This window comes from Acinetobacter sp. RIT698 (assembly GCF_009668065.1).
GTDB lineage: Bacteria > Pseudomonadota > Gammaproteobacteria > Pseudomonadales > Moraxellaceae > Acinetobacter > Acinetobacter guillouiae.
Map to the genome: position 1 here is coordinate 1 of NZ_WJYH01000019.1, position 57,671 is coordinate 57,671.

General features: G+C 39.5%; 57 protein-coding genes and 1 riboswitch. Of the genes, 21 read left to right on the forward strand and 36 right to left on the reverse strand.

The features are described 5' to 3' along the window. The coding region (locus GJV03_RS21480; protein ID WP_171501850.1) for a hypothetical protein at window positions 1-778 on the forward strand (778 nt) is incomplete at its 5' end. Between the two features lie 163 nt (window positions 779-941). Here the strand turns inward: GJV03_RS21480 and gspE are convergent. After that, window positions 942-2,429: a type II secretion system ATPase GspE gene (gspE, locus tag GJV03_RS10180; RefSeq protein WP_004725986.1), complete on the reverse strand. Its 1,488-nt coding sequence runs from the start codon at window positions 2,427-2,429 to the stop codon at window positions 942-944. A 111-nt stretch (window positions 2,430-2,540) separates the two neighbouring features. Between gspE and GJV03_RS10185 the strand changes: the two genes are divergently transcribed. The 4 genes from GJV03_RS10185 (at window position 2,541) to GJV03_RS10200 (ending at window position 5,600) form a co-directional block, all read left to right on the forward strand. After that, window positions 2,541-3,362 carry a hypothetical protein gene (locus GJV03_RS10185; RefSeq protein ID WP_004725984.1) on the forward strand — a complete coding sequence of 274 codons (822 nt, stop codon included), beginning with the start codon at window positions 2,541-2,543 and terminating at the stop codon, window positions 3,360-3,362. Window positions 3,363-3,376: 14 nt separating this feature from the next. Next, complete coding sequence (locus GJV03_RS10190) at window positions 3,377-4,312, forward strand: mechanosensitive ion channel family protein (protein WP_004725982.1); 936 nt, start codon at window positions 3,377-3,379, stop codon at window positions 4,310-4,312. A gap of 143 nt (window positions 4,313-4,455) precedes the next feature. Continuing rightward, a complete protein-coding gene (locus GJV03_RS10195) occupies window positions 4,456-4,896 on the forward strand; it encodes a VOC family protein (protein WP_056512360.1) in 441 nt (146 codons plus the stop codon). Between the two features lie 83 nt (window positions 4,897-4,979). Further along, complete coding sequence (locus tag GJV03_RS10200) at window positions 4,980-5,600, forward strand: rhomboid family intramembrane serine protease (RefSeq protein ID WP_004725978.1); 621 nt, start codon at window positions 4,980-4,982, stop codon at window positions 5,598-5,600. Between the two features lie 183 nt (window positions 5,601-5,783). Here GJV03_RS10200 and ygiD read toward each other — a convergent pair whose 3' ends face one another. The 8 genes from ygiD to GJV03_RS10240 all read right to left on the reverse strand — a co-directional run bounded on the left by ygiD (window position 5,784) and on the right by GJV03_RS10240 (window position 13,106). Further along, window positions 5,784-6,638 (reverse strand): 4,5-DOPA dioxygenase extradiol, encoded by an 855-nt coding sequence (gene ygiD / locus GJV03_RS10205; protein WP_004725976.1) that lies wholly within the window; start codon window positions 6,636-6,638, stop codon window positions 5,784-5,786. Between the two features lie 315 nt (window positions 6,639-6,953). Then, entirely contained in the window at window positions 6,954-7,439 is a 486-nt protein-coding gene (locus GJV03_RS10210; protein ID WP_154130027.1) for a DUF934 domain-containing protein, read from the reverse strand. Further along, window positions 7,432-9,075, reverse strand: a complete 1,644-nt coding sequence (locus GJV03_RS10215) for a nitrite/sulfite reductase (RefSeq protein ID WP_004725972.1) — start codon at window positions 9,073-9,075, stop codon at window positions 7,432-7,434. Before GJV03_RS10215 ends, GJV03_RS10210 begins: the two co-directional genes overlap by 8 nt. A 342-nt stretch (window positions 9,076-9,417) precedes the next feature. Further along, window positions 9,418-9,606 (reverse strand): hypothetical protein, encoded by a 189-nt coding sequence (locus tag GJV03_RS10220; RefSeq protein ID WP_004725970.1) that lies wholly within the window; start codon window positions 9,604-9,606, stop codon window positions 9,418-9,420. Window positions 9,607-9,806: 200 nt separating this feature from the next. Beyond that, window positions 9,807-10,340, reverse strand: a complete 534-nt coding sequence (locus GJV03_RS10225) for a DUF1543 domain-containing protein (RefSeq protein WP_154130028.1) — start codon at window positions 10,338-10,340, stop codon at window positions 9,807-9,809. An 18-nt stretch (window positions 10,341-10,358) separates the two neighbouring features. Beyond that, window positions 10,359-11,078 carry a type II CAAX endopeptidase family protein gene (locus tag GJV03_RS10230; RefSeq protein WP_154130029.1) on the reverse strand — a complete coding sequence of 240 codons (720 nt, stop codon included), beginning with the start codon at window positions 11,076-11,078 and terminating at the stop codon, window positions 10,359-10,361. A gap of 152 nt (window positions 11,079-11,230) precedes the next feature. Next, on the reverse strand, window positions 11,231-12,472 hold the full coding sequence (trpB, locus tag GJV03_RS10235) for a tryptophan synthase subunit beta (RefSeq protein WP_004725964.1): 1,242 nt from the start codon (window positions 12,470-12,472) through the stop codon (window positions 11,231-11,233). Next, window positions 12,456-13,106 carry a phosphoribosylanthranilate isomerase gene (locus GJV03_RS10240; RefSeq protein WP_154130030.1) on the reverse strand — a complete coding sequence of 217 codons (651 nt, stop codon included), beginning with the start codon at window positions 13,104-13,106 and terminating at the stop codon, window positions 12,456-12,458. Before GJV03_RS10240 ends, trpB begins: the two co-directional genes overlap by 17 nt. 142 nt (window positions 13,107-13,248) lie before the next feature. Next, window positions 13,249-13,457: riboswitch (cobalamin riboswitch) on the forward strand. Between the two features lie 35 nt (window positions 13,458-13,492). Here GJV03_RS10240 and GJV03_RS10245 point away from each other — a divergent pair. The 8 genes from GJV03_RS10245 to GJV03_RS10280 all read left to right on the forward strand — a co-directional run bounded on the left by GJV03_RS10245 (window position 13,493) and on the right by GJV03_RS10280 (window position 21,555). Continuing rightward, entirely contained in the window at window positions 13,493-15,373 is a 1,881-nt protein-coding gene (locus tag GJV03_RS10245; protein ID WP_154130031.1) for a TonB-dependent receptor, read from the forward strand. 108 nt (window positions 15,374-15,481) lie between these two features. Next, window positions 15,482-16,060, forward strand: coding sequence for a cob(I)yrinic acid a,c-diamide adenosyltransferase (locus GJV03_RS10250; protein ID WP_056512348.1), 579 nt, complete (start codon window positions 15,482-15,484; stop codon window positions 16,058-16,060). A 113-nt stretch (window positions 16,061-16,173) separates the two neighbouring features. After that, the gene (locus GJV03_RS10255) at window positions 16,174-16,896 is read left to right on the forward strand and encodes a glycerophosphodiester phosphodiesterase (protein ID WP_056512347.1); all 723 of its coding nucleotides are present in this window, start codon (window positions 16,174-16,176) and stop codon (window positions 16,894-16,896) included. Between the two features lie 359 nt (window positions 16,897-17,255). Further along, on the forward strand, window positions 17,256-18,419 hold the full coding sequence (locus GJV03_RS10260; protein WP_004725954.1) for an acyl-CoA desaturase: 1,164 nt from the start codon (window positions 17,256-17,258) through the stop codon (window positions 18,417-18,419). Between the two features lie 96 nt (window positions 18,420-18,515). Further along, window positions 18,516-18,845: a DHCW motif cupin fold protein gene (locus tag GJV03_RS10265; protein ID WP_004725953.1), complete on the forward strand. Its 330-nt coding sequence runs from the start codon at window positions 18,516-18,518 to the stop codon at window positions 18,843-18,845. A 77-nt stretch (window positions 18,846-18,922) separates the two neighbouring features. Next, window positions 18,923-20,371, forward strand: a complete 1,449-nt coding sequence (locus GJV03_RS10270; protein ID WP_154130032.1) for a protein adenylyltransferase SelO family protein — start codon at window positions 18,923-18,925, stop codon at window positions 20,369-20,371. A gap of 179 nt (window positions 20,372-20,550) precedes the next feature. Further along, entirely contained in the window at window positions 20,551-21,150 is a 600-nt protein-coding gene (locus GJV03_RS10275) for a L,D-transpeptidase family protein (RefSeq protein ID WP_004817028.1), read from the forward strand. 24 nt (window positions 21,151-21,174) lie between these two features. Continuing rightward, the gene (locus tag GJV03_RS10280) at window positions 21,175-21,555 is read left to right on the forward strand and encodes an MmcQ/YjbR family DNA-binding protein (RefSeq protein ID WP_004725945.1); all 381 of its coding nucleotides are present in this window, start codon (window positions 21,175-21,177) and stop codon (window positions 21,553-21,555) included. Between the two features lie 197 nt (window positions 21,556-21,752). Here GJV03_RS10280 and GJV03_RS10285 read toward each other — a convergent pair whose 3' ends face one another. Continuing rightward, on the reverse strand, window positions 21,753-22,439 hold the full coding sequence (locus GJV03_RS10285; RefSeq protein ID WP_004725942.1) for a response regulator: 687 nt from the start codon (window positions 22,437-22,439) through the stop codon (window positions 21,753-21,755). Between the two features lie 15 nt (window positions 22,440-22,454). Next, window positions 22,455-24,197, reverse strand: coding sequence for a sensor histidine kinase efflux regulator BaeS (baeS, locus tag GJV03_RS10290; RefSeq protein WP_096735565.1), 1,743 nt, complete (start codon window positions 24,195-24,197; stop codon window positions 22,455-22,457). Window positions 24,198-24,335: 138 nt separating this feature from the next. Between baeS and GJV03_RS10295 the strand changes: the two genes are divergently transcribed. Further along, window positions 24,336-24,956, forward strand: a complete 621-nt coding sequence (locus tag GJV03_RS10295) for a hypothetical protein (protein ID WP_004725937.1) — start codon at window positions 24,336-24,338, stop codon at window positions 24,954-24,956. 61 nt (window positions 24,957-25,017) lie between these two features. On the opposite strand, the gene yjgA is transcribed toward GJV03_RS10295, so the two are convergent. The 9 genes from yjgA to mazG form a co-directional block, all read right to left on the reverse strand. Beyond that, window positions 25,018-25,557, reverse strand: coding sequence for a ribosome biogenesis factor YjgA (gene yjgA, locus GJV03_RS10300; protein ID WP_004725935.1), 540 nt, complete (start codon window positions 25,555-25,557; stop codon window positions 25,018-25,020). Between the two features lie 2 nt (window positions 25,558-25,559). Then, on the reverse strand, window positions 25,560-25,829 hold the full coding sequence (locus GJV03_RS10305) for an HPr family phosphocarrier protein (RefSeq protein ID WP_004725933.1): 270 nt from the start codon (window positions 25,827-25,829) through the stop codon (window positions 25,560-25,562). Then, complete coding sequence (gene rapZ, locus GJV03_RS10310; protein ID WP_004725931.1) at window positions 25,826-26,677, reverse strand: RNase adapter RapZ; 852 nt, start codon at window positions 26,675-26,677, stop codon at window positions 25,826-25,828. Before rapZ ends, GJV03_RS10305 begins: the two co-directional genes overlap by 4 nt. Window positions 26,678-26,702: 25 nt before the next feature. Then, a complete protein-coding gene (gene panC / locus GJV03_RS10315) occupies window positions 26,703-27,548 on the reverse strand; it encodes a pantoate--beta-alanine ligase (RefSeq protein WP_004725929.1) in 846 nt (281 codons plus the stop codon). Between the two features lie 2 nt (window positions 27,549-27,550). Then, complete coding sequence (gene panB / locus GJV03_RS10320; protein ID WP_004725927.1) at window positions 27,551-28,360, reverse strand: 3-methyl-2-oxobutanoate hydroxymethyltransferase; 810 nt, start codon at window positions 28,358-28,360, stop codon at window positions 27,551-27,553. A 46-nt stretch (window positions 28,361-28,406) separates the two neighbouring features. Continuing rightward, window positions 28,407-28,892, reverse strand: a complete 486-nt coding sequence (gene folK / locus GJV03_RS10325) for a 2-amino-4-hydroxy-6-hydroxymethyldihydropteridine diphosphokinase (RefSeq protein ID WP_354666849.1) — start codon at window positions 28,890-28,892, stop codon at window positions 28,407-28,409. After that, window positions 28,886-30,367 (reverse strand): polynucleotide adenylyltransferase PcnB, encoded by a 1,482-nt coding sequence (gene pcnB, locus GJV03_RS10330; RefSeq protein ID WP_056512336.1) that lies wholly within the window; start codon window positions 30,365-30,367, stop codon window positions 28,886-28,888. Before pcnB ends, folK begins: the two co-directional genes overlap by 7 nt. A gap of 147 nt (window positions 30,368-30,514) precedes the next feature. After that, window positions 30,515-30,976 (reverse strand): ComEA family DNA-binding protein, encoded by a 462-nt coding sequence (locus tag GJV03_RS10335; protein ID WP_154130034.1) that lies wholly within the window; start codon window positions 30,974-30,976, stop codon window positions 30,515-30,517. Then, window positions 30,969-31,748 carry a nucleoside triphosphate pyrophosphohydrolase gene (gene mazG, locus GJV03_RS10340; RefSeq protein WP_004725919.1) on the reverse strand — a complete coding sequence of 260 codons (780 nt, stop codon included), beginning with the start codon at window positions 31,746-31,748 and terminating at the stop codon, window positions 30,969-30,971. The genes GJV03_RS10335 and mazG overlap by 8 nt, the downstream gene beginning before the upstream one ends. Before the next feature lie 105 nt (window positions 31,749-31,853). Between mazG and GJV03_RS10345 the strand changes: the two genes are divergently transcribed. After that, on the forward strand, window positions 31,854-32,627 hold the full coding sequence (locus GJV03_RS10345) for an SDR family oxidoreductase (protein WP_105714385.1): 774 nt from the start codon (window positions 31,854-31,856) through the stop codon (window positions 32,625-32,627). A 197-nt stretch (window positions 32,628-32,824) separates the two neighbouring features. Then, on the forward strand, window positions 32,825-33,199 hold the full coding sequence (locus tag GJV03_RS10350; protein WP_096735165.1) for a hypothetical protein: 375 nt from the start codon (window positions 32,825-32,827) through the stop codon (window positions 33,197-33,199). 78 nt (window positions 33,200-33,277) lie between these two features. Here GJV03_RS10350 and GJV03_RS10355 read toward each other — a convergent pair whose 3' ends face one another. Genes GJV03_RS10355 through cysM form a run of 4 tightly spaced genes read right to left on the reverse strand, consistent with a single transcriptional unit; the run spans window position 33,278 to window position 38,816 of the window. Beyond that, window positions 33,278-35,584: a bifunctional (p)ppGpp synthetase/guanosine-3',5'-bis(diphosphate) 3'-pyrophosphohydrolase gene (locus GJV03_RS10355; RefSeq protein WP_004725915.1), complete on the reverse strand. Its 2,307-nt coding sequence runs from the start codon at window positions 35,582-35,584 to the stop codon at window positions 33,278-33,280. Between the two features lie 27 nt (window positions 35,585-35,611). Beyond that, window positions 35,612-37,006, reverse strand: a complete 1,395-nt coding sequence (gene rlmD, locus GJV03_RS10360; RefSeq protein ID WP_004725913.1) for a 23S rRNA (uracil(1939)-C(5))-methyltransferase RlmD — start codon at window positions 37,004-37,006, stop codon at window positions 35,612-35,614. 8 nt (window positions 37,007-37,014) lie between these two features. After that, window positions 37,015-37,836, reverse strand: a complete 822-nt coding sequence (locus tag GJV03_RS10365; RefSeq protein WP_004725911.1) for a 3'-5' exonuclease — start codon at window positions 37,834-37,836, stop codon at window positions 37,015-37,017. Between the two features lie 59 nt (window positions 37,837-37,895). After that, complete coding sequence (cysM, locus tag GJV03_RS10370) at window positions 37,896-38,816, reverse strand: cysteine synthase CysM (RefSeq protein WP_004725909.1); 921 nt, start codon at window positions 38,814-38,816, stop codon at window positions 37,896-37,898. 314 nt (window positions 38,817-39,130) lie between these two features. On the opposite strand from cysM, the gene GJV03_RS10375 reads away from it, so the two are divergent. The 5 genes from GJV03_RS10375 to rsfS all read left to right on the forward strand — a co-directional run bounded on the left by GJV03_RS10375 (window position 39,131) and on the right by rsfS (window position 45,362). Next, entirely contained in the window at window positions 39,131-41,938 is a 2,808-nt protein-coding gene (locus GJV03_RS10375) for an ATP-binding protein (RefSeq protein ID WP_105714387.1), read from the forward strand. Between the two features lie 333 nt (window positions 41,939-42,271). Then, entirely contained in the window at window positions 42,272-43,060 is a 789-nt protein-coding gene (locus GJV03_RS10380; protein ID WP_004725906.1) for a crotonase/enoyl-CoA hydratase family protein, read from the forward strand. A 36-nt stretch (window positions 43,061-43,096) separates the two neighbouring features. Beyond that, on the forward strand, window positions 43,097-43,972 hold the full coding sequence (locus tag GJV03_RS10385) for an NAD(P)-dependent oxidoreductase (RefSeq protein ID WP_151802136.1): 876 nt from the start codon (window positions 43,097-43,099) through the stop codon (window positions 43,970-43,972). Window positions 43,973-44,063: 91 nt separating this feature from the next. Beyond that, window positions 44,064-44,858, forward strand: a complete 795-nt coding sequence (locus GJV03_RS10390; RefSeq protein ID WP_154130035.1) for a TIM barrel protein — start codon at window positions 44,064-44,066, stop codon at window positions 44,856-44,858. 102 nt (window positions 44,859-44,960) lie between these two features. Further along, a complete protein-coding gene (gene rsfS, locus GJV03_RS10395) occupies window positions 44,961-45,362 on the forward strand; it encodes a ribosome silencing factor (RefSeq protein WP_016539395.1) in 402 nt (133 codons plus the stop codon). A gap of 84 nt (window positions 45,363-45,446) precedes the next feature. Here rsfS and GJV03_RS10400 read toward each other — a convergent pair whose 3' ends face one another. The 12 genes from GJV03_RS10400 to iscX all read right to left on the reverse strand — a co-directional run bounded on the left by GJV03_RS10400 (window position 45,447) and on the right by iscX (window position 57,556). After that, window positions 45,447-46,679, reverse strand: a complete 1,233-nt coding sequence (locus GJV03_RS10400) for an ammonium transporter (RefSeq protein ID WP_353163199.1) — start codon at window positions 46,677-46,679, stop codon at window positions 45,447-45,449. A gap of 380 nt (window positions 46,680-47,059) precedes the next feature. Next, window positions 47,060-47,731: a 4'-phosphopantetheinyl transferase superfamily protein gene (locus GJV03_RS10405; protein WP_154130036.1), complete on the reverse strand. Its 672-nt coding sequence runs from the start codon at window positions 47,729-47,731 to the stop codon at window positions 47,060-47,062. 59 nt (window positions 47,732-47,790) lie between these two features. After that, window positions 47,791-49,200, reverse strand: a complete 1,410-nt coding sequence (gene der, locus GJV03_RS10410; protein WP_004725892.1) for a ribosome biogenesis GTPase Der — start codon at window positions 49,198-49,200, stop codon at window positions 47,791-47,793. 200 nt (window positions 49,201-49,400) lie between these two features. Next, window positions 49,401-50,549 (reverse strand): outer membrane protein assembly factor BamB, encoded by a 1,149-nt coding sequence (gene bamB / locus GJV03_RS10415; protein ID WP_004725891.1) that lies wholly within the window; start codon window positions 50,547-50,549, stop codon window positions 49,401-49,403. Continuing rightward, a complete protein-coding gene (locus tag GJV03_RS10420) occupies window positions 50,549-51,250 on the reverse strand; it encodes a tetratricopeptide repeat protein (protein ID WP_004816992.1) in 702 nt (233 codons plus the stop codon). Before GJV03_RS10420 ends, bamB begins: the two co-directional genes overlap by 1 nt. Window positions 51,251-51,280: 30 nt before the next feature. Further along, entirely contained in the window at window positions 51,281-52,576 is a 1,296-nt protein-coding gene (gene hisS / locus GJV03_RS10425) for a histidine--tRNA ligase (RefSeq protein ID WP_034612341.1), read from the reverse strand. Continuing rightward, on the reverse strand, window positions 52,573-53,688 hold the full coding sequence (gene ispG, locus GJV03_RS10430) for a flavodoxin-dependent (E)-4-hydroxy-3-methylbut-2-enyl-diphosphate synthase (RefSeq protein WP_004725885.1): 1,116 nt from the start codon (window positions 53,686-53,688) through the stop codon (window positions 52,573-52,575). The genes hisS and ispG overlap by 4 nt, the downstream gene beginning before the upstream one ends. 21 nt (window positions 53,689-53,709) lie before the next feature. Then, complete coding sequence (locus GJV03_RS10435; protein WP_004725882.1) at window positions 53,710-54,498, reverse strand: helix-turn-helix domain-containing protein; 789 nt, start codon at window positions 54,496-54,498, stop codon at window positions 53,710-53,712. Next, window positions 54,489-55,292, reverse strand: a complete 804-nt coding sequence (gene pilW, locus GJV03_RS10440; protein ID WP_004725881.1) for a type IV pilus biogenesis/stability protein PilW — start codon at window positions 55,290-55,292, stop codon at window positions 54,489-54,491. The genes GJV03_RS10435 and pilW overlap by 10 nt, the downstream gene beginning before the upstream one ends. Before the next feature lie 65 nt (window positions 55,293-55,357). Then, a complete protein-coding gene (gene rlmN / locus GJV03_RS10445; RefSeq protein ID WP_004725880.1) occupies window positions 55,358-56,602 on the reverse strand; it encodes a 23S rRNA (adenine(2503)-C(2))-methyltransferase RlmN in 1,245 nt (414 codons plus the stop codon). Window positions 56,603-56,780: 178 nt separating this feature from the next. Further along, window positions 56,781-57,212, reverse strand: a complete 432-nt coding sequence (ndk, locus tag GJV03_RS10450) for a nucleoside-diphosphate kinase (RefSeq protein ID WP_004725878.1) — start codon at window positions 57,210-57,212, stop codon at window positions 56,781-56,783. Window positions 57,213-57,355: 143 nt separating this feature from the next. After that, window positions 57,356-57,556: a Fe-S cluster assembly protein IscX gene (gene iscX / locus GJV03_RS10455; protein ID WP_004725877.1), complete on the reverse strand. Its 201-nt coding sequence runs from the start codon at window positions 57,554-57,556 to the stop codon at window positions 57,356-57,358. Window positions 57,557-57,671: the final 115 nt, after the last annotated feature.

Consider the following 57,671-nt stretch of genomic DNA (forward strand, 5'->3'; position numbering starts at 1 on the left):
ATTAGACTTTAAAGCTGAAGATTTTTTTGAATCTGTAATTAAAAAATGGATTGTTGAAAATGACTATAAGAATTATATTTCGAATATATCCAACAAAATAAGTGGTAGAAAAAATGAATTATTGCAAGAAGATATTTGGGAGCTTTATGCATTATCTCGTGTATTAGACCTACTGACACTTCCTTTTCAAACTGACAATGATGCTGATGATTCTGATTGGAAAGGACCAAGAATTACAGTAGCAGAATACATTGAATTTAATAACCTTCTTGGTCTTGAAATAACTACACCCTTTTCATTCAAACCTTTTAATTGTGAAATAATAGAAGCACAAATAGGAATGAATGATTTCGAAATTATTGAGTGTAACTTTCCTGCTGTAAAACTAAATAATTTAATGATAAAAAAAGCTGGTGTGAAAATTTTACTCAATCCAGATAAATTCAATTTAAACTTAATAAACAAGGCTTCAATTTATTGGGCATTCAGACGTAAAAATAGAAAATACTTTGACTTATCTCAAGGATGGGGAAGTAATTCACAATGGAGAACCGATTTAAGATTAGATATTGAAACAGAAAACTCTTACATCTATAACGTAACAGGGAAATTTAACCTAAACTCTCCAACAATAGAACTCATGGAAGAGTTAAATCAACAGGACTTAGAACTAAATGAGGCAGTGGAATTAACTGTTTTTAGGCATTTTATGAAATGTACAAAAGATGATTCTGATCTATTTCCATATTATTTTAGATTTGAAGAACAAAAAAGTTAACATAACAAGGATGATTTTCATTTAGAGATGACGAAAATCCAAACATAAATTTCCATACCCTAAATAAATACTTATCAAAAAAAGCTGCTTTAGCTAAATATCTATTTTGATAAACGATTATTAAGGGCTAGGAAATAACATATAAACTATTAAAGAATCAGGCTTACTCAGCCGCTTCATTGGTTACCCGTAAAACCTCTTCCATTGTGGTTTTACCCGCCAATACTTTACGTAAACCATCATCTCGAATTGAGCCTGCATCTTTACGTGCATATTCTTCAAGCTCATATTCTGCTGCATTACCATGAATCAAACGGCGCATCTGCTCATCAATCGGTACAATTTCATAAATCGCAGTACGTCCTGTAAAGCCCGTATGGGAACAAAAATCACAACCATTCGGCACAGGCAGTTTTAAATTCGATTCTAAACTCACAGGTTTAAACACATCTTTTTCAAAGTCATCTGCTTCACGCCATGTATGACAATGAGAACACAATGTCCGAACTAAACGCTGGGCAATCACCCCAATCAATGAACTGGATAATAAGAAGGGTTCAATCCCCATATCTTTTAAACGGGTCACAGCACCAATTGCAGTATTGGTATGTAGTGTAGACAAAACCAAGTGACCTGTTAAAGACGCTTGAACTGCGATTTCAGCCGTTTCCAAATCACGGATCTCACCCACCATCACCACATCTGGATCTTGACGCAGCATGGCTTTTAACGCACGGGCAAAGGTCATATCCACTTTGGTATTCACTTGAGTCTGCCCAATCCCTTCAAGTTGATACTCAATCGGATCTTCAGCAGTGAGGATATTTTTAGAACCATCATTCAAATCAGAAAGCGCGGCATACAAAGTCGTCGTTTTACCCGAACCTGTAGGGCCAGTGACTAGAATAATGCCATGTGGACGATGAACCAATTGCGTTAAACGCTCATAGTCAGGCTTCATTAAACCCAAATGGGTCATGTTGAGTCGACCCGCTTGTTTATCCAACAAACGCATAACGACACGTTCACCATGCGACGATGGCAAGGTCGAAACACGGACATCCACCTCACGTCCTGCAAGACGTAAAGAAATACGACCATCTTGTGGAATACGTTTTTCTGCAATATCGAGTTTTGCCATGACTTTAATACGCGATACCAACAATGGCGCAAGTTCACGACGAGGCTGTACGATTTCACGCAATTGCCCATCTACCCGTAAGCGAACAGATAATTTCTTTTCAAAAGCTTCAATATGAATATCAGAAGCCCCGACTCGAATCGCTTCAGACAATAAAGCATTGATGAGTCGCACGATTGGAGCATCATCTTCCTGATCCATCAAATCTTCAGTTTCAGGAATCTGATCGGCCAGACTCAATAGATCAGGGTGATCTTCAAGACCAGCTGCAACCTGTTGCGATTCGCCCGTTTCACCAGCATAGCTTGAACTGAGCATGTGATTAAACTCAGTTTCATTACATAATTGATGTTGTGCTGTACGACCGAGATAGCGGCGGGCTTCCTGAATCGCAATTTGTGCGGTATCCTGACGGCGAACAATAAAAACTTGATCACCTTCATAACGCAACAGCACTCCATGCCGTTTTGCAAAACTATATGGTATTTGTAATTGTTTGAGAACTTGCATTACAACTTATATTAATGATTTAAATTGCTTTGAGTGTACTCTATGCTCATGACAGCGTGAAGTCTGTTTGTTAAAGATTTGATGATGATTTTATGAATGGGATAAACACATTTGTCTAAGAAGAAAGAACATCTGGAACCAGAACTCCCTGATTTAAAGTGGTGGGGAGAACAACTGTTTGAATTGAACCAATCCAAAGCATGGCAATTTGGTTCTATGATGATGCGCATTACTCGTGGTTTACAAGAATGGCGCTTGGAATATTATCGTCCAAAATTCCAATATGACTATGAGCAGCAATGGCATAAAATCCATGATGTAAACTTTGGTTTTCCTGAACCTGTACATGTTGAACGCTATATGTTTCGCGAGACCCATAAAGCATTTCAACTTATGCCCCGTTTAGCCGATCGCTCTGTGGTGATTCGTCCTGTCGATCCAATTTATATTCCGGCAGGCCAACGCGGCACACTCTATATCAGTACACCACTGTGGATTTCAGGTTTTGTGCAAGCCCAAAAAGAACCCTTATTTGATATTCCTGTAATTTTACCTAAGGATACATGGTTTGGCCCTGATCACCGCACAGGCGAAATGTGTTATGCCACCTCAGTCGATGGTCGTACCGAATTAAATTTATTACGTCCACGTGCCTTTCGTGCAGTAACACCGATTGATTTCCACAATGTCAGTAGTCATCAGCTTCGATTTGACCGTATGAATGTGCCTGTTCCTGCGCTACCTTTATTTTATAGTGAAAGTACAGGACGTTTATGGACATCACAAATCAAGGTCGTGTATGAAGGCAATGACCGCCCTGCCCGTGTAAGAATTGAAAATCGTACACCACCTTTGGCCGGCGAAGTGATTTATGTACATCCGCCACGCTCACCAGGTGGCGCTTTGTTCAATATGTTTGATTCATTTTTCTAAGGGATGAGGTAAAAATGGCTGAATCCAATATTCCCAAAGACATTGCCAATAGCCTAAAAGGCATCTTTACCAATGTAAATGTCGACCGCTTAAGTGAAATTGCTGTTGCTCTGATCCTCTGCTTTGTGGGTTTTGTACTGGCACGTGTCATTTCCAATACCTTTATCCGTACCATAGGCGCGCGCTTTAATGCGCATCAACGTTTGGTTTGGCGTAGAGGTATTTTTTATTTTATTTTCTTACTGTTTGTGATTGCCAGCTTAAAAGAAGCAGGCTTTAAACTCAGCGTATTTTTAGGCGCAGCAGGGATTTTAACTGTTGCATTGGGTTTTGCCTCACAAACTTCTGCATCAAATTTAATCAGTGGCTTATTTTTAATTGGCGAAGGTTCATTTGAAGTTGGCGATACGATTCAAATCACCCTGATTCGTGGACATACTATTGAAGGTGAGGTGATTTCGATTGACTTACTTTCAGTGAAACTTTTGACTATGGACAATGTCTATGTGCGCCTCCCCAATGAGCAATTGATTCGCGCCCCCGTACATAACCTATCAAAATTCCCGATACGGCGATTGTCGATTACGGTTGCAATTAACTTTAATGAGAACATCAATAAAGTTCGTGAAGTTTTAATTGATGTTGCCAACGATTACCCGTTGGTATTAGCAGATCCTAAACCGCGTGTAACTGTTTCTGCCTTTGGAGAATCCTCCATTGAAATTTTATTTGCGCTGTGGTGTATGCAAGCAAACTATCTACAAGTCAAAGATGAAATTCATGAGTTAATCCGCAATCGTTTTGTGGAAAATCAGATTGAAATCCCTGTACCTAAAATTGGCTTTGTAGATCGTCCAAATCCAAATGAAGTTCTTCAAAATGAAGATATTGATGGTTATGCCAATAAACAGGATTTAAAATTAGAGCAACAACAAGATAAACAGCTTTAAGCAGACCAAAGCGATAACCTAGAAAACAAAAGTCCCTCATTTATGATTGAGGGATTTTTGTTTTCAATTACAAAATATTCATCAAGTTTTAAACCATCAGCTGATAAATTAATCACTTCAAAACAACAAAATGGACAATCACAATGCAACTTAATCACTATTTAAACTTTGAAGGTCAGACCGAAGCTGCTTTTAATTTTTATAAATCTGTTTTTGGCGGTGAATTTTCATTTTTAAAACGTTATTCCGAACTGCCCGATGTCCAAGTGCCAGACCAAGAGAAAAACTATATTTTACATGTTTCTTTACCGATTAATGAGTTTACCGTATTGATGGGTTCAGACACCAGCGAGCAGTTCTGTGCACCTAATAGTGCACCATTCAGCAAAGGCACCAACCATTATATTTCGATCAACTTAGAAGCTCACGAAGCGGATGAAGCTCAGCGATTATTTACAGCACTCTCTACCAATGGTCATATTGAAATGGCACTAGAACCTACATTTTGGGGTGCTTTATATGGTGCTTTCACCGATCAGTTTGGTATTCGCTGGATGGTGAACTGTCAACTGAGTGAAGGATAATGAACAGAATATTGCGATAGCCTATTGATTGACAATGATATAGGTTATATTGCTATTACGATAACAACGTCATTTATAACAATATGATCACTGGTCTTACCCATACCCTTCTGATTATTTTAATCACACTTGCGATTTCTTTTATTGCTTGGCAGCAACGCAATGTAATGAATCGTTTGATTTTCAATGTTTCAGCGATTAAGCATGGTCAATATGATCGCTTTTTAACCCATGGTTTTATCCATAAAGATGGTATGCATCTATTTTTCAATATGTTTACCTTGTACTTCTTTGGACGAAATGTTGAATGGTTTTTCCGTGATTACTTAAGTGGTATGGGCTTTGTCTTATTTTATTGTAGTGCTATCATCATTGCTGCGATTCCCAGCTATTTGCATAATCGAACCCTAAATTCCTATCGAAGTTTAGGGGCTTCGGGTGCCGTTAATGCAGTATTATTTAGTGCGATTCTATTTAACCCTTGGGGCATGATTTATATCTATATTTTACCTGTGCCCGCGATTATTTTTGGCACGATTTATTTATGCTATAGCCTGTATGCAATCCGTTCAGGACATTCGCCATTAATCGACCACCGCGCGCATATTGCTGGTGCAATCTATGGTTTCTTATTTCCTTTACTGTTAGAGCCATCATTAGCTACAGCATTTTTCTATAAATTTATTAATTCGCCATTATTCTAAATTTCATATGGATTCAGTGATATCTAAACTGCTCTGTAAGGAAGTAAGACCTCAATATTTGAAAATTGCGCAATGATCTTAAAAGCGTTCTATCTTGAGAGAATAAATACGACTAACTCAATCTCATCAATAATATAAAAGTTGAATCCTTAGACCCAACTTTTATATTCTTAACATTTGAAATTAATGTTGATCAAGTCGAAATGAGGTCATGGTTAATGAACCAGCAACGGCTTGATCATTAAAAATATGTAACTCATCTTTCTCTTCCTGTAAGCCTAAGGCATATAACATCGGATAATAGTGATCAGGTGTGGGAATCGACAATAAAAACTCAGCACCTTGCTTTTGCCAGTCAATCAAAGCTTGATGGTTATGCGTGGCTAAGAAATTTTTCATCTTTGCATCAGCTTCTAAAGCCCAATCATAACCATAATGATCATCAAATTTATCAAAGGCAATTTTGCTTAGGTTATGTACGAGATTACCACTGGCAACAATCAATACCCCTTTACGACGTAACTGCGCTAATTGTTTAGCCAAGTCATAATGATATTGGGCACCTTGACTATAGTCGACACTCAATTGAACAACAGGAATATTGGCTTGTGGGAATACATGACATAACACGCCCCATGTTCCGTGATCTAATCCCCAACTATGATCATGATGAATTTCTATACTGTGAATTGCTTCAGTTGTTGCCTCAACCAAAGCTTTATTTCCAGTAGCAGGATATTGCACATCAAACAAAGCTTGAGGAAAACGACCAAAATCATGAATGGTTTTCGGTTGTTGCATTGCAGTGACGGCAGTACCACCTTGGGTAAGCCAATGTGCGGAAATACATAAAATTGCTGTGGGCTGTACGTCCATTTCTGCACCAATGCTGTTCCAAGTACGGGTAAAATCATTGGTTTGAATCGCATTCATGGGTGAACCATGTCCCAAAAATAGTACAGGCATGACTTCAGTATTGGGTAAAGTTGCGTTCCAGCCTTTGAGTAGCGATAAGTCACCCATTGTTTGATTTAACATTTCATCCACCATGAATCATCTTTGTTTAATTATCTGCTGTTCATTGTTGTAGATATATAGACTTTTCCAGCCTACAACATTGCAAAAATGCAACGATGATTTTTTATAGATGCTTTTAAGTAGAGAAGGTTTACTACCTAATGATGTTATGTTGAATCAATATTGATTTGGGCACGATACAAATAAAGCCGAATACCAATTTATATCGTTCATATCATATTCATAATAAGCAATGGCTACACCAGCTTTAACTTGAGAACAATAAAAAGCCGAACTTAAGTTCGGCTTTCATTTCAAAATCAGTACTTAGAGCAATCAAGCACCTGTTTGATAATGTGCTTTTGGTACAGCTGTAGATGCTTGGTAAGGGTGAGTAAAATCACCTAAACCTGCTGCTGCCTCATGGATATCTTTACCTTCTTTTACAACAAAAGTATCGAAACCAGAACGCTTCATATAGTTCAAGACATCTTTAAACACATCGCCTGTTGCACGAAGATCGCCTGTATAGCCTTGGCGACGTAACAACGCAGCAAATGAATAACCACGACCATCATTAAAACCTGCGAAATCAATAAAGATCGCATCTAACTGATCTAATGGAAACGCATTGGTTTCAGGTGAAGCATCTACGGTAAGAAATAGTGCTTTTTTTCCCGTCACATTCGCAAGCTGATCCAACTGGTCAACGGTCAACAACACATCACCTTGTGGCAATACTCCATCTTCAGCAATGATTTGATAGGTATTGTCTGCAACAGTGCCATCTTTAGAGAGGACTTGAAGTGCGGTATTAAGCATATGCGCGCTCCTTAAAAGGTTGGATACCCACTCGGCGATAAGTTTCAATAAATTCTTCACCTTCGTTACGAAGATCAAGATAAGTATTTAAAATTTCATCAATAATGTCAGGTACAGATTCTGCTGCAAATGATGGTCCTAAAATATCACCAATTGAAGCGTCATGGTCTGCATTTCCACCCAAGGTAATTTGATAGAATTCAGCGCCTTTTTTGTCCACACCCAAAATACCGATGTTGCCGACATGGTGATGACCACAAGCATTCATACAACCTGAAATATTCAAGTCGATATGGCCTAAGTTATAGACCGTATCTAAATCATCAAAACGGCGTGTAATGGCTTCAGAAATCGGAATAGATTTCGCATTTGCCAATGAACAGAAGTCACCACCTGGGCAGCAAATGATATCGGTAATAAAACCAATATGTGCCCGAGCAAGATTATTCTTTTCAAGCGTTTGCCATAATTCAAATAAATCTTTCTGTGGTACATCAACCAATGAAATATTTTGTTCGTGTGTGGTCCGTAATTCACCAAATGTATATTTGTCTGCAAGATCTGCAATCAAATTCATTTCTTCAACAGTCATATCACCTGGTGCAATACCCGCACGTTTTAGTGAAATAGTGACAATACGATAGCCTGCAACTTTATGTGCATTGGTATTGATATTGAACCACTGTTTAAACTTTGGATATTCAGCAAATAAGCCACTGAAATCTTCATCTGCATAATTTTGATAATCAAACGGCATAAACTCTTCGTCTAATTTTTGCAAAATTTCAGGTTGAACTTTCAAGGTTTTAATTGTTTCAGCAAATTCAGCTTCAACTTTTTCAGCAAAAACTTGTGGTGTTAATGCTTTAACCAAAATTTTAATACGAGCTTTATATTTATTGTCACGGCGACCGTGCAAGTTATAAACACGCAGAACCGCTTCTAAATAAGCAATTAAATCTTCACGTGGCAACCACTCACGAATCATAGAACCAATGATAGGTGTACGACCTAGGCCACCACCCACTTTGATTTTATAACCCAACTCACCTGCTTCATTACGAGTTAAATACACCCCAATGTCATGGAATGAAGTTGCTGCACGATCAATTTCTTCAAGTGCGGAAACTGCAATTTTGAACTTACGCGGTAAAAATGCAAACTCAGGATGGAATGTAGACCACTGACGAATCAATTCACACGTCGGGCGTGGATCTGCAATTTCCCCAGCAACAACACCAGCGTATTGGTCTGTTGTGGTATTACGGATACAGTTTCCTGAAGTTTGGATCGCATGCATCTGAACAGAAGCTAAACCTTCAAGCATATCAGGCACATTTTCTAGCGCAGGCCAGTTAAACTGAATGTTCTGACGTGTCGAAACGTGTGCATAACCACGGTCATATTCTTTGGCAAGCTCTGAAACTTTACGTAATTGTTTAGAGTTCATTAAACCGTAAGGTACAGCAATACGTAGCATTGGCGCATAACGCTGTACGTATAAACCATTTTGTAATCGTAATGGACGATACTCATCTTCAGTGAGTTTTCCAGCTAAATAACGTTCCGTTTGATCACGGAATTGTGCAACACGTTCATTGATCAGTTGCTGATCGAAATCAGTATATAAATACATGGCGTACAGCTAGTAGTTTCATTATAACGATGCACAATATAACGAGTATTGATCTATCAAAGAAATGCTTTTTTTCCATATTTTATAGCGGTTTTATTGATAAGCATTGTGCAAAGATCGAATTGGCAATGCTTTACGGGCAAAGCATGCTTTTATTACGTTATGGATGATTTTCTTCATTGCTTATCTTTATTTTAGATAATAAAAAGAGCATATCGAATATGCCCTCTCTTTGATCACAGCTGTCATCCCGATACTGAACTTATTCATCCCTGTAGCTTATTGATATGTACACAGGATTGATTAAGATCAATGCCCAAAGCTGAGTTTAGCGATCTTGAGTTAATCCTCTGCTTTCTGCTGCTCATCACTATTTTCTAGTTTGTCTTCGGCAATTTTTGCGGCTTCATAACCTGCAAATGCGCCAGCTGCTTTTTCTAGAAAGCCAGCATCAGGATCTAACGTATCGACACTTTGCTCAGCAATCACTGCACCTGCAATTTTACCTAACTCGTCTAATAAACCGCTCATTGATCACACTCCGCAGTGTTTTGTTTGAGTTTTTAGTCTACGTAAACTTGTTGAAAACATTGCGAAGTTTCTGTTGTTACACTAACTAGATTATGAGAGAGCAATGCAATGATTGATGTCAATTTTTTAAAATTAAGATACGCTTAATCTTTTAAGGCTGCAATACAGCGCCCTTTTTAAGCAGATCAAGCGATGACAACTCAGATGGCCAAATAGGTATTCTCCCAAACACTTTGGTCAAGCTCTACATGAGAATCAGCATTCAAATCTACTTCAATCAATTGCACATAACGGCCATATACCTGATCTATCGCCAGACAATCATCTACCTCTAAAACTCGATCGGTATGTGGTTTTTGCCAATGCCCTGCAAAATGCTGTTTACCCTTGGCTTTCGCTTCAATCGCATCTTGAGCAACAATCAAGATATAGCGGTGTAACTCACCAAACTCATTTGCATCATAGCCGCCTAAATTAATTAGCCAAAGCTTCTGATCTGATGCATTCGGTTGCGCATCAGTAAAATGTATTTGATATTTCTTATTTTCAAACACTAAAGCCTGTAATTTTTGCCATGCGTCGATGTGTAAACCCTGTTGCTCACCAAACCACGCATTTTTTAATTGAGGATAAACCTCTTCAAGCGAATCTCCTACGGCAAGAACCACATCATGAACTTCAACATTGGCACGTGCATGACGGCCACCCAGCATAACGATAAATAAACTAGACATATTCAGTCACTAAAGTCACTAAGTTAATGTTTGAAAAAGTTTTAATAATAAAATCCCACCCACAGATAATACGGCATTGTTCAAAAAATGAATGAGTAATACATGCCAAATATTGCGTGTCCACAAATAGATCAGATTTAAAAATAAACCTGCACTCATAAAGCTGATTGTCGCGATTAAATTTCCGTCAAAATTATGATAATGGATCAGACCAAATAATATAGAGTTCAATATAATCAGTACAATGCGCCATAACCACGGTTGGATAAATAACTTTTGCAATAAAGTATAGCGAAACACAATATCTTCTAAAAGCGCAGTAAATAGTGGACCCAAGCTAATCACCAACAGACTGAGAAAAGGAATATGTTCAGGATCAATCAGGCTTTTTTCTTGTGTACTCGGCCCGAGGGGTAAAAACTGACGTGTCAGTGAGATCACCACTTGTAACACGATTGCACCGACCACCACCAAGACACTTGAGCGCCAAAAGGCTTGTTTATACTTTTGCCAATGCGTAAGCAACATATCCTTATATAAGTAGCACACTAAAATAAACAGCACGCCTCTTAAAATGGTATCGCCCAGACTAGCAGCTATCGAGATTCCAAATATTTTTTCTAAAATAAAACCATTTAAAATAATTAAAGGGATGATACAAATCGCAAATGTGTCTTTCCATCCCCAGACAATTTTTTCAGGAAAAGGTTCAGCTCGAACCCGTTGTAAAAAAGGCATATTAAAAATTAACCGATTATTTTCAGTAAATTTTGGGTAATTTAGCTCATGATTTCCATGTGCTTTTTGTAGAGTTTCCCCATGATCCTGTCTAGTCCAGAAATAAAAAAGCCTCTATAAAAGAGGCTTTTAAATTGATCGAGTAAGATGAATTACATCTCGACCATTTCAACACCATCAATACGTGCAACAGTCATTAAGTCTTTGTCACCACGACCCGATACCGTCGCAATAATAATTTGATCCTTCGACATTGTTGGCGCGAGTTTAGTCACATAAGCCATTGCATGTGAACTTTCCAATGCAGGAATAATCCCTTCAATATGAGTCAAATCACGGAAGCCTTGAAGTGCTTCTGTATCATTAATTGGCACATAATTCACACGATGCATGTCTTTTAAGAAACTATGTTCAGGACCCACACCAGGATAATCCAAACCTGCAGAGATTGAATGTGTTTCAATAATCTGACCTTGCTCATCTGACATTAAATAAGTACGGTTACCATGTAAAACGCCAACATGGCCTGCATTTAATGGCGCAGAATGTTTCCCTGTTTCAATGCCTAAACCTGCGGCTTCAACACCGTACATTTTAACATCTTGATCATTTAAGAATGGATAGAACAAGCCCATTGCATTTGAACCACCGCCGACACATGCAACCAAAGCATCTGGTAAACGACCTGCTTGCTCTTGAATTTGTTTACGTGCTTCACGTCCAATAATCGACTGGAAATCACGTACCAATTGCGGATATGGATGTGGACCTGCAACCGTACCAATCACGTAGTAAGTCGAATCTACATTGGTTACCCAGTCACGCATCGCTTCGTTCATGGCATCTTTTAATGTTTTAGAACCACTTTCTACAGGCACAACTGTTGCGCCAAGCAAGCGCATACGGTAGACATTCATGGCCTGACGTTTTACGTCTTCAGCACCCATGAATACCACACACTCAAGACCTAAACGCGCGGCAATTGTTGCTGTCGCCACACCATGTTGACCTGCACCCGTTTCCGCAATAATACGTTTTTTGCCAGAAAGCTTCGCAAGTAGCGCCTGACCAATGGTGTTATTGACCTTATGTGAGCCTGTATGATTTAAGTCTTCACGTTTAAGATAAATTTGCGCACCACCCAACTCTTTCGACCATCGCTCAGCATAGTAAAGCGGACTAGGACGTCCGACATAATAAGCGAGATCACGGTCGAATTCTGCCAGAAACTGCGCATCATCTTTCATACGGAAATAGAGTTTCTCTAAATCCTCTAAAGCTGCCATTAAAGTTTCTGACACAAAACGTCCGCCATGGATACCGAAATGCCCGTTTTGATCTGGGAATTGGGTATAGTCAATCACACTATTTTGTTGATTACTTTGCTGATCCACGTTGGACTCCTTGCATAAATCGTTCTACGAGTTGTTGGTCTTTGATACCTTTTGCGGATTCTACGCCTCCGCTGACATCGACTGCATACGCTTGAGTCGTTTGTATAGCGTCTTCAATATTTTCAGGGTTTAAACCACCTGCCAAAATTAAAGCAATATCGAGTTTAGGGAATTGAGACCAGTCAAAACTGTGTCCAGTCCCTCCTTTCAGTTCAGGATGCCATGCGTCTAAAAGCATAGCACTCGCACCAGCCTGTTGGTATTGCTGAATTGTCGTAATAATATCTGAATTTTTTGCATCAGGTTTAATCTGAATCGCTTTGTACCAACGGCGCTTATTATACTGTGCGATCTGCTGACATTGTTGTGCAGTTTCATCACCATGAAACTGAATAATATCCAAAGGCACTTGTTCTAATACTTGTGCAATGTCTTGTGCGCTGGCATTGACAAATAATCCAACAATGTTGATATACGGTGGAATAAGTTGTGCCAATTGCTGAGCCAATTCAATCGTGACATAACGTGGACTAGGTTCATAAAACACAAAACCAATCGCATCCACACCTGCTTGTACAGCAGCTTGAATATCCTGTGGTCGTGTAATCCCACAAATTTTGGCACGGGTACGCATAGCTTTGAACTCGAATTTGTTCAGACCAAACTGATTTTTTCAGTATTTTAAGCAAATCATTGTAAAGCAAATTTATTCACTTGCGTTAAAGTTCTATAGGATTATCTGTTTTACATTGTTTATACACTAAACAAACTTTATACTGCACACAAATGCAACAAGTCTAGCTTAAGGCTTTGGGAAGTTGGTGGAAATCCAACACTGCCCCCGCAACGGTAAAATGAAAATATTATTCTTTAATAAGTCAAAAGACTTACACCACTGCAATGTTTTGTGGGAAGGTGGAATAATCTGAATCGCTTTAGGTTCTATATTTAAGTCCGGATACCAGCTTGTTGTGCCCTTAAACTCAATCATTCACGGGGAGTGAATGTATGGAGCATATCATGTCTGTTATTTTTAAACCTACTGCACTTGTAGGTGCTGTCGCTATTGCGATGGGGTTATCTTCTCCTGCTTTTGCAGATACTTCTTCAAATTCAGAAGCAAATTCGAAACTTGATACAATTGTAATCACTGCTACTCGCTCTGAAGAAAAAATTGAAAATGTGCCAGCACGGATTTCAATTATTGAACCACACATATTAGAACAATCACCAATTGCTGAACTACCGCATTTGCTTATGAGTGATGCCTCTATTGATATGATGCAATATGGTGGTTATGGTCAAGCAGCCTCTATCTTTACACGTGGAACTAATTCAACTCACACTTTGGTACTCCGTGATGGTGTTCGTTTAAATACAGGTTCTGCTGGTTCTGCATCATTAGCTTTTATTGATACTACTGATATCAAACAGATTGAAGTACTAAAAGGCCCTGCATCAGTCTTATATGGAACAGATGCAATTGGAGGCGTTGTACAACTCATTTCAAAAACTCCTGAAAAAACGGGTGCTTTCATCACAGGTGAAATTGGTGAACACAATACCTATAAATCTGTTGTAGGTGCTGATCTCGCAGAAAATGGTTTTTATGCACAAATCCGAGGACAACGTTTAGAATCCGATGGTACTCAAGTTACAGATTTTAAAGATGCTCATGTCAAAGCGGGCTCATATGATCAAAAAGGCTTAAGTGCAAAAGTAGGTATCGAAAAAGAACATTATGCTGCTTCTATAGATTATTCACAAAATCAAGGGACTGCGACTTATATTGATGGTATAAATGACACCAATTGGAATCTAATTGGATTAAAAAATATATCGCAAGATTTTAAAAATGAAGTGATCAATATTAAAGGTCGTGTCAACATTAATGATAATCTGTCAGTTAATACACGTTTGTCACAATTTAAAGATGACTTAGAACAAAATGATTCACATGATGCTATTTATAACACGACAAAAGAAGCTGAACTGTATAGTAAATGGCAATTTACCCCAACTCAGAATATTTTAGCTGGTGTAGCCACTAAAAATATAAAATCTGATGTGCTTTCAGGTAGTGGTGCCTATGGTGTGGATTACAACAAAGATGTAGATAGCACAGGTTATTTTGTACAACATCAATACCAATCAAATAAACTACATACTCAATTGGGTTTACGTGTAGAAGATCACGAAACCTTTGGCACGCATACAGTAGGCCAAGCAGCTGCACGCTATCAAATTTCACCTGCAACAAGTATTTATACCAATATTGGTACAGCATTTCGAGCTCCAACCAACAATGACCTTTATGCGCTAAATTGGGGTGGAAATCCAAATTTGAAGCCTGAAGAAAGTATTTCTTATGAAATTGGTTTAGATCAAAAAATTACTGATCAGTTAAGCCTAGGATTATCTGCATATCGTAATGAGGTTGATGATTTGATCACGTATGTGACAGATCCAATCACATATGAAAGCAGATTATACAATGTCAAAAAAGCAACCTTTACAGGTGGTGAGTTTAATTTAGATTGGGCAAATGATGAATTATTTACTAATCTTTCTTATGCATATGTACAACCTAAAGACAAAGAGACAGATCAAGACTTGAATCGTCGTTCGCGTCAAAGTCTAACATTGACAGCAGGTATACAGAACGAAGTTTATGGCATTAGTACATCACTTTCTGCAAAATCTAGACCTAAAAATAGTACAGTTTCTGGTTATGCTACTGTCGATGTTAATGCTTTTTGGAATGTAAATCCAAATGTAAAACTATTTACAAACATCCAAAACATTGGTGATGTTGAATACAAAACAACTTCATACAGTAATGGTTACTACTACATCAACGGTGGTCGACTTGCATCTGCAGGGGTAACTTTCCGCTACTAAAAGCGACACCCAAAAAAATATCTAAAACAGCGCAGTTTATGGATAATGTTTTGACCGACATTATCCTTTTTTATTCTTTATCTTTTCATTTTTCTCTAGGACAAAATTATGGGACATCGTTTAAGTAAAATTTATACCCGTACAGGTGATTCAGGTACCACTGGATTAGGAGATGGTTCTCGCGTAGCGAAAGATGACTTACGTATTACCGCTCTCGGTGATGTAGATGAACTAAATTCTATTGTTGGTGTATTACGTTCACAAATTTCAATGAGTAACATCGTCGATAAAGCCGATTGGGATAAATCACTGAGTTTAATTCAACACTGGCTATTTGATTTAGGTGGTGAAGTCTGTATTCCTAACTACAACTTGCTTCAACCTGTTTGTGTTGAATTTCTTGAAAAGGAAATCGACAAAATGAATGAAGACTTACCAATGCTTAAGGACTTTATTCTACCTTCAGGAACATTAGCATGTAGCTATGCGCATCAAGCACGTGCTGTATGTCGTCGTGCAGAACGCAGCTTAATGACCGTACACAGTCGTGATCAAAATATTCAAGCAACTGCTCTACAATTAATTAACAGATTATCCGACTGGTTTTTTGTTGCTTCACGCACCTTACAACGTGCAGAAGGTGGTAGTGAAGTGCTTTGGCAAAAGAACATCAATGATACGATTTAACGATAAATCACTGTCTAGAAGTAAATTTTTAACAGTATGATAAAGTCAAGTTATTGCTAAAAGTAAGACTTAAACGATTACTAGACAGATGAAAATGAGAATGTGAGTTCATTATGAGAATTATCGGACATCGTGGCGCGCGTGGTGAAGCACCTGAAAATACCTTAGCGGGATTTCAATATATTCACGATTTAGGTATCCGTGCAGTTGAATTCGATGTTCGACAATTAAAAGATGATGAACTCATTATCATGCATGATGATAATTTTTTAAGAACGACCGGAATAGATCAAGCACTGTATGATTTAAACAGCACTGAATTAGCGGCCTATAACCAAGCCAATATCTGGATGGATTGGGAAAAACAAATTACCCCTACCTTAAGCCAAAGCCTAAAGATTATGCAGGACTTTGAGCATATTGAAGTTGAAGTGAAAGCTGTAGAAACATTGCAACACGCTGAACAACTCATCATCGAATTACAAAAACAACTGCGAGGTTTTGAAAATGTCGCAGTGATTACCAGTTTTGATTTAAAAATACATCAAGCCTTACAACAGCAAAACTCAAGTTTTAAACGTGGTCTACTGATTGAAGATGACATCCAACAACGTGCGATCGAACAAGCATTACAACTGGGATGCTGCCAGATTGGATGGATGAATCAATTGGCAACAGATGAGCTCATTCAAGCAACTCAGCGTGCAGGTTTGGGCATCAGTGTTTGGACCGTCAATGATATTGAGCGCGCTAAGCATTTAAGAGATTTGGGGATCAATGGATTAATTACTGATTTCCCAAAAATGATGCAGCTTGCCTTAGCGCAAATTCAATAACTCAAATCCATTTAATAACACAATAAAGTAGAATTTTATTTTGAACTTTTGAGGGTTCCAAAATTAAAATTTAACTTGAGAATCAATTATCTAACCCCCTAAAAATCAAATTGGATAAGACAGAAAAATTCTTACACTATTGTGACATTTAAATACGACGTTTTAACCATTCATTTTTTTCGATCAAACCGCTAGAATTCATGTTTTATTCTGTTACTGTTTTATACAATACAGATGTACACTAATACTAGTGAACACATGTTCGCCCATGATAATATCTGTGAAAGTATAGCCTAGAAAAATGCTGAAGCTATGCGTTTAACTTTACCTGATTAAGGTTCTTAGGAGTGCTGTTGGAGATGAATGCTCCCCTACCCAAAGCCCCAATAAATTGGATCGGTGTTTTTGCCTTGGTTTTTTTACCTCTTGTGGCAGTAATTGCGATCCCTTTATATGCCTACCACCATGATTTTAGTGCGGCAGCTTGGATTAGTTTATTCGTTTTACTCGGTCTCAGTAGTTTAGGTATTACTGCAGGTTATCATCGCTTGTGGGCACATCGTGCATACGAAGCGACTTTACCACTTAAAATCATTTTGATGATCATGGGAACTTTTGCTGTTCAAAACAGTATTTTGTTCTGGGCATCTGGTCACCGTACACATCACCGCCATGTGGATGATGTGGATCAAGATCCGTATTCGATTAACAATGGTTTTTGGTACGCTCATATTGGCTGGATGTTACGTAATTATCCTGCTGCTGAATCAAATTATAAAAATGCACCTGATTTGTTGAATGACAAAGTGGTTATGTTCCAAGACAAGTATTATGTTCCACTTGTGATTGCTGTACATGCTGCGATTTTAGTTCCACTGGGTTGGGCTGTAGGTGACATGTGGGGCGTATTACTCTTGGGTGGTTTACTCCGCTTAATCATTAGCCACCATGTAACATTCTTTATCAACTCACTCTGCCATATGTGGGGCAAACGTCCTTATACTGACGAAAATACTGCACGTGATAACTTTGTTCTTGCCATTGCAACATGGGGCGAGGGTTATCATAACTATCACCATATTTTCCAATACGATTATCGTAATGGTGTGAAATGGTGGCAATATGATCCAACAAAATGGTTGATTTGGTCGTGCTCTAAAATCGGTTTAGCCAAGAATCTACGTCGTATCCCAAGCTTTAATATCAAAAAAGCGGAATTGGCGATGAGATTTAAATATGCTGAACAGGATTTAGCGATTTATGGTCATAACGTCAATGCAGACATCATCGCGATGAAACAAAAAGTATCGCAAGAATATGAAGCATTCACCAATACGTTAAATGATTGGGCTGCGTTAAAAGAACAAGAGCTACAAGCGAAAAAAGCATCTGTTGCTGAAAAAATCCACCAAATGGATGTCAAACTCAAAGTTGATTTCCAATTGGTCGAACAGAAACTTGCTTTCCATCGTGAACGTTTAGAAACATTGATGCGTGGAATCAAAAAGAACGTTGTTTCTTAAATTCTCAATACACATCAAAAGCAAAGCTCCGAAAGGGGCTTTTCTTTTATCCATTTTTTACAGAAACTCATACTGAGAATATTGAGAGAAAATAATATGCAAATTAATAACATCCCCTTTGGCATTACCAACTGGGCAGAAGTTCCAACAACGCGCCATGAGGGTGAGCAAGGCTTTGCACTTTGGCGCACACAACAATTTGATAATATTCGAGTGCGAATGGTCGAATATTCTGTCGATTATTTGGCTGATCACTGGTGTCTTAAAGGTCATATCCTGTTTTGCTTAGAAGGTGAATTGCACACTGAACTTGATGATGGACGTACCTTTACCTTAAAAGCAGGGATGAGTTATCAAGTTGCAGACCAAGCTGAAGCGCATCGTTCTTCTACCGCATTTGGTGCAAAACTATTTATTGTTGACTAAAACAGTCGACATTATCTCAACAGCTTAAAACTTTGCTATATTGAGAGGGACAAGTAAAACCATTGTGACCGATCGCTATGCAATTTGCCCCACGTTATCCATCTCTTGATTCAAAGCTCTACCATGAGCAAATGCCTAGTCCACTGAAAGGTGCAAAGGCTGGGCATTTTAATGCTGCGCTTGCGGATGAATTACAATGGTCTGAAGATGAAAAAGCCCAATGGGTCGAGATTTGTAGCGGACAAAAAACCTTTGCTGAATTTCATCCCCTTGCCATGGTTTATGCAGGGCATCAATTTGGACAATGGGCAGGTCAATTGGGGGATGGACGTGGCCTATTGATAGCGCAAATTTTAAATCGACAAGGTCAAACCATTGACCTACATTTAAAAGGTGCAGGCTCAACCCCCTACTCTCGTATGGGAGACGGACGTGCTGTATTACGTTCTGTGATTCGTGAATATCTAGCGGGTCATGCACTCAATGCACTGGGGGTTCCTTCAAGCAATTCTGTAGGCTTTACTTCTTCAACCCAAGGCGTACAACGAGAAAAACTTGAACTTGGTGCAATGATGTTACGCACTTCGGATTGCCACATCCGTTTAGGGCATTTTGAATGGATTAATCAATATCAGCCTGAATTACTCACTGAATTTACCCAAAAATGTATTGAATGGCACTATCCACAATGTTTGAGTACTGAACAGCAAAAGTTTGAAGACACTGTTCTAGCATTTGCAACGCAAGTGATTCAAAACACCGCTGTCATGATCGCAAAATGGCAATTGGTTGGTTTTGCACATGGGGTTATGAATACAGATAATCTCAATATTACAGGTTCTACCCTCGATTTTGGCCCTTATGGTTTTATGGAGCGTTTCCGTCCCAATTGGATCAACAATCATAGTGATTACAATGGTCGTTATACCTACCAAAACCAACCGAGTATTGCACATTGGAACTTATGGAATTGGTTAAACAATTTAATTCCACTGGCACAAGCAGAAAATAAAGAACAATTTAAGCAAGACCTCGTCGAATGTTTAGAGCATTTTGAACCGACCTTTCTAGAACATTATACCCATGGGCTATGCCAAAAACTTGGACTACCCAGCTTCCACAAAGATAGTTTTGATTGTGGTATGGCATTTTTAAGAATTCTACAAAGTGAGCAACTCGACTATACCGACAGTTTTCTTCGCTTACAGAATAAAGAATATGAAGCTATTAAAGATGATTGCCTAGATCGCTTTCAATTTGAAAACTTCTTGACGCAATATCACAATATTCGTGAGCAGCAAGATGTTGATGTACTTGATGCGGAAATGAAAAAGGCCAATCCAGTCTATATTTTAAGAAATCATATGCTACAAACAGCCATTGAACGTGATGATTTTTCTGAGGTTGATCGCCTATTTAAATTGCTTGGTCAGCCCTTTACCAAACAAACGGATTTAGAAACAGCCAAAGATTTAGCGCCTTTACCGAGCGACGTTCCTGAAGTGATGGTGAGTTGTTCTTCTTGATCAAATAAATTGCCGAATCACTTTCTTTGATCTGCCCCATCATAGTTACCCACAATTTCTGTGGATAAACTTGTGTTTATCCACAGGATAAATCCACAATCACAAATTAACTACAGCTTTTGTCTTTAGAATGAATAAAATTTAGGCAATACAGGGTTTTACAACATTAGTATTCTAAAATGAATAAAAAATACCTCATTCCATGCTTGATTCTTTTGGCTATAGCTATAGCAAGTGTCTGGACTTATCAAAAATATAATCAATTTATTCCAACCGCAAATGCTGCCATACATGTGCAGAATTTATCTGAGCAAGAGATTCAACGTCTTCGTCAAAACACGCCAATCACCGAAGTTAAAGTTTATAAATCGGATCGTATTGTTAAACTCATGCATCATGATCAAGACATACGAACATATCCAATGCGCTTAGGCTTTGATCCTATTGGACATAAAGTTAAAGAAGGTGATGGAAAAACCCCTGAAGGTCGTTATATTCTAGATTGGCGTAATCCCAATAGTGCATTTTATAAATCGCTGCATGTGTCCTATCCAAACCAACAGGATAAATCTAAAGCCAACCAACTTGGCGTTTCTCCTGGTGGCGACATTATGATTCATGGTTCAGCAACACGCTCACAAGTGGAAAAACTCCCGAGTTTAATGACCTACTTACCTAGAAATGACTGGACATGGGGGTGTATTGCCGTTAGAAATATAGATATGGATGAAATTTGGAAACTGGTCGATGATGGAACAGTGATTAGCATTTATTCATAAAAAATATTTTAAAAAGAGACAATGATGACTGGTGAAGAAATCCGAACTTTAGCATTTAAGATTGCATCACATTTGCCTAAATCCGAACTTGACTATCCTTTTGGTGAGGATGTTCCTGTTTTTAAAGTGATGGGAAAAATGTTTATGTTAGGCTCTGAACTGCATGGCAAAAAACTGATTAATTTAAAAGTTGAACCTGATCATGGAGAAATGTTGAGAGATCTCTACCCCTCGATTCAGGTGGGCTACCATATGAATAAACGTCATTGGATTTCAGTCTATGAAGGCGAACAGATCAGTGCTGATCTGATTCAAGACTTGGTTGAAGGCTCTTATGAGCTTGTGAGCAAGAGCCTGACCAAAGCCCAAAAGCAGGTATTGGCGGTTTATCAACACATTAAATAATTAGCGGGCTTTGGATCGCACATTAGATCAACAGACCTAACCTCTATCTATACCCGATTCAGTCAAAATCAGAATATATCAATAAAGTTATATGTTTATTTTTCAAACATAACTTTTTACATTTATAAACATTTACCCACAATATCTGTGGATAAACCTGTGTTTATCCACAACGATGAACTTAAAATGTAGAAAACTTAATCTTCTGGATATTCAAAACGGTAGCCTACGCCATAAACAGCTTGTACCCATTCATGACGATTTCCGGTTTCCGCTGCTTCAGATATTTTACGGCGTAAGTTCTTGATATGACTATCAATAACACGGTCAGCAACATCAAAACTATCTGGGTTAATATGGTCTAAAAGTTGCGCTCTAGAATAGACTTGTCCCAAATGTTCGAGGAAAAGCTCTAAAAGGCGGAATTCAGTTGGCGTTAAATTCAACGATTTTTGTTGATACCAGATACGTTGTTGTGCTTTATCAATACGAAATAAGTCATTGGCTTCAGGTTCAGCTTTACGTTCTAAACGGCGTAATACCGCTTGTACACGTGCCACCAACTCTTTCGGGCTAAAAGGTTTACAGACATAGTCATCTGCTCCCATATTTAAACCCAAGACACGATCGATTTCTTCCGTTCGTGCAGTCACCATGATAATCGGTAAGTCGGTTTGCTCACGCACTTTACGGCAAATGGTCAAACCATCCATACGCGGGACCATCAAATCCAACACCATTAAACTTGGCTTGCGTTGTAGAAAGCTGTCATAAGCTTCTTGACCATCATGAAACATACTGACTTCAAAGCCCGCTGCTTCTAGATAATCCCGCACCAATTGCGCAAGTTCAACTTCATCCTCTACCAGCATGATATGCTTCATGTTGTACTATTCCTTTTAAACTTTAGTATGTTTTGAAAATGTCAGTTTGCAACGCAAACCGCCTAATGGCGAATGATCAAAAGTAAGCTGACCACCGAGTGTTTGTGCAATTTTACCTGATAAAGCCAAGCCCAATCCTGTACCGCCCGTACTACGTGTACGTGAATTATCCACACGATAGAAACGTTCGCCCAAGTGTGCAATCTGTTCATCACTCAGACCCAATGGGCTATCATCGACGATCACACTCCAAGAATCTGCATCTTGCTCTGTATGCACTTGGACTTCACCACCTGCCTCAGTATAGCGAATACTATTTCCAAGTAAGTTGACCATAATTTGCTTAAAGCGATCTATATCTAATTGTAATTTCGCTCCCTCACCTGTGGCAGAAATTGTTAAATCAGCCTGTTCAAATTTAGGTTTAAAATTCTCTATTTCTTGTAAAACCACCGACCAAGGATCAATTTCTGCAAAGTAGCATTTTAATTGTTGTGCTTCAGCTTGCGCCAAATCGGCTAAATCCTGTGTCAGCTTTTTCAAGCTCGTGACCTGACGTAACATCGCTTCAAAATGTTCTGGTGTCGGCTTGCGAATTCCATCCTGCATGGCTTCAATCTGTGCTTGCAATACTGCCAATGGCGTTTTTAACTCATGTGAAGTATCTGCAACCCACTGACGGCGTGATGTTTCATGCTGGTCGAGAATGACAGCCAGTTGATTTAACTCTGTTGACAAGTCTCCTAATTCATCATTGCGGTTAATCACCACTTGATGCTGGTAGTTACCTTTGGTTAATTCGCGAGTTGCGTTCAATAAACGTTGAATCGGTGTTTTAAAATAAGTCGCCAATAACAATGCGGCAACCAAGCTTGATAAGAAGGTGAAGATATAAATCAGCACTAAATAACGCTTTTGATTACTAAAGAAGTTAATACTCAGCGCATCATCCTGATCTAAAACTGGTTTTAAACCCAAGTAACCGACCACTTCGTCATTGACTAAAATCGGACGATAAGACACCTGGTCATCTGACGGTTCACCTAAAATAAACTGTTGTTTTGCATCATATAAAGAAAGTCGTGAACTCAGCCCCAAACGGTCAGGCAATGACACAAATATCTTTTTGCCATTCTGCGGATTTACCGTTCGCATCGGATCTCGCGTTGGCGCTTCTTTCGCTGCAGAAGCTGATGCTTCCTGTCCCGCTGAAAGATGCCCCTTGTCTTTGCCTATAGGCGGTTTATTTCCTTTACGATCTGAGGGTCTATATAAGTTTTGATTTGAACTAAGCGGAAATTTCAAACCTTCAAAGGGTTGATAAGCTGAGGGTAAATTTTCTTCGAGAATTTTCAGTTCTTCTTTATCCAGTTGAGACTTATGAACGGCACCGTCCGTTTGTCCCAAAGTCGCCACCATCGTATGTTCTTTAAAGTAGCGTTGCTGTAAAGCGATATCATACTGGCGACGTAGCCACCAGCGTGATAATTTATCATAATCATCAGGCGCAGCATCACCTTCAATTTGCAAAATCTGTGCTTGAACCGCGTTACCCCAGTCTTGATAGACTCCATATACATCTGCCAAGTTTTCGATCAGATGATCAAGTTTCTGCATTTCAACATCTGCAACATATCTGGCAAAGTTCTTTTGCATGGTCCAATGTAAAACACCCAAGCTCACTGTTGTAATGACTAAAGTTGTCAATAAAACGGTCAGAAATAAGCGTAATGCAATGGGAACTCGACGTATTTTCAAAACTGGTCTCACGTTTTTCTTCTCATTTCAACATTGTACCCAACAGTTGCTCAAAATTCTCTCCATTGTTTCTACATCATTATTATTTAATCTTTACTGTATCAACAGAACATCAAAATATTCATTGGAGTAGTAACAATGAAAGCAATGACAAAAATCGCACTGGTATCAGCAAGTATTTTAACTGCAGGGGCTTTGACGGCTTGTCAATCCAATCCTGGTCCTAAAGAAGGTCCAGATGGCCGTCCAATGATGCATGGTGGGCATCATAAAATGTCACCAGAACAACGCGAAGAAATGAAACAGAAACGTGCTCAACATAAAGCGTTACGCCAACAAATGCAAAAAGCCTGTGATGGCAAAGCAATTGGTCAAACGGTTCAGGTGACAGCAGGTCAGCAAAATATTAATGGTACATGTAATATCGTATTCAAGCCTGATCACAAGGCGATGAAAGAAATGAAACAGGATTACCGTCGTGATGGAGAACAACGTGGCCGTATGATGCATCATGAAGGACCACGTATGAAAGACATGACCGAAGAGCAACGTGCTCAAATTAAGCAAGAATTTGCACAAAAACGAGCGGAACGTAAAGCGCAATGGGATGCGATTCAAAAATCATGTGCAGGCCAAACTGATGGCAAGGCAATTCAAGTAAAAATGAATGACAAAATCATCGATGGTAAATGCGTTGTTAAATTCCAGCCAGAATTTAAAGCAGGCGAAAACATGCCCATGATGCCATCAAAAGTTTAATCTATCTCGGCTAAATATAAAAAACGACCCAAAAGGGTCGTTTTTTATTTGTCACGATAGTTTACTTGGAATTATCCGAAATCAAAGCCACTTGTTGGGCATAATTTAATAACTTAAGTTTAGAAGCCGCTAATTCTTCAGCAGTGGCTTGGCGGGTGATATCCCGATGAATACGCAATACATGCTGACGTAAAGAATGACTTTCTGCAGCATTGTAAGATTTACAGAATTCTTTAATTGCAGGATCACGCTGTTCAATCATTCGATCAACCCAACGATCCAATTGCGCCAACTTTTTAATCCCTTGTTTAGGGGTTAAATAAGACAAAATGATGGCTTCATCTTCATTACGCAAAAGCTTACCAATCCGTTGAAATTGACGGCGACGTGCTTCAAAAGATGTGATCAATTGCACATCAAGCAAAGCCTCAATCAACCGATCTTCAACAGGTAAAGATTCAATTTGTTTCTTCGACAACTCTGCGAGTTGTTCACCTAAAGCAGCCATACGTTGTACAGCTTTTTTCTGTTCGGTTTTACTTGCACGCCCTTCTAAAGACTCAAAATCATCTTCAGTAAAACGTTGCGGACGACGTGCCACGATTATTCTGCCTCGTAAAATTTATCTGCGAACAGTGCTTGAACTTCAGACAAAGCTTTTTCTTCATCTGCACCATCAATCACTAGACGCAAGGTGGTTCCTTTACCAGCTCCGAGCATAAGTAAAGAAAGGATATTCTTGGCATCGACTAACTTGTCACCCTTACCAATTTGAATAGAGCATTTAAATTTAGTCGTGACTTCGATTAGTTTTCCAGATGCACGCGCATGTAATCCTAATTTATTAATTACGTCAACAGTTGTGTCAATCATGACCAGTGCTTCATTTCTCTATGTAATACCTGAATAGTCCATTTCGACTCAAGAGCCTTTTTCAACCTATCCACAATATAAACCGAACGATGTTGCCCCCCCGTACAGCCAATTGACACTGTAATATAGTGACGATGACCTTCCGAAAAAGCAGGCAACCACTTATTTAAAAACTGATAGATGTCTTGATACATCTCATTTGCTTGCTCGCTGGCTTCTAAAAATTTACGTACTGGTTCATCTAAACCCGAATATTTACGTAACTCTAAATCCCAATGTGGATTCGGCAAATGCCTTACATCAAAAACAAAATCTGCATCTAATGGAATACCATGTTTATAACCAAAAGATTGCAAAATTAAAATGAGTTTATCGGACTGTCCCAGTTTGGACAATAAGGTATCTTTTAAATCGTGTACACTTTTATCCGTTGTATCGATATGTACTGTTGCTCGCAGTTGAATTGGGAGCAATAAATTTTTTTCTTCTTGAATACATTCATTCAAACTTTGGAAGCGATTTGATAAAGGATGTGGACGTCGCGATGCACTAAAACGCGAAATCAACTCCTGATCACGAGTCGTTAAATAAATAACGTCTACACTACCATGTTTCTGTAACTGTTGAAAAACCTGATCAAAACCTTGTAAATCTTCTTTGGCACTTCGAACATCGACACCGAGTGCCAATAACTCTAAATTGTTTTCTCTATCAAGCTTTTCAACGATTTCAGGAAGCAATGCCAAAGGCAAATTATCGATACAGTAATAACCCAAATCTTCAAGCACCTGCAAAGCAGATGATTTACCTGAACCAGACTGTCCTGTTACGATAAGTATGCGCTTCATGGCATGACGATCCTAAAAGCAAAGTTTATGTAAAATGTTTTACTTGTAAATTGTCAATCAGACGAGTCTTGCCTAATTTCGCTGCAACAAACAATACAACATCTTGGTCGAATTGTTCAACTTTTTGCAACGCTGGGCTACGTGCTTCGACATAATCCACAATCAATCCTGCATCATTTAAACTTTCACGAATTTGCGCCAAGACATCTGCAAGTGCTTTACCTGCATGTAAATCTTGTTCAGCAGTCGTTAAGCTCTTAAAAATAACAGGAGCTGTTTGACGATCTTGTTCAGATAAGTAACCATTACGAGAACTTAAGGCCAAACCATCTTCAGCACGTGCAATTGGTACACCAATCACTTCAATTGGCATATTCAAATCACGAACAACCTGCTTAATCACAGCCAATTGTTGATAATCTTTCTGTCCAAAAAATGCAAAGTTCGGCTGTACAATATTAAACAATTTGGTAACAACGACAGCGACACCATCAAAATGACCGGGACGTTGTAAACCGCACAAATCATTGGTAATTTCGCCCACACTAATATTGGTTAAGCGTGGGAATTTACCATACATTTGTTCCACAGAAGGTGCAAAAACAATGTCGCAACCCACTTCAGCAAGTAAATTACTGTCTTGCTCAAGTGTACGAGGATAATTATCAAAATCTTCATTCGGTCCAAATTGGATTGGATTGACGAAAATACTGACCACCACCACATCACATAATTTACGAGCTTCACGAACCAGATTTAAGTGGCCTTGATGTAGATTTCCCATCGTCGGTACAAAACCAATGATTTTACGTGCCGATCGAGCAGGCTGAAGTGATGCTGTTAATCCTTGAATGGTCGTTTCTGTTTTCATGTTTACAGCTCTACTTGGAAAGTATGTTCTTTGGCAGGGAATGATTGCTCTTGTACAGCAACATGATATGCCTTGAATGCATCCACGATTGCAGTTTCCCCTGCTTGTTCTTTCATAAAATTACGTACAAAACGTGCCACTTTACCAAACGTCAAACCAAGCATATCTTGCACCACAAGTACTTGACCATCGGTATCTGCACCAGCACCAATGCCAATCACAGGAACGTGTGGGAATAATTCAGCAATTTCTTTACCCATCTGTGCCGGAACACATTCGAGCAATAACACAGCGGCACCTGCCTCGACTACAGCTTTACAGTCAGCAATCAGTTGATCTGCTGATTCACGTGTTTTCGCTTGTAATTTATAACCACCAAAAACATGCACCGATTGTGGTGTTAAACCCAAATGTACACAAACAGGAATACCATTTCGTGTCAAAACTTCTACAGTTTCAGCCAGCCACTCACCGCCCTCAATTTTCACCATTTGAGCGCCCGCTTGCATCACGGTTTTTGAATTGAGCAACGCATCATTGAGCGTGGCATAACTCATAAAGGGTAAATCACACAGGACAAACGCATGTTGATTTGCACGACGTACAGCAGCAGTATGATAGGCCATATCTGCAACAGTCACAGGCAAGGTAGAATCATGCCCTTGGATTGTCATCCCTAAAGAGTCACCAATCAAAATGGTGTCAATCTCAGCAACTTCCATACCTTTTGCCATACTTGCATCATAGCAAGTTAAGCATGAAAATTTACGTCCCTGAGTTTTGAATTGTCTTAAATCACTTAGGCTAATCATGACGATATTCCTCTATCAATGAGAGTTCCTCTGCCCATTCAATCCTTTAATCAGCCCATGACTGATCTGCTAAAACACTTAGGGTTGAATGTTGCACGAAATCTAACTTTTGCAATGATTGTCCATTGACTTGAAGCTCAGGATCGAGATCCAACAATGGAATCACCACAAAATCACGCTCTAAAATACCAATATGAGGTACTGTGAGCCGCTCATTTATAATGTTTTTTTCAGCATAAAGCAAAAGATCTAAATCTAAAGTACGCTCACCCCAACGGCGTAACCGTACTCGACCCGATTCATTTTCAATACCTTGCAACTCATCCAGCAAGGCCAAAGGCGCTAAATCAGTGTGTAATTCTGCAACTGCATTGTGATAATTTGGCTGATCTTGAGGCCCCATCGGTTGGCTTTGATACAGCTTTGAAACAGTAACAACACCTAAGTTTCTGAGTTTTTCTACAGCTTCCCGTAGAATTTGCTCAGAATCACCTAAATTACTGCCTAAACCAATATAGGTTTTAATCATGATTGGGTCGGTCCAAAAATCACACTGCTTAAATCACGTTGTACGCGTCTACGCTTGGTGATTGGATGATCCGCTGTAATCTCGCCTTTGTTTACTGCCGTTCGAGCATCACTTCTACTTCTAAAATCTTGAGATGATGTTGAGTTTGGTTTAGCCCGTGAACGACGGCTACGAGATTCTTGTTCTTTCACCAATGGTTCAATTTGCGTGGAAGCTGTTGCTTTTACATCTTCAACAGGGGCAACTTCAGCAAGTTTCTTACGACTTTTGGCACGCTGACGATTATAACTGCCAATTGCACGTTCTTTCTCATCAGTCGACATGTCTTGGTAAGCTTCCCACCATGCACCCATGCCATTGGTAGAAGCATCACCTGACTTCTCTCTCAACAGCAAGAAATCAAATCCTGCACGGAAACGTGCATGACCCGAAAGCGCTTCAATCTGTTGTGGTTTCGGGTTGAGCAAACGACTTTGCATTTCCCAGACTTCACGAATAAAGGTTTCGGCAAAACGAGGAATAATGGTTCGTGTCGCTTGACGTTTTAACACATCTAAGCCTGCTTGAGCTCGTGCTTCTGCAGCAACTACACCTTTAGCATGGTAGAAATCACAACGCGCTAAGAAATTATTCCAAAGCAATACCGCATAGAAAAATGCAGGATTAATGGTTTTACCCATTTGAATCCGTTGATCGGTATTTTTCGCTGCGCGCTCTATAAATTGGGTAATCTCAGGGCTAATATCAGCAAATAATTGCTTCCAAATACCAAATTCAATCAACATCGGCATCACACGATGCAAATGCCCCATGGTGAATAATTTTTGCGACTCATCATATAAACGATGCGGAGAAACATCACGCAGCAATTGTGTCATTTCTTGGGTAAAAACGTCTAATATTTTAGGATCTATACTAAAATTTAACTTCGCAGCAAAACGTAATGTACGCAACATCCGTACTGGATCTTCTTCAAAACGAAGTGCTGGATCACCCAATAGTCTTAAAGTTTTGGTTTTTATATCATCAATAGCATTACAAAAATCGAGCACTTCCCCTTTTCGAGGTTGGTAATACATGGCATTAATCGAAAAATCACGTCGAGCAAAATCTTGCTCTATTGTTCCCCAATTGTTGTCACGTAAAATCATCCCTTGTGCAGAGGTAATGGCTTTTTTCGGTGGGGCACGGAATGTCGCCACCTCAATCAATTCACGACCTGAATACACATGTGCCAATTCAAAACGTCGCCCAATAATTCGGCAACGACGACCAAATACCTCTTTCACCTGTGAAGGTGTTGCATTGGTCACAGCATCGTAGTCTTTCGGATTTAAGCCAAGCATTAAATCACGTACACCACCACCGACTATATAAGCTTCATAGCCAGCTTTAGTTAAAGAATCAATAACATCTAAAATGGAGGAAGGTAATTGAGCGGTGGATAACCCACACTTTGACGCACGCAAAGTTTGCAAAAGACACTGTCTCCTACGTCAGGACGTAAAAATCATAATTGTGCTAATGATATCGCTTACACAGCTAAAGGGCAATTTGATTCTCGCAAACTTCACTTGAATTTATGGACTATTGATAATTCGTCGATCTACAGGCTCTTAAACCCATCATAAACTCAGTCGTGCCCTATTCTGCTCGAAAAGTTTCTCGCCAATCCCCTTCACTTTTTTTAAGTCATCAATACTTTTAAATCCGCCATTCTGATTGCGATAAGCAATAATCGCCTGTGCTTTCTTTGCTCCCACACCCGTGAGCTGTTGTAATTGCTCGACACTTGCAGAGTTTAAACTGACTTTTGAAGCTGAGCTGTTTAAAGATTGAGTAGGTGATGATGGGCCTTTGTGATTGCTATTCGATGGTGATGTTTTGCTATTCGGTCGCGAAAGATAGTATTGATCATCGACTTTTTTTAATTGTGCATCATGGGCCTGTTGTTGTGCTTTCCAGTTGAGATAAGCTTGATCAAACTGTTGTGCATACAAGCTCAAGGAGCAACTCAAAAGCACCAATAAGAAAAACAATTTAATTAGTTTTACTACACGATTAAAATAAAAATACTGATTACTCATTGCTAACCTTTGATTTTAATTGTTGCTTTGCCTGATCCCAAAGGAGATCCATTTCTTCTAAAGACGCATCTTCTAATCTTTTATTTTTAAAATTGATTTGATCTTCAATATAAGCAAAGCGAGATTTAAATTTATAAATGGTTCCTAACAGCGCCATCTCACTTGAAATGCCTAGTTTACGCCCTACATTAATTAAAGAAAATAAACAATCACCAAATTCTTCCATAATTTCATCAGGTTTTTCCGATTGCAGCGCCTCTTCAAACTCTGCCAATTCTTCTTTGACTTTATCGTAGGCCTGCGCCACATCAGGAAAATCAAAGCCTACTTTTGCGACATTTTTTTGAATGTTTTCTGCCTGAGATAAAGCGGGACCATGTTTTACCGCATCTAATCGAGATTGAGTTTTGCCCTGTTTTTCTTGTTGTTTAATTTCCTGCCACAACACCGACACTTGTTCAGGGGTTAAATTATCAAATTGTTGTTTTTGGAAAACATGTGGATGGCGTCGGATCAATTTTTGACAAAGTACATCGACAACATCGTTAAAATCAAAAGCCCCCTGCTCACTGTACATCTGTGATTGAAAAACCACTTGTAGCAATAAATCACCTAATTCATTTTTAATTTCATCTATATCACCAGAACGTACTGCTTCTTCCACTTCATATGCTTCTTCAATCGCATAGCGCGTTAAACTTTCAGGTGTCTGTTCACGATCCCAAGGGCATTCTGCACGTAATTGTTTCATGATGGCGAATAGCTGTTGCATTTTATGTCCTTTAAGATCAATAACAAATGACTGCACAACACTTGTTGTTATGCATATTTTATGTTCAACTCTTTGCAATCAAAATAAACTAAAAAGGATGCTGCAATGAGTCAAAGCATATTCATTAGTGGTGCTGCGCAAGGGATTGGGGCTGCGATTGCACGTCTATTCTATCAACAAGGTTATCAAGTTGGTATTTATGATATCAATGAAGCGCAGGCTCAAATTTTAGCAGATCAATTGGGTGACAATGCCAAAGCGGGCAAATTAGATGTGAGCGATTATGCGCAATGGCAAACCGCGCTTAAAGAATTTTCTCAATGGGCAAATGGTCTCAACATTTTAGTCAATAATGCTGGGATTCTGTATTCTGGAGATTTTGAAAAAACTGAGATTAGTGCCCATCATCGTACAATCAATATCAATGTCAATGGCGTTTTAAATGGCTGTCATGCCGCTCTTCCCTATCTGAAACAAGCAAAATTTGCGCGTATCATCAATCTTTCCTCAGCATCAGCCATTTATGGACAAGCAGATTTAGTCTCCTATTCTGCCAGTAAATTTGCCGTACGCGGTATTACAGAAGGATTAGATATCGAATGGCAAAAATATGGTATTCGCGTACTGGATGTGATGCCGCTTTTTGTCCAAACAGCGATGGTGACAGACATGGATGCAGGTGCGATTCAAAATATTGGGGTCAGTCTCACGCCCCAAGATGTTGCGGAGCAAGTGTTTGCCTTAGTCAAAGCCAAAGGAAGCATCTTAACGGCTACGCATACGCCTGTGGGATTGAAAACCAAAATTATGTTCCAACTGTCTGCAATCAGCCCCCAGTTTGTCAATCGTTTAGCCAATTTACTGCTCACCAAAAAATAATTTTTGCTCGCCTATAGGTCATAAAACAATTATGGCGTTTAAGCTTAGCCCATTTATATTGATATAAAAATATTTTAGATTTTGATTGTAATGCCGCCTTATGGAAAGCGCCTATTTCGCTTCCTGACAGCTTTGTAATTTTTGTTTTTGTTATTTTAATTTATAGTTTTGTTTCCAATGTGCAAATGGAATAAACAATGAAAAAAACACTCCTAACAATAACCATACTTGCATCAAGTACAATCCTAACTGCTGCCCCACTGAGCACTACTGAACTAAAAAGTATGGATTGTGCCGCGCTTGCTGTTGAAAAAGCCAATGCAAGCCGCGTGCTCTCCTCTTCTGAAACTAAGGCAACGGGCAAAACCATTAGTAAATGGGCGGGTCTTGCAAGTAGTGCTTTAAATGCTTTTGGTGGGGGCTCTGATACAGCATCCAAAGCTGGAGGCTTTGCCAATAAGGTCTCGACTGAGTCAGATCCTGGTCAAGTCGATACTCAACTTATGACTGATGCTCAAGCCAACATAGAAAATATCGCCATTTACCAAAACTCAAAAAAATGTAGCGTGTAATTTTTATAGGGTGATTTCAAATCAAAAAAACCTGCATTGTGCAGGTTTTTTTGAAATAAATGAGGTCAGAACAGCGAACTAATTGCCTTGAACCAAGCGTCGAGCACTGATAATGCCAGGCTGTTGTTCCAATCTCGCCAAGAGGCGAGACAATTGTGCCAAGCCTTTCACTTCAATCAACAATTTCATATTGGCAATACCATCTGCTTCAGAAATCGTATTCACCTGACGGATATTGATCTGATCTGAAAAAATCACTTGGGTCAAATCTTTTAACAAACCACGGCGATCATACGCTTCCACCACAATTTGCACACTTTGCCCACGTGTCGGTTGCATTTCCCAATCTGCTTCAACCGCACGATCAGGTTCTAACTTGATCATGCGCATATAATCTGGGCATGCAACCTTGTGAATACTGACACCGCGATTCAATGTGATATATCCAGCAATCGATTCACCATGAACAGGCTGACAACATTGTGCAATATGTAATTCAACATTGTCCAAACCATCAATTAAAATTCCATGCGCCGACAAGGTATGACTTGCGCGTGGATTTAATGTTGGTTTTAAAACCAGCTCTGGTTCATCCTGATCTAAGTGCATGTGGCGATTGACTTGATTGATCAAGGCATGCAGGCTAATTTCCCCACTCACCAATGACACAAGAATGTCATCCCCAGTTTTCACATTGAAATGATTACAATAATCACTTAAATCAATACTTTTCGGGTGAATCGCTAAACGTGAAAGTTCTTTATTGAGCAACTCACGCCCAACTTCCAAATTTTTACTGCGATCTTGTTGTCTAAACCAGTGGCGCAACTTGTCACGCGCACGTGCTGTTTTAATATAACCCAAAGAGTTAACCAACCAATCACGATTGGGTTCTCGATCTTTCTTGGTTAAAATCTCAACCTGTTCGCCTGTTTTTAAGGTATAGGTTAACGGCACATAGCGTTGGTTGACCCGTGATGCATAGCACTTATTGCCGACCTCGGTATGCACATGATAAGCAAAATCAAGCACCGTCGATCCGCGTGGTAATTCTTTAATATCCCCATCACGACTAAACACATAGATTTTTTCAAAACCTTCAAAGTCTTGAATTTGTTCAAAATCTTCGGTTTCATCTTCATTGGGATGTGCACTGGTTTCGGTACGTTCTTGATAATGCTCAAGCACTGCACGTAAAGAATGCAAACGATGATTAAATGAATAGTCAGTGGTTTTCGAGCCTTCTTTATAATTGAAGTGTGAACACACGCCCAACTCTGCTTCTTCATGCATTTCTTTGGTTCGGATCTGGATTTCCAAAGATTTATTTTCTGCAATCACCGCAGTATGTAAAGAGCGATAACCATTGGCTTTGGGGTTAGTAATATAATCATCAAACTGATGAGGAATATGACGCCAAATTTGATGCACAATGCCTAAAGCGTGATAACACTCTGCGACAGATTTAACCAAAACCCGTAATGCACGAATATCATAAAGCTGATCAAAACTCAGATTTTTACTCTTCATTTTGCGGTAGATCGAATAAATATGTTTTACCCGACCTGAAATCTCAGCTTCAATATCATGCCCTGCCAGCTCATTCTTGAGTTTATCCACCACAAACTGGATATATTGCTCACGCTCTAGACGCTTTTCATTGAGTAAAGAAGCAATCTCTTTATAACGTTCTGGTGCCAAATAACGGAAAGCAAGATCTTCGAGCTCCCACTTTAATTGCGCAATGCCTAAACGATGCGCCAAAGGCGAATAGATGGTGAGAATTTCTCGTGCAACACGCTCTTGACGTTCTTTTGAAGAGTGCGCCAATTCACGTAAAGCAAAGGTACGTTCAGCCAGTTTAATCAATACCACACGAACATCTTCTGTCACAGAAATCAACATCTTGTAGATGCCCGTCAGGTGTTCACGCTGATTATTATTAAAGTGATCTTCTAAACGTTTATTCTTTTCAATCAGTTCAGAAAGTTTACCCATCGCCAAAGTGCCTTTGACAAGGTTATAAACCTGCTCACCGCATTGTTGCTGTATTTCCTCTAAAGTCGTGAGATCTTCACGCACACTACGATAAAGCACAGCTGCTGCCAGCGTATCTTCATCAACATGTAAATGCGCAAGGATATCGGCCATTCCAATGCCTGTTGCAAAGGTATTGGTTCTGGAATTTACTGTGGTCGCCAATTCTTTTTGTAATACTAATTGCGCGACTTCTTCTAACTGCTTAAGTTCAGCACCGTCTAAAATTCCACGCACTCGATCTAGCCAAGTTGCTAGAGCCTGTTGCGCTTCATCGGCATGTTCTACAGTCGCTTCCTCTGATAGCTCATTGAGCTGATCAGGAAGTTGCTCACGTACTGTGACCATACCCTACTCCTCTAACTCTATATTTCATTATAAATCGTTTATCTCTAATTTCTTTTCAAACAAAGCAATCGATTCTACATGCCCTGTGTGCGTAAACATGTCCATCACACCAGCTTTAGTGAGCTGATAACCATGTTGTACCAAAATCCCAGCATCTCTGGCCAATGTTGCGGGATTACACGACACATAAACGATTCTTTGCGCACCAAATTTGGGCAAATAATGCATAACTTGTTCTGCACCCGCACGAGGAGGGTCAATCAATAATGCATCAAATCCTTGATTTGCCCAAGAATAATGCGAAAAGTCTTTTGTTAAATCTTGTGAATAGAATTTAACATTGCTTATGCGATTGTTCAGTGCATTTTCTGTACCACGCCTCACCATCGCTTCGCTACCTTCAACAGCAATGACTTTTCCTGTAGCACCCACACGTTTAGCGAGCGGCAAAGAAAAATTCCCCAATCCACAAAATAAATCCAAAACAGTTTCACCTGCTTTCAACTCAAGCAAATCACATGCCAGATTAACCATCTGCGGATTTACAGTGGGATTCACTTGGGTAAAATCTGTTGGATTAAACGCAAACTCAATATCAAAATCTTTTAAACGGTAATGCAAATGCATGTCTGCCTGAGCATCATCTAGACGTTGTACACTTTCCACACCCGCAGGTTGCAAATACAACTGCCACTGTTTCTGTAACGCATATTGTTGCAATAGGTTGACATCATGGGCTTTTAATTTTTCAGTATGGCGAACCAATAATGAAATTTCGCTATCGCCTTTGGCTAATTCTATATGACCAATGCTGCTTTTGCCTTTTAGACTTTCGAGTAATGCCTTGATTTCAGGTAAAGCCTGATCTAATTCAATATCTAAAATTTTACAGGTTTCAATTGCAGTTAAGTGGTTGCTCTGTGCTTCACGAAAACCCATCAGTAATTTATTTTGTTTAGCTAAATAACGCACCCCTATTCGGGCTTTATGTCGATAGTCGGTACGTGTTGAACGCAATGGCGCTAACCACTGTTCAGGCACTAAACCCGCAAAGTGGCTAAGATGTGATTTTAAAACATCTTGTTTTAAGCGAATTTGCTCATCTGGATGAATATGTTGCATATTGCATCCACCGCAAGTACCAAAATGTGGACAGATCGGTTGAATACGATGTGGATTTGGCTCACTGAGTAATTCAATACTGTCCGCTTCTTCAAGTTTGGATACTTGACGCGTCACTTGAGCTTTTACGATTTCACCAGGCAGTGCATAGCGAATAAAAACTTTTTTACCCTGCTTTTCACTTGGATGATTGAGTTCTGTACCATAATGCGCAATCCCTCGCCCTTCGTGTGACAATCTTTCAACTTTAAAAATATATTGTGGAAGCTGAGATGGTCGAGGTTTGGCTCTATGTTTCAAAGGGATACCTAATCTGGTGTGGAGGAAAAATCTGCTTGAGTAAATTCAGTTCGTTGTGAGGTTTCACGCCAAACATTTAAAAACTCATGTTGTTGAGTTTGTCCTTGCAAATAATGAATAGAGGCTTGAATCCATAAACGGTGATCTTGCAAAGAAATCTGACCTTTAAGCAAAGCCCATCTTAAGAAAATCAACCATGTATTTAAAACATCACCTTCGCAATAGCTGGTGAGTTTCAACCATTGCTGTGTATTCACATATTCGGGAACAAAATAACCTGAAATACCACGTTTACCGGGATAACCCAATAAATGTGCAACATCATCCAATTTCTGGAAATGACGTCCATTAAACATCGCCATGACATCCATTAAGTCGACATGACGGTTGTGGTATCTGTTCTGATAGTTATTATACCTTTTTTGTGTGTCAATCTCACCTTGATCGAACAAACTTGGCGCAGATAGTCCATGATACATGGCGCGGAATAAAATCACAGGCAAATCAAACTGTGAGCCATTCCAGCTCACGAGTGTTGGATGTCTTTTATCAAAGATAGATAAAAATTTTTGTAAAATTTCAGTTTCAGTATAGTGCTCTCGACTAAATGAAAACAGTTTCATCACACCATTTTCATCAATCCACAATCCCGAAATACAAACAATTTCATGTAAAGCCAAGCGCTGAAAATCCATCCCCGATTCTTGACGGCGTAGTTTTGCCAACGCCTGTTCTAAATCGTCCTGTGGTAAATCCAAGCCATATAAATGCGCCCCAGACTTAAGATCGGTCAGGGTTTCGATATCAAAAACTAAAACTGGAAGACGCATAAAAGCTTTACTCAATACTCAAGTTTGCCATCATGAAGCAATTTATGACTTCGAAGCAACTATTCTTCATCCTCAACAGAGAACAAACCTGTAGAAAGATAACGATCACCTCTGTCACAGACAATACAGACAATCACTGCGTCTGGATTTTCTTCAGCAATTTTAACCGATGCCCATACTGCACCACCTGAAGAAGTCCCAGCACTAATGCCTTCTTGACGTGCTAAACGGCGTGCGGTTTTTTCTGCTTCAATTTGCGGAATATCCATGATCTGATCGACACGGCTTGGATCAAAAATAGTCGGTAAGTATTCTTGTGGCCAACGACGAATACCCGCAATATTTGAACCTTCTGAAGGTTGTAATCCGATAATTTGAATATCTGGATTTTGTTCTTTTAAATATTTAGAGATCCCCATGATCGTGCCCGTTGTGCCCATAGAGCTCACGAAATGGGTGATTTTCCCTGCGGTTTGTTGCCAAATTTCAGGGCCTGTGGTCAGGTAGTGTGCTTCCACATTGTCTGGGTTGCCAAACTGATTTAATACTAAACCTTGGCCTTCACTTTGCATTTGCAAAGCCATATCACGCGCAACTTCCATATTGGTTGCTTCGATCAATTCAGCGCCATAGGCACGCATCGCATCTTTACGTTCTTGGCTAGAGTTCCCCGGCATGATCAATTTCATTTTATAACCACGCATTGCGGCGACCATTGCCAACGCAATCCCAGTATTTCCACTCGTCGCCTCGATCAACGTATCACCCGGCTTAATTTGACCACGCTGTTCAGCTTTCATGATCATGTTATATGCAGGACGATCTTTGACAGAACCAGCAGGATTATTGCCTTCTAGCTTTGCCAATACTGTTGCTTGAGTATGACTTGCCAAACGTTGTAAACGCACCAAAGGAGTTTTTCCTACATAGTGATCTAACAAAAATTCGTCGGCTAAGAAATCAGGTTGTGTGTGACTCATCGGTTGCACCTATATCGAGGTGGGCATATTGTATGAAAAAAAGAAACATACTGCACATCTTTCCGCTTCATTTTGCTTGGAATGATCAAACTAAATTCATATATATCAACACACCCAAGTAGGAGCATGATTTTCTTTATTGAATAAAATTAAATACATATAAAAAAATAAACTTTACTTAGAATTAGAAATGATAAAGTTATCTATAAAACAGCATAACTCATTTTCAATTCACAAGATTTTTAGTCATATTGTCATGCAGGATGATTAAAGCATGTTAATATCTTTGCCATGGGCAATGAGTTGCTGGAACAATGTCGAATTTCAATAAAAAACTCTTTAAACGCTTAAAACTCAATCACGCTTATGGTCAACTTATTGCGTTAATTTTCGTGCCAATTATGATTTTGGCATGTGTTGGTACAGCACTGGTTCTTTCTGAAACATCAGCTGCTGCCAAGTCTAAACAGCGCTTCCAAGCCATCGCGATATTGAGCCGTTACCAATATACTGCTGAGCAACTCACCGCAGTCATGGAACAGGATCCAATTCAACACGCCAAAGCTGAAAGCATTTTACAAAAAATGTTTAACGAAAAGCATTTACTTAGTGCAGCGATTTTAGATGAAAATAACGTTAATCATTTAAGTGTAGGCTACCAAAATCAACGTGCTTGGCCAAAAATTCCAAAATCAGGCACCTTCTTTGGACCGATTCAAAATAAGTACAACAATATTTATGGGATTAAACTTAATCCCAGCAAATCTGCTCAAAATATGTGGTTGGTGATTGAACTTGATAATCAACCTTTAGAAATCTCACATTATCGTGTCATGATCGTATTGATTACGACTGCCTTATTAACGCTATTGTTGCTTCTATTGTGTCTAAACTTCTATTCAAGACGCTGGATTGCACCGATGTACGAAATTCGGATGCAATTGCAACGCTTAAATGCAGATACGCTTGATCAACATATGGTGATCAACAGTACTGGGGAACTGCGCTTATTACAGCGTGATATTGCCAATGTGGTGAAACGGCTACATTTCAGCTTCCTTGAGCTAAAAGAACATACTGAACAAACAGAAGATGACTTACGTCGTACATTAGACACCTTAGAAGTCCAAAACATTACCTATAAACAAGCCCGTGATCAGGCGATTTCATCCAATCAGGCGAAGTCGGTCTTCCTTGCCAATATCAGTCATGAATTACGTACCCCATTAAATAGTATTGATGGCTTTATTCATTTGATGTTGCGCCAAGACAATTTAAGCAATGATCAAAGTTTATATTTACAGACCATCCGTAAGTCTTCTGCACATTTATTGGCATTGATTAATGATGTACTCGATTTCTCGAAAATTGATGCAGGTAAATTAGAACTCGAAACTGCACCTTTTGATCTTGAAGAAGCAATTTTCGATGTGATGGACATGCTCTCGCCATTGGCAGCACAAAAACATATCGAGATGGCATTCTATTTCGCAGACAATGTGCCTAAACATGTCATTGGTGATGCCTTACGCTTTAAACAGGTGCTGACCAATCTTATTTCCAATGCGATTAAATTCACCCCTGATGGTGAAATTATTGTTCGTGCGCGTATGGAACATGATGATATCGGGCAATGTTTGCTGCACTTTAGTGTACAAGACAGTGGTATTGGCTTAAGTGGTACCGATCGTAAACGACTATTTGAATCATTCTCTCAAGGTGATGCTTCTGTCACTCGCCAATTCGGTGGTACAGGACTCGGTTTAGCTATTTCTAAGCAACTTGTACATTTGATGCATGGTCAAATTGGCTTTGAAGATAACCAAGAACGTGCACCAACAGAAAAAGGTTCAACCTTCTGGTTTACTGCCATGTTAACGGTAAATGAAGATGAAGAAATTGTTCATCCATCATTTAAAAACTTAAATGTGGTATCTTTCTTGGCACACCCTGCAACCGCCAATGTATTACGTCATTACTTAGAAGACTATCAAGTCCAGCATACAGAAGCGCAATCAATTTTAGATCTGTTTAGCCGCCTAAATAGCTTAGAAAAAAATACTGAAAATACTTGGTTGATCGTTGATCACAGTGGAGATACTGAAGCCTTACTTAAAGAAATTCGTGGTCGTTATCAAGGTCATTTGGCGGTATATGGCTATCAAATGTCACTTGATCCAAATATGTTGACTGAATATAAAGCGCGTCCATTGTATCAACCACTGAGCCGTAGTTCAGTGATTCAACTATTAAGTAATCAGCCTGTTTTTGAACAAGAACATCATAAAGACTTTAAAGGGCAAGATTTACACGTTTTAGCAGTAGATGATCATTTACCGAATTTGATCGTACTAGAAGCGCTATTAGGCGAGCTAAATGTAAAAACCACCAAAGCTCTCAGTGGTCAAGAAGCCTTAACCATTATTCAACAAGGGGTTGAACAAGGCGCAAAACCATTTGATCTTATCTTTATGGATATCCAAATGCCAGTCATGTCTGGGATAGATACCACACGGGCAATTCGTTCGCTGGAATCCACCTTAGATGGTATGCGAATGCCGATTATTGCATTGACAGCTCACGCATTGGCTGATGAAAAACAAAAACTACTCAAAGTGGGTATGGACGACTATGTAACCAAGCCGATCCAGATTGAACAAATTATTCAAATTCTCACCAATTGGACAAGCGATAAATTTATTCAACATCAACAGCCTATCGAAAATACAGTATATATCGAAGCGCTGGACTCTTATATTCTAGATTGGAAACAAAGCCTTGCTTTAGCGGCCAATAAAGAAGATCTCGCACAAGATTTGTTAAAAATGCTAGTCGACAGCTTCCCAACGGAGTTGGCTGAAATTGAGCAACTCATTGAGCTTGAGGACTTCCCGCAATTAGAACATGTGTTACATCGCTTATATGGCGCTACCCGTTATGTCGGCACACCAAAATTGCAACGCATTACGGGTGATTTTGAACAATTTATTTCCATGCTACGCAAAGAGCGCCGTAAAGCAGATGAAGCCTTTATCCAAGACGTGATGAAACGCTTTGATGAACTTCAATTGGCGATTCATGAAGTTGAAACAGCTGCACAGCAGATTTTACCCGCTTCATAAATACAGCGCAGTTCTAGCCGATTCAGCGCTATAAACGCTTTTCTTATCGCGCTTTAAGCTGTTTTTAAACCCGCAGGATAAAACCCAAATTGACTCTGGGTTTTATCCTGCGTATGGTTTTTATTGTTTCTTTAAAACAGCATGAATTAGAACAATCTTTTTATTGCAATCATCTTTTTAAAGATCCAATAAAATTATACAAGTCACTATTGCAATCCTGTTTTGGCTTTACTACCCAATTGGCACATCAACACAGTTTCGGTGACTCTACTGTCATGTAACTATTCAATTCACATGCTATGCTGATGACCAAGGAAAAAATGAGTCAAGATCATGGCACTACTACATATAGAAAAAAACAATGGTATCGCAACAGTTTCATTAAATCGTCCAGATAAACGCAATGCCATGAGTTTTGCTTTACTCCGTGAACTGGTAAGCGTCGCACAACAGATTAAAAAAGACCGCAGTATTCGTGTGGTGATTCTGACGGGTGAAGCCAATGTATTTAGTGCGGGTATTGACCTTGCTGACTTAAATAGTCCAAAAAATACAGCCTTTGCTGCTTGGGAACTGATTAAACCTGGTCAAAGCCTATTCCAAAAAGCATTTTTGATCTGGCAAGAACTGCCTGTCCCTGTCATTGCAGCAATTGAAGGTTTCTGTTTTGGTGCTGGGATGCAACTTGCTTTGGCTGCTGATATTCGTATCGCACACCCAGAGACTAAAATGTCAATCATGGAAAGCCGTTGGGGGCTTGTGCCTGACATGGGCTTAACCCGTTCAATCAAGGGCGTGATTGGTATTGATTTAGCCAAAGAGCTTACTCTCACTGCACGTATTTTTGATGGCAATTATGCCAAAGACATTGGTTTGGTGACGCATGTAGACGACTCACCGTTGGCAAAAGCTCAAGCCATTGCAGAAGAGATGCTGCAACGCTCGCCAGATGCGCTGATGGCTGCTAAACGTGTTTTAGATGCTATGGAACATCAACCTCAGAAATCTTTACGTTTAGAGAAGATTTGGCAGTTAAAATTACTCTTGGGTAAAAACAGTCAAATTGCACGTAAAAAGGATAAAAATCCTGAATTAAAATTTTTACCGCGCCAATATAAATAATCTAAAATTATTATTGAAAGATTTTTGAGTTATAAAATGAATTTTGATCGTAACAGTAAAATTGCATTTTTAGGGATGGGATTAATGGGTAGCCGTATGGCAACCCGATTAATCCAAGCAGGCTTGCATGTCGCTGTCTGGAACAGAACAGCATCTGCTTGTGACGCCCTTATTGATCTAGGTGCTCACCCATTACAGCTTGAGAATATTGCAGAATATCCGATTATTCTCAGTTGCCTTGCTGATGATAAAGCTGTACAGCTAGTCTATGAGCACATTGAGCCCTATTTACAAGCCAAGCAAGTGATTGTGGATTTCTCCAGTTTATCTGTGGATAAAACCAAGCAACTGGCTGAAAGCGCAACAACAAAACAGGTGATTTGGATTGACTCACCTGTTTCAGGTGGAACTGCAGGCGCCGAAAATGGCACGCTGGTTATTTTTGCTGGGGGCAATGCTGAGGTGATCCAAGCACTGAGCCTCGTTTACAATATCCTGTCACAGCGTGTCACACGTATGGGTGAAACAGGTACTGGACAAGCCACTAAAATCTGTAACCAACTTATCGTTGCTGCCAATAGCACCTTGATCGCGGAAGCTGTTGCGCTTGCCAGTAAAGCAGGTGTAGATACAACCCTATTGGCGCCGGCTTTGGCTGGTGGTTTTGCCGACTCAAAACCTTTTCAAATTTTAGCCCCACGCATGGCAACACATACTTTTGAACCAGTACAATGGAAGGTACAAACGCTTTCTAAAGACTTAAATAATGCCATTCAACTTGCACAAAAATTTGATTTAGAAATTCCTGTGGCTCAACGTGCACTTGGGCAATTACAAAGCCATCAAAACAACGGATTTGCTGAGTCGGATTTAGCCACAGTCATTCATCAAGTAGAAAATAAATCGGGTTAAAATACACGGAACTACACATAAATAAGTTGAAAAATAATCTATTGCCTACTACATTGAAGATGAGAGTCCAAATATAGCAAGGAGCGTTCTTATGACTAAACTCGCAGTAAACCTATCCTTGATTTTTACTGAAGTGCCGCTCATTGAACGCTTTGCTTTGGCACATCTTCATGGCTTCCACAATGTAGAAATTCAATTTCCGTATGAATTAAGCATTGAAGAGATTCAAGCGCAACTTGAACAATATGACCTAAGCCTTTGCCTGATCAACGTTCCCGCTGGTGACTTGATGCAAAGTGGAAACGGACTTGCTGGTGTGCCTGGTCAAGAACTGGCATTTCATCAAGCCTTGGAACTTGCAATTGAATATGCAGAAGCGCTCAATGTTCCAAACGTCAATATTTTGGCAGGTAAACAACCACAAGATGCCGACTTACTCCCCTGTTTAAACACCTTGGCAAACAATTTAAAACTGGCTTGTCATCTGCTCTCTAATCGTGATATTCAGCCTGTATTTGAAATGATCAATGGTACAGACATGCCACGTTTCTTGGTTCAAAATATTGCACAAGGCCAAGAAATGTTAGAAGCAGTACAGCATCCTGCATTAAAAATGCAATTTGACTGTTACCACATGGCGATGATGGGCGAAGATGTACTGGCAGCCTTACAAGAAAATATTGATTGGATTGGGCATATCCAATTTGCTGACTGCCCAGGACGTCACGAACCAGATACCGCACAAATTGATTATTCTGCAATTTTTTCATGGTTAAAACAAAGCGCCTATACGGGCTTTATTGCAGCAGAATACAAGCCACAATCGCATTCAAATCAGTCATTTGCATGGAAAGAAAAATATTTTTCAAACAACCATAGCTATTAAATGGGTGTGTGCTTAGGCAAACGGTTGCATTGTATAATTTGTATTTTTTAGACAAAAGCGCTATATTAGAAGATGAGATATTTTCTGGAAAATATACCTTATATGAATTTAGAACCATCGCCCAGCGCTTCTAATTCTCACGAACTTGCAATGAACACTCAAAATCAAGACGTACAGACTTGTTTAAAAGTCGTACAAGAAGCTCTACTTGATGTAAAAGCCAAAGATATTATTCAACTTGATGTCAGCGCTATTAGCAACGTTTCAGATGCAATTGTCATCGCGAGCGGGACATCAACACGCCATGTTAAAGCACTTGCTGACAATGTTGCTGAAGAAGCACGTAAAGCAGGCTTTCGCCCAATTGGTGTTGAAGGTGAACGAGACGCTGAATGGATCCTTATCGATTTAGGATTTGTAGTCGTACATGTGATGCTACCAACAGCACGTAAATTTTATGATCTGGAAAGTTTATGGCGTGCGACACCTGAAAGTGTTGCCTAACTTTTAATACAGAACTTAAATATGAAAAAAGCGACTTTATGTCGCTTTTTTTAGTGCTTGGCTTTTTTCAAAGCTTTTAAGTACTCAATTTTTTAACGACTTAATTGAGTATGCATTACGCAGTTTACAAATCAGTTTAAATACTAAGAATGCAACGCCAAAACTCCACACAAAATTTACTGCAATCCCAATACTTTGATCGATAACACTGGCCTTGTTGGCTAAATTAATCACGGGGTTATCTGTCAAAGAAACAGCCAGTGTGCCCCATGCTCCACAAATACCATGTACCACAACAACTTCACGAATATGCTTAGAATCAATCCAATAGGTCAATAAACGGGGTAAATAGATTGTGAATAATCCAGAAACCAAGCCAATAATCAATGCCGATGACAAATTCACTAAACCACAACTTGCCGTGATCGCCACCAAGCCACCCAAAGCACCTTTAATCATTTCAACCCATGAAATAATTTTATTGTTGAGTACCAAGGAAAAAATCAAGGGGGCAATCATTGCCCCAAAGAGTGCAGCAAAGGCATTGATGACAATGACTCCAATATCCGCATAGAGTGCTGAGATATAAACTACATTTAGACCTGACCATGCCAGCCAAAGAATAAAGCCAGCCAATGCCAAAGATAAGATTTTATAATCTTCAAAGATTAAGTCTTTTTTTAAGATTTCTTGTCGGTCTTGAGGTTTTAAAGTTAAGTAGCCCGCCAACACAATCCATGCTGCGGTGGAATGCACCACTGTTGAACCCGCAAAATCAATAAATCCTAACTCTTTTAACCAGCCCTTACCGAATAAGATATTTCCCCAAGTCCAGCTACTAAAGAAAGGAAAGATCACACCTGCGATCATTAAACCGGTTATCCAGTTGACAAATAAGGGAACTTTACTCGGAATCACTCGCCCAACCACAGTGGTTATTGTGGTGGCCATTAGGGTATAAAAAAATAATAAATTCCAATGCCAACCATGCAGCATGCCATTCATATATTTTTCGGAGCTGGGATCGCCTGAAAGGAGAATTTTTGCGCAGAAGAAACCAAAAATAAGCGTTCCTAAAACTGCTGAAACATAATTGACCAATAATGCGGAAATTGACTTATAGGTATTTTCATATCCGCCTTCAACTACAGCAAAGCCAGCTTGCATCAGAATGACAAATATTCCACCAAAGAATAAAAGCTCGTAGTTGGTAATGAGATTAAAAGCAGCAAGATCACTTTCTAAACTTGAAGCAAAACTAAAATTTGGATAAAAAAATATGATGCAAATTAAGCTGATGAAGTATTTAAATCGCACTATATAATTAATCCTAACCTATCGCTTTTTCATCGCTTTAAATTCACAATAATTAGTATTTTCGCTACTTAATTATCATTTAATTTATCAAGTATAGAGAATTTCATGGAGAAATAAACTAATTTTTATGTAAAAAATATAGCTTACAAAGTACACGCGACGAGCAAGATTGTTTGATCGTGATCGATTACTATTTATTTTTATTTAAAGATAAGCAGCTTACATTTAACTGGTTTTATTAAACAATGCCGATTTGCAATACATGTGGCTTAAGGTTGAAAATTTCAACACTTAGACGTATAGATGCCACACTCTAATATGAAATAACGTTGTTGCAATTTATGTGTTATGCAGAATGAAAACGTCTATACAGTCTTTAATCAACCATGTTGAATGATTTGAATCTGTGGAAATGCAAAGCCCTTACAGGATAATTCAGAACGCCATGCCACCGTCAGCATGACTCGGCTCAGCTGGAGATTTTGATAGGCAAAGCTGCCCAATAGCGGATGCGTAGAGATCCCACCATCATTCACCACATGCACTCCAGTATTTAACTCATTTAGACTCAAACGAATCCCTAGGCCCGATGCTTTTAAAATCGCCTCCTTTGTGGTCCATACCTTAAACCAAAAAGTAGGATCAAAGTCTAACGCTTGCCAAGCTTGATATTCTTGGGGATGAAAAGCATGTTTTGCTAAAGCCTCAAAGCGAACTTTTCGATTTAAATCCTCGACATCCACACCCAAATCTTGGATCTGCTGGCTACTCGCCAAAGCATAATGTTGCTGGCTATGTGAATGATTCACGTGAAACTTTGGATAATCAATTAAATAGGGTTTACCAAAATCTGTTTTTTCAAACGAGTGGTTACTGATTTCAACTGAAAAAATATCGGACAACAATTGATTTCTATATTGATAGATCGCCTGTTTCAGTTCTTGGATCTGCCCCTTTCGATCGATCGAATGGTAACTCGGAAGAATATTTTGAATAGAATTAACATCCAATTGAATAATACGATTCACAATCCATTCCCAAACATTTTTCATTATCTTAAATCAAAAAAACCCAAAGATCACTTTGGGTTTTGATGTGTTCAACGCTAAATTTAGCTTCTAAATTTCTTTTCAGCCTTTTTAAATTTCTGTACATAACGACGACGACGTGCTGCAACACGCTCATCAATTTGAGATTTACGGCCTTCAAATGGATTTTCAGCTGTTTTAAAGTCAACGCGAACCGGTGTACCTTCAAGGTTATACACTTTACGGAAGACATTTTCTAAATAACGACGGTAGTCCGCAGGTGTCTTATCCACCTTATTACCATGAATCACAATCGTTGGTGGGTTTTGTCCACCCATGTGGGCATAACGCATCTTAATACGTTTACCACTGATCATTGGCGGTTGATGTGCTTCAGTTGCATCATTCAAAATCTGAGTTAATTTTGCAGGTGAAACTTTTAAGTGTGATGAATCATAAGCACGGTGAATGGTTGGATACATCTCACCGACACCTGTTCCATGCAAAGCAGAAATCAAATGTACTTTTGCCCAAGGAATAAAGTCAAAACGACGATCAACATCCAATTTACATTGTTTGCGATCATACTCTGTCATGTTGTCCCATTTGTTAATGGCAATCACCATGGCACGGCCAGCTTCAAGTGCATAACCGATCAAATGTAGGTCTTGTTCAACCACACCTTCACGTGCATCTAAAACCACCACGATGACATGTGCATCTTTAATCGCTTGGAGGGTTTTAACGATTGAGAATTTCTCAATCATTTCATCAACTTTACCTTTACGACGTACACCCGCTGTGTCGATCAAGGTATATTGACGACCATCACGCTCAAACGGAATATAAATCGAGTCACGGGTTGTACCCGGTTGGTCAAATGCAACAACGCGATCTTCACCTAACAAACGGTTAACCAAAGTAGATTTACCGACATTTGGGCGACCAATAATTGCTAAGCGTAAACCTGTTGCCTTATCGTGTTCTTCTGGGTTTTCATCTTCAGGGACATCCACCAAGATATCCTCAAGCATTTGTTGAACACCACGACCATGACTTGCCGCAACTTGTAAGGGTTCACCCATACCAAGTTTATAAAATTCAACTAATGCAGCTTCAGCATGTACACCATCGACTTTGTTGGCAACCAAGTAAACCTTTTTACCAAGTGTACGCAACTCACGGGCAATCTGCTCATCAGAAGCCAATAGACCAGCACGTGCATCGACAACAAAAACAATGATATCGGCTTCATTAATCGCAGTTTTTGATTGCTCTGCCATATATGAGTCAATACCACCTTCATTTTCACCGATACCCCCAGTATCAACGACAATGAAAGATTTATTTTCATAAGTTGCATCACCATATTTACGATCTCGGGTAAGACCAGCAAAATCAGCAACGAGTGCATCACGGCTCTTGGTAATCTGGTTGAATAACGTTGATTTGCCGACGTTTGGACGACCAATGAGCGCAATTACGGGTTTCATAAAATAACCTTTATTCAAGATCAGCCAGTATGACTGGTCTGAACATCAGAAATGTATAGGAAGAAGAATAGGAAAAACCTAAAATAAAAACACGGGGTATTGATTTTCAATCACCCCGTGTATGGAATTCATACGGATTGCTCTATTTTAACACAAGACTAAAAAAATAGAGAATCCTAATCGTGTCTGTTGATTAACTGTTAACGACTTTGCCAAATACTCATTGCACCTTTGCGTGTCGAAACATAAACTTGATTATCAATCACTCTCAACGTACGTACTTCACCACTGGTTTTAGCACGACCTAACGTTGTTCCTGTATTTGGATCAATTTGATGTAAATAACCATCTAAATCACCCACAACAAGATTTGAACCGAGCAATACAGGGTTGCTTAAGTTACGATTGAGCAGTTGCTCATTTTTCCAAAGCTGCTGACCTGTAATCAAGTCATACGCAATAATTTGACCATCAGTTTGCGATACGATGACTTTACCATCGGTCACTTCTGGACGGTTGATACTGCTTGAATTTTCACTCCACAAAACGCGTTGTGAAGCCAAATCTAGAACAGTCACTTGCCCTTGGAAACTCGTCGTAACCACATATTGTCCTGAAACGACAGGCTCACTGTCCACATCAATCAAGCGCTGAATATCAGAACGACCTTCAGATACCGCAACACGACGTTGCAAACGCGGTACACCTGCAAGGCTATCTATTGCAAAAATATAGCCAGTAGAAGTGCCGATAAGCACGGTACGTGGATCTAGACTAACTGGAGTGGCTTGACCTCTTAAGCTAAATGAAGCGCTTGGTAACTTATAAGTCCACGCTTGCTGACCTGTCGCAACATCTAAGGCATAAACCGTACCGTCATTTGCAACCACAATCACGCGACCAGATTGAATCAAAGCAGAACTGATAATTGCACCTGACAATTGCGCAGACCATTTGGTCGCACCCGTCGCTTGATCTAATGCAAAAACATGCCCTTTTTGGTTACCAACAATCACCACACCATCTGCTGCTTCAACACCAGAACTTAAGCCGTCTTTGGTAACTTTAGCATTCCATAAGCGCTGTTTGCCTTTATAGGCAGCCACTTCGCCTTTTGGGTCTAAAGCAAACACAACACCATTGTCTGTATCTAAACGTAGACGTAATGCATCTTCACTGCTGGTCGAAGAGACACTGGTCGAAAATACTTGAACCAAGCTTGAAGCTTGTGCAACTTTAGGCAGTGGATTTGGCTTAATCTTCACTTCTTTCGTCTTATTACTTGAACAGCCGATTAAAGCGATTGATAAGATTGCTAAAGCAAAAGGTATTTTAAAATTTCTATCCATTAAGACTCATCCACTTGTGTTGCTAAGATTGGGCGTTCAAGATCAGGATCTTCTACTAATACGCCAACACTTTCGAGTTTAATTTGTAAAATTTGACGTTCTTGTTTACGCTCAACGACCGCATTCCATGCTGCTTGATACGATTTTTTTGCATTTTCAGTGTCATTTTTTGCCACATAAATATCACCTTTTAACTCATCAGCACTTGCCTGAAAAGCAGGATCATTCACAGCTGACAAGGTTTTCAAGGCTTCATCAAACTTCTTTTGCGCCAATTGTGCATCGGCAAGTTTGATTTTTACAACTTGTAACAAACCAGCGTCTTTAATTTTAGAATTTTCAACTTTTTTCAGTTCACGCTCAGCCAATGCATAGTCATTTTTATCATAGGCAACTTTTGCCATGACAATTTGTGCTTGAATTGCATGAACAGAATCTGGATTGTCTTTGACAATTTTATCTGCTGACGCGACTAAGGCAGCAGTGACTTTAGCATCACCATTAGCTGCTCGCGCTTCATCCATCAATTGTTGGACTTTGGCTGTTTCATTTTGATTTTCAGCCAAAGTTTTCTTTTGCCAATATTCCCAACCGAAAAAGGCAATCAATGCAATGAGGACACCTGTCACCATAGCCGAGCCATATTTCTTAAAAAATGACTTCACACTATCCAGTTGCTCATCATCAGTCATTGCACTCATTTGACTCCCCTTTTCCTTATGATTATCGGCTTATTTTGACGAAAATTTTTCAATGAAAAAAGGCACAATTTCAGTGGCCTTAATTTCATATTGTTCTGCTGTCGCAAGTTCTTTGACTAAAACTTGCTGCGCTACAGCCTCACGCTCACCAAAGATCAAAGCATAGATGGCACCCGATTGGTCTGCCTTCTTCATTTGACTCTTCATTGAACCCTGTGAACCTGTTTTCAAACGAATTGTACTATTTACAGCTTCAAGTTGATCACGAATTTGTTCAGCCAATACCAAAGCCTGACCTTGTGTTGCAGGATCCGATAGCAAGAATAACTCACATTCACGCACAGGTGTATTGTCTTCAACTTGTTCAAGAAGCAATAATAAACGTTCCATGCCCATGGCAAAACCAACTGCTGGTACAGATTGATCAGGCTTACCTTTCAGCTGTCCAACCAAACCATCATAACGACCACCCGCACACACCGTTCCTTGAGAACCTAAATGTGTCGTTGTCCATTCAAAAACAGTTTTGTTGTAATAGTCTAAACCACGGACTAGTTTTTGATTGATGACAAACTCAATGCCTGCATCAGTTAAATACTGTTGCAATTGAGCAAAATGATTCAAGCTGTCTTCTTTTAAGAAATCATGCAACTTAGGTGCATTTTCAAGAATTTGCTGAGTTCGTGCATCTTTCGAATCTAAAATTCGCAATGGATTGGTGGTTAAACGACGTTGCGAATCTTCATCCAAATCAGCGTGATGCGCTGTAAGAAATTCAACCAATGCAGCACGATACTCTGCACGTTCATCAGACTCGCCCAAGGTATTTAGCTCAAGTTGAACTTTATCTGCAACACCCATGCGTTTCCATAAACGCGCAGTCATGAGAATCAGTTCAGCATCTTGATCAGGTGTCGCTACACCAAAAGTTTCTACACCAAATTGGTGAAACTGGCGATAACGACCTTTTTGTGGTTTTTCATAGCGGAACATTGGTCCAACATACCAAACACGAGGATTTGCACCACGGAGTAAGTTATGTTCCAACATTGCACGTACACAACCCGCTGTGCCTTCCGGACGCAAAGTTAAAGATTCAGGCGGATTACCCTTATCGAAAAAAGTGTACATTTCTTTTTCGACGATATCAGTTGCATCACCAATTGAACGCTTAAACAAATTGGTATGTTCAACCACCGGCAAACGGATTTGCTGATAACCGTATGCATCCATAAGCGATGCTAAATGCTGCTCAAGACGTCTCCACGCAGGTGTTTGCGATGGAAGAAAGTCATTAAAACCTTTAATTGCGACAATTGAACTCATGATGAACTACGAATAATCTCTTTAGCTTTAGCTTTTTCAAGCTCTTGAACACGTTGACGAACCATGCTTTCGATTTCATCAACCAACTGATTTGTATCTATTAAGTGACTCTTTTCACCATTACGATACACGAGTGAGCGCGGACTTGCACCGACTATACCAATATCAGCTTCTTTTGCTTCACCCGGACCGTTGACTTTACAACCAATGACAGACACATCCATTGGTGTACGAATATCTTCTAAACGCTCCTCTAAAGCCTGCATCACTTTGATCACGTTAAATTCCTGACGTGAACAGCTTGGACAAGCAATAAAGTTAATCCCATTTGAACGAAGGCTCAGGGATTTTAAAATATCAAAACCAATTTTTACTTCTTCTTCAGGCTCAGCCGCCAATGAAATACGCATGGTGTCACCAATGCCATCCAACAGCAAACCACCTAGAGCAATCGCAGATTTCACTGAACCCGTACGATAGATCCCAGCTTCGGTTACACCTAAATGTAATGGATTATCAATTTGTGCAGATAATAAACGATAAGCATCCATTGTTAAAAATACATTTGATGCTTTTACTGAAATTTTAAACTCATGGAAGTTTAAACGATCCAATATATCGATATGACGCATTGCAGATTCAAGTAATGCCTGACCTGTCGGCTCACCATATTTCTTTTGGATATCTTTTTCTAAAGATCCAGCATTGACACCAATACGCATAGAAATATCGTGATGACGTGCAGCAGCAACCACTTCACGAATCTTGGCTTCAGAACCAATATTCCCGGGGTTGATCCGCAAGCAGTCTGCACCCATGTCTGCAACTTTCAATGCGATTTTATAATCGAAATGAATATCTGCAACCAATGGTACCGTGACACGTTTACGAATTTCACCAAAAGCTTCAGCAGCTTCCATAGTCGGTACCGATACCCGCATAATGTCCGCACCAACATCTGCACAGCGTTGAATCTGCGCAACTGTTGCATCGACATCACAGGTTTCAGTATTGGTCATACTTTGAATACTGATCGGTGCATCACCACCGACATACACTGAACCTACACGTATTTTGCGTGTAGGACGGCGCTTGATTGGATTCTCAATCATGATCTTATCTACTCTTGCCCATTAACGTGACAAACGGAATTCTGCTTTTCCGTTCACTGTATATGGAGACAATGAAATCTGTTCATTATTAAGGCTTAATGACACAGCAGTTGCATCATCGAGACGAATTTGGAATGGTGATTGGCCATTAACGGTTAAAGCAGCCGACTGGCGACCAGTCGCCAAAACTTTTCCTGTACTATCTACAATATGTACAGAAGTTGGATGACTGAAATTCAATACCATTTGGTCACCTGAAGTCGCAGTTGCATTGTTTAAATTCAACACTTCTACTTCTGAGGCTTGTGGTTTGGCATCGACATCAGCGCTTTTACCCGATGTCATTTTTTGAATTCCAGCAATCACAGCCCAAATCACCGCAAGCGCAACAATGGCAATTAAAATTCGCTTTAACCATTTTTTATTACGATCACTGTTTGATCCAGGCAATTTCCCCATAATCTTGATTGGGGAGTTGTTCAATGCGTGATTTGGCAAAAGCCCAGTATCATTTTGATAAATTTCATCAAAGCGTTGAATGACTACCGTTGCATCAACGCCTAGAAACTTGGCATATGAACGATAATAACCTTTAATAAAGGTTGCTTCTGGCAAAGACTTATATTCATCTTGTTCCAATGCTTGTAAGGTTTTTACAGGCATTTTTAGTTCGTTTGCAACATCTTGAATGTCTAGGTTTTTGGAGACTCGAATTTGACGCAAGTACTCACCTGGACGTTGAACATTTCCTAAGCCATTAGATGCTACGTTTGAACCTGTAGGTTGCTGTGAATTAGGATTTACTTCCATACGGCCTCAGTACTGTACTGTAATTGCAGATAACGTTGATATTCTTTACTGTCCGGGAACAATGCACGCAGTTGGTTGACCAACACTTGCATTCCCATCTGATCATTATTGGCACGTGCAATACGTAAACCAATCCAAAGCGCTCTCGCACCCTGTTTGTCCTGACCTACTAAACGAACATATTGCTCATAGAGTTGACTTGCTTGCGCACTTTTTTGTTGCAAATAGAAAATTTCTGATAACTCTACCAGAGAAATAATCGAATCGCGATTGACTTGTAAAGCTTGTTTGAATGCTTTTTCAGCATTTGCCACATCACCTACTTTTAAGTAAACCCGACCTAAATTTTCTAAAGCCTTGTAACGCTGATCATAGCCAAGCGCAGCACCAGCTATGCTCAATTGTTCAATCGCGTCATTATAGCGCTCAGTAACAAATAAATATGTTCCATAATTATTACGAGCTTGTGCATTTTTTGAGTCACTGGAAATTGCACGCTTAAAATAGCCGTCTGCCTTTTCCATACTGATCTTACTGCCTTCTTGTTGCAGTAAGACACCCATCATCATATTTGCCGCAGAATCACGTGAATCAGTTTCTAAAGCTTGGTCTAGTGCACGTTTTGCAGCATCTAAATCACCTGTACGAATATATTCAGCAGCAAGCTGAGTACGTACTTTAACGGCTTTTTCAGGATCTTTTTTTATTATTGTGTCTGAATTTGTCGTTTGACAACCCTGTACGACCAATGCAGATAAACCAATTGCCAATATTACAACTGCTTTTTGATACATCGATTTTCTCAAAGTCAGCCCCTGATTATTTGTTGATATAAATGTATGTCTACAAATCTTTAAGCTTATGAACGGATAATCTCACCACGTTCAGCAACTTTCTTTTTCCACTGCTCTGCACGACGGGTACGATCTGCCACTTGCCCGACCAACTGCCCACACGCAGCATCAATATCATCACCACGTGTCTGACGAATCGTACACACAAAACCTGCATCAGACAAAGTTTTTTGGAAAGAAATAATACGATTTCGACTTGAACGACCATACGGCGCATGCGGAAATGGATTAAATGGAATTAAATTAATTTTACTTGGTAAGTTTTTCAGTAACTTAATCATTTGTTGTGCATGTTCAGGATGATCATTCACCCCTTCCAACATCACATATTCAATAGTGACATGTTTACGAGAACTTTCATTACCATCTTTGGCAATATAGCGCTGACATGCAGCAATCAATTGTGCTAATGGATATTTTTTATTAATCGGCACCAATTCATTACGTAACTCATCATTTGGCGCATGTAAAGAAATCGCCAAAGCCACATCTATATCTTGTGCCAATTGGTCAATTTTCGGTACAACACCTGAAGTTGATAATGTAACGCGACGTTTAGACATGCCATAAGCAAAATCATCTAACATGATATTCATTGAGCTTAATACAGCATCATAGTTGAGTAATGGCTCACCCATTCCCATCATCACCACATTAGTCACCGAGCGCTCACGTTCAGCAACAGGTACTTCTTCCATATAAGAATAGTTGGCCACCCACAACTGTCCAATGATCTCGTCAGGGGTTAAATCACGCTGAAAACCTTGCTTTCCTGTTGAACAGAATGAGCAATCTAAAGCACAACCCACTTGTGATGAAATACACAGTGTTTTACGTGAGCCTGTTTTATCTTCTGCTGGAATCAATACCGTTTCAACCAAAGAGCCCGCACCATCACCAACACGGAATACCCACTTACGAGTTCCATCTTTCGAATAGTTGCGATGCACCACTTCTGGCGCTTTGATTTCACAAATTCTTTCTAGTTTTTCACGCAACTTTCCTGAAATATTGGTCATTTCAGCAAAATCAGTGATAAAAAATTGATGCATCCATTTCATTACCTGCCCAGCACGGAATTTTTTCTCGCCGATTTCTTCGAAGAATTTTTCCAATTGCGGACGTGACATGCCAAGTAAATTCACCTTCTGCACATTTGCAGTCTGAATACGATCAGCCTGTACAGATTTTGATGATGCAGGCTGCTGTTCATCTAGATTTAACGATGAAGCGACAACTTCAGAATTCATGGGGATTACCTAAATCATGCCGTAGTAATAAAACATATTGACCAATATTTAGCCAAATAAAGCAACAAAAATAAAAAAACCAGACAAGTAGTATATCACCTATCTGGTTTCGGGTCTGTTATCAATTCATAAATCGGAGATTTATTCGTGTAGAAAAAGAGACCCTAGATACGTCGAATTAACGAGTACGTGGGCAAACTTCAGTTTGAGCGAAGAAGTAATTTACTTCACGGTCAGCAGATGCAACTGAGTCAGAACCATGCGCAGCATTTTCATCGATGCTTACAGCGAAATCTGCACGGATTGTACCAGGAGCAGCTTCTTTAGGGTTTGTAGCACCAAGAATTTCACGGTGAGCAAGAACTGCGTTTTCACCTTCAAGAACAGATACTACAACTGGACCAGAAGTCATGAATGCAACAAGGTCACCAAAGAAACCACGTTCTTTATGCTCAGCATAGAAACCTTCAGCTTCTGCTTTAGAAAGGTGTTTCATTTTAGTCGCAACGATTTTAAGACCAGCTTTTTCGAAACGAGCAAAGATGTCACCAATGTGGTTTTTAGCAACTGCATCTGGTTTTACGATAGATAAAGTACGTTCAATAGCCATGAGTGGCTCCTTTAGTCAAATTGACACGAAAATTTGGGCGCATTATACCGAATAATGAACAATTTTCTGCTTTTAATCTGTAAAAAATTTGGATTTTTCGATGCGCTGTGACGTTTAACATCATTCAGCAACATCTCAAGCCATTAATTCGCTTCATCAATCCATGCCATTTGAATGGCTTCTAGCAGACCTTCAGTCGATTTGGTTGGATCATCACTAAATTCTGGCAATGCACAAATCCATGCATGCATATCGGTAAAACGCACCCATTGTGGATCCACATCTGGATGCGCTTCACTGAGTTCAATTGCGATATCAATTGTATCTGTCCAACGTAAGCCCATATCAGGTCTTCCTTTGCTCAATTTAATTCTGCTACTGTATCAAATCTCAATTCATTCAGAAATAAATCATTCTAGACATTTACAAGATTCACCACGGATTCAAGCGTTTAATTTA

What these genes read in the sequence shown, in the direction of transcription:
- gspE (WP_004725986.1), bottom strand. Translation starts at nt 2,429, where the DNA reads ATGCAAGTTCTCAAACAATTACAAATACCATATAGTTTTGCAAAACGG.
- GJV03_RS10190 (WP_004725982.1), top strand. Translation starts at nt 3,377, where the DNA reads ATGGCTGAATCCAATATTCCCAAAGACATTGCCAATAGCCTAAAAGGC.
- GJV03_RS10195 (WP_056512360.1), top strand. Translation starts at nt 4,456, where the DNA reads ATGCAACTTAATCACTATTTAAACTTTGAAGGTCAGACCGAAGCTGCT.
- GJV03_RS10200 (WP_004725978.1), top strand. Translation starts at nt 4,980, where the DNA reads ATGATCACTGGTCTTACCCATACCCTTCTGATTATTTTAATCACACTT.
- ygiD (WP_004725976.1), bottom strand. Translation starts at nt 6,638, where the DNA reads ATGTTAAATCAAACAATGGGTGACTTATCGCTACTCAAAGGCTGGAAC.
- GJV03_RS10210 (WP_154130027.1), bottom strand. Translation starts at nt 7,439, where the DNA reads ATGCTTAATACCGCACTTCAAGTCCTCTCTAAAGATGGCACTGTTGCA.
- GJV03_RS10215 (WP_004725972.1), bottom strand. Translation starts at nt 9,075, where the DNA reads ATGTATTTATATACTGATTTCGATCAGCAACTGATCAATGAACGTGTT.
- GJV03_RS10220 (WP_004725970.1), bottom strand. Translation starts at nt 9,606, where the DNA reads ATGAGCGGTTTATTAGACGAGTTAGGTAAAATTGCAGGTGCAGTGATT.
- GJV03_RS10225 (WP_154130028.1), bottom strand. Translation starts at nt 10,340, where the DNA reads ATGTCTAGTTTATTTATCGTTATGCTGGGTGGCCGTCATGCACGTGCC.
- GJV03_RS10230 (WP_154130029.1), bottom strand. Translation starts at nt 11,078, where the DNA reads ATGCCTTTTTTACAACGGGTTCGAGCTGAACCTTTTCCTGAAAAAATT.
- GJV03_RS10240 (WP_154130030.1), bottom strand. Translation starts at nt 13,106, where the DNA reads ATGCGTACCCGTGCCAAAATTTGTGGGATTACACGACCACAGGATATT.
- GJV03_RS10245 (WP_154130031.1), top strand. Translation starts at nt 13,493, where the DNA reads ATGTCTGTTATTTTTAAACCTACTGCACTTGTAGGTGCTGTCGCTATT.
- GJV03_RS10250 (WP_056512348.1), top strand. Translation starts at nt 15,482, where the DNA reads ATGGGACATCGTTTAAGTAAAATTTATACCCGTACAGGTGATTCAGGT.
- GJV03_RS10255 (WP_056512347.1), top strand. Translation starts at nt 16,174, where the DNA reads ATGAGAATTATCGGACATCGTGGCGCGCGTGGTGAAGCACCTGAAAAT.
- GJV03_RS10260 (WP_004725954.1), top strand. Translation starts at nt 17,256, where the DNA reads ATGAATGCTCCCCTACCCAAAGCCCCAATAAATTGGATCGGTGTTTTT.
- GJV03_RS10265 (WP_004725953.1), top strand. Translation starts at nt 18,516, where the DNA reads ATGCAAATTAATAACATCCCCTTTGGCATTACCAACTGGGCAGAAGTT.
- GJV03_RS10270 (WP_154130032.1), top strand. Translation starts at nt 18,923, where the DNA reads ATGCAATTTGCCCCACGTTATCCATCTCTTGATTCAAAGCTCTACCAT.
- GJV03_RS10275 (WP_004817028.1), top strand. Translation starts at nt 20,551, where the DNA reads ATGAATAAAAAATACCTCATTCCATGCTTGATTCTTTTGGCTATAGCT.
- GJV03_RS10280 (WP_004725945.1), top strand. Translation starts at nt 21,175, where the DNA reads ATGACTGGTGAAGAAATCCGAACTTTAGCATTTAAGATTGCATCACAT.
- GJV03_RS10285 (WP_004725942.1), bottom strand. Translation starts at nt 22,439, where the DNA reads ATGAAGCATATCATGCTGGTAGAGGATGAAGTTGAACTTGCGCAATTG.
- GJV03_RS10295 (WP_004725937.1), top strand. Translation starts at nt 24,336, where the DNA reads ATGAAAGCAATGACAAAAATCGCACTGGTATCAGCAAGTATTTTAACT.
- GJV03_RS10305 (WP_004725933.1), bottom strand. Translation starts at nt 25,829, where the DNA reads ATGATTGACACAACTGTTGACGTAATTAATAAATTAGGATTACATGCG.
- rapZ (WP_004725931.1), bottom strand. Translation starts at nt 26,677, where the DNA reads ATGAAGCGCATACTTATCGTAACAGGACAGTCTGGTTCAGGTAAATCA.
- panC (WP_004725929.1), bottom strand. Translation starts at nt 27,548, where the DNA reads ATGAAAACAGAAACGACCATTCAAGGATTAACAGCATCACTTCAGCCT.
- panB (WP_004725927.1), bottom strand. Translation starts at nt 28,360, where the DNA reads ATGATTAGCCTAAGTGATTTAAGACAATTCAAAACTCAGGGACGTAAA.
- GJV03_RS10335 (WP_154130034.1), bottom strand. Translation starts at nt 30,976, where the DNA reads ATGAGTAATCAGTATTTTTATTTTAATCGTGTAGTAAAACTAATTAAA.
- mazG (WP_004725919.1), bottom strand. Translation starts at nt 31,748, where the DNA reads ATGCAACAGCTATTCGCCATCATGAAACAATTACGTGCAGAATGCCCT.
- GJV03_RS10345 (WP_105714385.1), top strand. Translation starts at nt 31,854, where the DNA reads ATGAGTCAAAGCATATTCATTAGTGGTGCTGCGCAAGGGATTGGGGCT.
- GJV03_RS10350 (WP_096735165.1), top strand. Translation starts at nt 32,825, where the DNA reads ATGAAAAAAACACTCCTAACAATAACCATACTTGCATCAAGTACAATC.
- GJV03_RS10355 (WP_004725915.1), bottom strand. Translation starts at nt 35,584, where the DNA reads ATGGTCACAGTACGTGAGCAACTTCCTGATCAGCTCAATGAGCTATCA.
- GJV03_RS10365 (WP_004725911.1), bottom strand. Translation starts at nt 37,836, where the DNA reads ATGCGTCTTCCAGTTTTAGTTTTTGATATCGAAACCCTGACCGATCTT.
- cysM (WP_004725909.1), bottom strand. Translation starts at nt 38,816, where the DNA reads ATGAGTCACACACAACCTGATTTCTTAGCCGACGAATTTTTGTTAGAT.
- GJV03_RS10375 (WP_105714387.1), top strand. Translation starts at nt 39,131, where the DNA reads ATGTCGAATTTCAATAAAAAACTCTTTAAACGCTTAAAACTCAATCAC.
- GJV03_RS10380 (WP_004725906.1), top strand. Translation starts at nt 42,272, where the DNA reads ATGGCACTACTACATATAGAAAAAAACAATGGTATCGCAACAGTTTCA.
- GJV03_RS10385 (WP_151802136.1), top strand. Translation starts at nt 43,097, where the DNA reads ATGAATTTTGATCGTAACAGTAAAATTGCATTTTTAGGGATGGGATTA.
- GJV03_RS10390 (WP_154130035.1), top strand. Translation starts at nt 44,064, where the DNA reads ATGACTAAACTCGCAGTAAACCTATCCTTGATTTTTACTGAAGTGCCG.
- rsfS (WP_016539395.1), top strand. Translation starts at nt 44,961, where the DNA reads ATGAATTTAGAACCATCGCCCAGCGCTTCTAATTCTCACGAACTTGCA.
- GJV03_RS10405 (WP_154130036.1), bottom strand. Translation starts at nt 47,731, where the DNA reads ATGAAAAATGTTTGGGAATGGATTGTGAATCGTATTATTCAATTGGAT.
- der (WP_004725892.1), bottom strand. Translation starts at nt 49,200, where the DNA reads ATGAAACCCGTAATTGCGCTCATTGGTCGTCCAAACGTCGGCAAATCA.
- bamB (WP_004725891.1), bottom strand. Translation starts at nt 50,549, where the DNA reads ATGGATAGAAATTTTAAAATACCTTTTGCTTTAGCAATCTTATCAATC.
- GJV03_RS10420 (WP_004816992.1), bottom strand. Translation starts at nt 51,250, where the DNA reads ATGAGTGCAATGACTGATGATGAGCAACTGGATAGTGTGAAGTCATTT.
- hisS (WP_034612341.1), bottom strand. Translation starts at nt 52,576, where the DNA reads ATGAGTTCAATTGTCGCAATTAAAGGTTTTAATGACTTTCTTCCATCG.
- ispG (WP_004725885.1), bottom strand. Translation starts at nt 53,688, where the DNA reads ATGATTGAGAATCCAATCAAGCGCCGTCCTACACGCAAAATACGTGTA.
- GJV03_RS10435 (WP_004725882.1), bottom strand. Translation starts at nt 54,498, where the DNA reads ATGGAAGTAAATCCTAATTCACAGCAACCTACAGGTTCAAACGTAGCA.
- pilW (WP_004725881.1), bottom strand. Translation starts at nt 55,292, where the DNA reads ATGTATCAAAAAGCAGTTGTAATATTGGCAATTGGTTTATCTGCATTG.
- rlmN (WP_004725880.1), bottom strand. Translation starts at nt 56,602, where the DNA reads ATGAATTCTGAAGTTGTCGCTTCATCGTTAAATCTAGATGAACAGCAG.
- ndk (WP_004725878.1), bottom strand. Translation starts at nt 57,212, where the DNA reads ATGGCTATTGAACGTACTTTATCTATCGTAAAACCAGATGCAGTTGCT.
- iscX (WP_004725877.1), bottom strand. Translation starts at nt 57,556, where the DNA reads ATGGGCTTACGTTGGACAGATACAATTGATATCGCAATTGAACTCAGT.